General features: G+C 69.0%; 53 protein-coding genes (1 of these 53 cut by a window edge). 16 read left to right on the top strand and 37 right to left on the bottom strand.

What is annotated here, in order from left to right:
• Both C9E82_RS11055 and C9E82_RS11050 read left to right on the top strand, forming a co-directional pair.
• Nucleotides 1-338: the 3' end of an ABC transporter permease gene (locus tag C9E82_RS11055; RefSeq protein ID WP_119900713.1), read on the top strand. The gene continues 631 nt to the left of window position 1, outside the view; the window shows 338 of its 969 coding nt (coding positions 632-969); the start codon falls outside the window, past its left edge; its stop codon occupies nt 336-338.
• 17 nt (nt 339-355) lie between these two features.
• Nucleotides 356-1318, top strand: coding sequence for an ABC transporter substrate-binding protein (locus tag C9E82_RS11050; RefSeq protein WP_119900714.1), 963 nt, complete (start codon nt 356-358; stop codon nt 1316-1318).
• Nucleotides 1319-1408: 90 nt separating this feature from the next.
• Here the strand turns inward: C9E82_RS11050 and C9E82_RS11045 are convergent, their stop codons facing one another.
• The 13 genes from C9E82_RS11045 to C9E82_RS10985 form a co-directional block, all read right to left on the bottom strand.
• Nucleotides 1409-1933: a gluconokinase gene (locus tag C9E82_RS11045; protein ID WP_119900715.1), complete on the bottom strand. Its 525-nt coding sequence runs from the start codon at nt 1931-1933 to the stop codon at nt 1409-1411.
• Nucleotides 1930-3306 (bottom strand): GntP family permease, encoded by a 1377-nt coding sequence (locus C9E82_RS11040; RefSeq protein WP_119900716.1) that lies wholly within the window; start codon nt 3304-3306, stop codon nt 1930-1932. Before C9E82_RS11040 ends, C9E82_RS11045 begins: the two co-directional genes overlap by 4 nt.
• Nucleotides 3307-3636: 330 nt before the next feature.
• Complete coding sequence (locus C9E82_RS11035) at nt 3637-4566, bottom strand: ABC transporter substrate-binding protein (RefSeq protein WP_119900717.1); 930 nt, start codon at nt 4564-4566, stop codon at nt 3637-3639.
• A gap of 57 nt (nt 4567-4623) precedes the next feature.
• Complete coding sequence (locus C9E82_RS11030) at nt 4624-5553, bottom strand: ABC transporter substrate-binding protein (protein WP_119900718.1); 930 nt, start codon at nt 5551-5553, stop codon at nt 4624-4626.
• A 166-nt stretch (nt 5554-5719) separates the two neighbouring features.
• Nucleotides 5720-7522 carry an amino acid ABC transporter permease/ATP-binding protein gene (locus C9E82_RS25365; RefSeq protein ID WP_122449268.1) on the bottom strand — a complete coding sequence of 601 codons (1803 nt, stop codon included), beginning with the start codon at nt 7520-7522 and terminating at the stop codon, nt 5720-5722.
• On the bottom strand, nt 7519-8130 hold the full coding sequence (locus tag C9E82_RS11020) for a GNAT family N-acetyltransferase (protein ID WP_119896909.1): 612 nt from the start codon (nt 8128-8130) through the stop codon (nt 7519-7521). Before C9E82_RS11020 ends, C9E82_RS25365 begins: the two co-directional genes overlap by 4 nt.
• The gene (locus C9E82_RS11015; protein WP_119896910.1) at nt 8123-9322 is read right to left on the bottom strand and encodes a M20 aminoacylase family protein; all 1200 of its coding nucleotides are present in this window, start codon (nt 9320-9322) and stop codon (nt 8123-8125) included. The genes C9E82_RS11020 and C9E82_RS11015 overlap by 8 nt, the downstream gene beginning before the upstream one ends.
• An 18-nt stretch (nt 9323-9340) precedes the next feature.
• Entirely contained in the window at nt 9341-10681 is a 1341-nt protein-coding gene (locus C9E82_RS11010) for an LLM class flavin-dependent oxidoreductase (RefSeq protein ID WP_119896911.1), read from the bottom strand.
• A 13-nt stretch (nt 10682-10694) separates the two neighbouring features.
• Nucleotides 10695-11678 (bottom strand): MsnO8 family LLM class oxidoreductase, encoded by a 984-nt coding sequence (locus tag C9E82_RS11005; protein ID WP_119896912.1) that lies wholly within the window; start codon nt 11676-11678, stop codon nt 10695-10697.
• A gap of 253 nt (nt 11679-11931) precedes the next feature.
• Nucleotides 11932-12519 carry a nitroreductase family protein gene (locus C9E82_RS11000; RefSeq protein ID WP_119896913.1) on the bottom strand — a complete coding sequence of 196 codons (588 nt, stop codon included), beginning with the start codon at nt 12517-12519 and terminating at the stop codon, nt 11932-11934.
• Nucleotides 12520-12542: 23 nt separating this feature from the next.
• Nucleotides 12543-14180 carry a hypothetical protein gene (locus C9E82_RS24980; RefSeq protein WP_244936015.1) on the bottom strand — a complete coding sequence of 546 codons (1638 nt, stop codon included), beginning with the start codon at nt 14178-14180 and terminating at the stop codon, nt 12543-12545.
• Between the two features lie 107 nt (nt 14181-14287).
• Entirely contained in the window at nt 14288-14716 is a 429-nt protein-coding gene (locus C9E82_RS10990) for a hypothetical protein (RefSeq protein WP_119896914.1), read from the bottom strand.
• Nucleotides 14706-15290 carry a carboxymuconolactone decarboxylase family protein gene (locus C9E82_RS10985; protein WP_147393040.1) on the bottom strand — a complete coding sequence of 195 codons (585 nt, stop codon included), beginning with the start codon at nt 15288-15290 and terminating at the stop codon, nt 14706-14708. The genes C9E82_RS10990 and C9E82_RS10985 overlap by 11 nt, the downstream gene beginning before the upstream one ends.
• A 422-nt stretch (nt 15291-15712) precedes the next feature.
• Between C9E82_RS10985 and C9E82_RS10980 the strand changes: the two genes are divergently transcribed.
• From C9E82_RS10980 to C9E82_RS10960, 5 genes are all read left to right on the top strand, one after another.
• Entirely contained in the window at nt 15713-17098 is a 1386-nt protein-coding gene (locus tag C9E82_RS10980) for an FAD/NAD(P)-binding protein (RefSeq protein ID WP_119896916.1), read from the top strand.
• Nucleotides 17099-17317: 219 nt separating this feature from the next.
• Nucleotides 17318-18235 (top strand): sulfurtransferase, encoded by a 918-nt coding sequence (locus C9E82_RS10975; RefSeq protein WP_119896917.1) that lies wholly within the window; start codon nt 17318-17320, stop codon nt 18233-18235.
• Nucleotides 18236-18311: 76 nt separating this feature from the next.
• A complete protein-coding gene (locus C9E82_RS10970; protein WP_119896918.1) occupies nt 18312-19469 on the top strand; it encodes a YeeE/YedE family protein in 1158 nt (385 codons plus the stop codon).
• 220 nt (nt 19470-19689) lie between these two features.
• Entirely contained in the window at nt 19690-20511 is an 822-nt protein-coding gene (locus C9E82_RS10965; protein ID WP_147393041.1) for a hypothetical protein, read from the top strand.
• Between the two features lie 103 nt (nt 20512-20614).
• Nucleotides 20615-21862, top strand: coding sequence for a hypothetical protein (locus tag C9E82_RS10960; RefSeq protein WP_119896920.1), 1248 nt, complete (start codon nt 20615-20617; stop codon nt 21860-21862).
• Here C9E82_RS10960 and C9E82_RS10955 read toward each other — a convergent pair.
• From C9E82_RS10955 to C9E82_RS10890, 14 genes are all read right to left on the bottom strand, one after another.
• Nucleotides 21852-22589 carry a class I SAM-dependent methyltransferase gene (locus C9E82_RS10955; protein ID WP_119896921.1) on the bottom strand — a complete coding sequence of 246 codons (738 nt, stop codon included), beginning with the start codon at nt 22587-22589 and terminating at the stop codon, nt 21852-21854. The genes C9E82_RS10960 and C9E82_RS10955 overlap by 11 nt on opposite strands.
• A 3-nt stretch (nt 22590-22592) precedes the next feature.
• Complete coding sequence (locus tag C9E82_RS25410; RefSeq protein WP_425325176.1) at nt 22593-23462, bottom strand: polysaccharide pyruvyl transferase family protein; 870 nt, start codon at nt 23460-23462, stop codon at nt 22593-22595.
• Between the two features lie 1416 nt (nt 23463-24878).
• Nucleotides 24879-25688, bottom strand: a complete 810-nt coding sequence (locus tag C9E82_RS10945) for an ABC transporter permease (protein ID WP_119896923.1) — start codon at nt 25686-25688, stop codon at nt 24879-24881.
• Nucleotides 25681-26361 carry an ABC transporter ATP-binding protein gene (locus C9E82_RS10940; RefSeq protein WP_119896924.1) on the bottom strand — a complete coding sequence of 227 codons (681 nt, stop codon included), beginning with the start codon at nt 26359-26361 and terminating at the stop codon, nt 25681-25683. The genes C9E82_RS10945 and C9E82_RS10940 overlap by 8 nt, the downstream gene beginning before the upstream one ends.
• Nucleotides 26361-27530 (bottom strand): hypothetical protein, encoded by a 1170-nt coding sequence (locus tag C9E82_RS10935; protein ID WP_170161995.1) that lies wholly within the window; start codon nt 27528-27530, stop codon nt 26361-26363. Before C9E82_RS10935 ends, C9E82_RS10940 begins: the two co-directional genes overlap by 1 nt.
• A complete protein-coding gene (locus tag C9E82_RS10930; protein ID WP_119896926.1) occupies nt 27527-29443 on the bottom strand; it encodes a glycosyltransferase family protein in 1917 nt (638 codons plus the stop codon). The genes C9E82_RS10935 and C9E82_RS10930 overlap by 4 nt, the downstream gene beginning before the upstream one ends.
• Before the next feature lie 163 nt (nt 29444-29606).
• A complete protein-coding gene (locus C9E82_RS10925; protein WP_119896927.1) occupies nt 29607-30374 on the bottom strand; it encodes an ABC transporter ATP-binding protein in 768 nt (255 codons plus the stop codon).
• A complete protein-coding gene (locus tag C9E82_RS10920) occupies nt 30371-31345 on the bottom strand; it encodes an ABC transporter substrate-binding protein (RefSeq protein WP_119896928.1) in 975 nt (324 codons plus the stop codon). The genes C9E82_RS10925 and C9E82_RS10920 overlap by 4 nt, the downstream gene beginning before the upstream one ends.
• Before the next feature lie 38 nt (nt 31346-31383).
• Nucleotides 31384-32220, bottom strand: a complete 837-nt coding sequence (locus tag C9E82_RS10915; RefSeq protein WP_119896929.1) for an ABC transporter permease — start codon at nt 32218-32220, stop codon at nt 31384-31386.
• A gap of 4 nt (nt 32221-32224) precedes the next feature.
• Nucleotides 32225-33577 (bottom strand): LLM class flavin-dependent oxidoreductase, encoded by a 1353-nt coding sequence (locus tag C9E82_RS10910; RefSeq protein WP_119896930.1) that lies wholly within the window; start codon nt 33575-33577, stop codon nt 32225-32227.
• A gap of 69 nt (nt 33578-33646) precedes the next feature.
• Nucleotides 33647-34204, bottom strand: a complete 558-nt coding sequence (locus tag C9E82_RS10905) for an NAD(P)H-dependent oxidoreductase (protein ID WP_170161996.1) — start codon at nt 34202-34204, stop codon at nt 33647-33649.
• A gap of 165 nt (nt 34205-34369) precedes the next feature.
• Nucleotides 34370-34768, bottom strand: coding sequence for a hypothetical protein (locus tag C9E82_RS10900; RefSeq protein ID WP_119896932.1), 399 nt, complete (start codon nt 34766-34768; stop codon nt 34370-34372).
• 16 nt (nt 34769-34784) lie between these two features.
• Nucleotides 34785-35030, bottom strand: coding sequence for a hypothetical protein (locus C9E82_RS10895; protein ID WP_119896933.1), 246 nt, complete (start codon nt 35028-35030; stop codon nt 34785-34787).
• Between the two features lie 140 nt (nt 35031-35170).
• Nucleotides 35171-35623 (bottom strand): RrF2 family transcriptional regulator, encoded by a 453-nt coding sequence (locus C9E82_RS10890; RefSeq protein ID WP_119896934.1) that lies wholly within the window; start codon nt 35621-35623, stop codon nt 35171-35173.
• 300 nt (nt 35624-35923) lie between these two features.
• Here C9E82_RS10890 and C9E82_RS10885 point away from each other — a divergent pair, with 300 nt between their 5' ends.
• Complete coding sequence (locus C9E82_RS10885) at nt 35924-36514, top strand: RBBP9/YdeN family alpha/beta hydrolase (protein WP_119896935.1); 591 nt, start codon at nt 35924-35926, stop codon at nt 36512-36514.
• A 36-nt stretch (nt 36515-36550) separates the two neighbouring features.
• Nucleotides 36551-36691: a hypothetical protein gene (locus C9E82_RS24485; protein WP_170161997.1), complete on the top strand. Its 141-nt coding sequence runs from the start codon at nt 36551-36553 to the stop codon at nt 36689-36691.
• Between the two features lie 44 nt (nt 36692-36735).
• On the opposite strand, the gene C9E82_RS10880 is transcribed toward C9E82_RS24485, so the two are convergent.
• Nucleotides 36736-37350 carry an NAD(P)H-dependent oxidoreductase gene (locus C9E82_RS10880; RefSeq protein WP_276312072.1) on the bottom strand — a complete coding sequence of 205 codons (615 nt, stop codon included), beginning with the start codon at nt 37348-37350 and terminating at the stop codon, nt 36736-36738.
• A gap of 232 nt (nt 37351-37582) precedes the next feature.
• Here C9E82_RS10880 and C9E82_RS10875 point away from each other — a divergent pair, with 232 nt between their 5' ends.
• Nucleotides 37583-38977, top strand: coding sequence for a hypothetical protein (locus C9E82_RS10875; RefSeq protein ID WP_119896937.1), 1395 nt, complete (start codon nt 37583-37585; stop codon nt 38975-38977).
• Nucleotides 38978-38984: 7 nt separating this feature from the next.
• Here the strand turns inward: C9E82_RS10875 and C9E82_RS10870 are convergent, their stop codons facing one another.
• The 7 genes from C9E82_RS10870 to C9E82_RS10840 form a co-directional block, all read right to left on the bottom strand.
• Nucleotides 38985-41363 carry a glucose/quinate/shikimate family membrane-bound PQQ-dependent dehydrogenase gene (locus C9E82_RS10870; RefSeq protein ID WP_119896938.1) on the bottom strand — a complete coding sequence of 793 codons (2379 nt, stop codon included), beginning with the start codon at nt 41361-41363 and terminating at the stop codon, nt 38985-38987.
• Between the two features lie 160 nt (nt 41364-41523).
• Nucleotides 41524-42918 carry a glucuronate isomerase gene (gene uxaC, locus C9E82_RS10865; protein ID WP_205962132.1) on the bottom strand — a complete coding sequence of 465 codons (1395 nt, stop codon included), beginning with the start codon at nt 42916-42918 and terminating at the stop codon, nt 41524-41526.
• Between the two features lie 8 nt (nt 42919-42926).
• Nucleotides 42927-44207 (bottom strand): TRAP transporter large permease, encoded by a 1281-nt coding sequence (locus tag C9E82_RS10860; protein WP_170161999.1) that lies wholly within the window; start codon nt 44205-44207, stop codon nt 42927-42929.
• An 8-nt stretch (nt 44208-44215) separates the two neighbouring features.
• A complete protein-coding gene (locus tag C9E82_RS10855; RefSeq protein ID WP_119896941.1) occupies nt 44216-44707 on the bottom strand; it encodes a TRAP transporter small permease in 492 nt (163 codons plus the stop codon).
• Between the two features lie 69 nt (nt 44708-44776).
• Complete coding sequence (locus C9E82_RS10850) at nt 44777-45757, bottom strand: C4-dicarboxylate TRAP transporter substrate-binding protein (RefSeq protein ID WP_119896942.1); 981 nt, start codon at nt 45755-45757, stop codon at nt 44777-44779.
• Nucleotides 45758-45780: 23 nt separating this feature from the next.
• Entirely contained in the window at nt 45781-46995 is a 1215-nt protein-coding gene (locus C9E82_RS10845) for an AGE family epimerase/isomerase (RefSeq protein ID WP_119896943.1), read from the bottom strand.
• Nucleotides 46995-47699 (bottom strand): GntR family transcriptional regulator, encoded by a 705-nt coding sequence (locus C9E82_RS10840; protein WP_240643430.1) that lies wholly within the window; start codon nt 47697-47699, stop codon nt 46995-46997. The genes C9E82_RS10845 and C9E82_RS10840 overlap by 1 nt, the downstream gene beginning before the upstream one ends.
• A gap of 99 nt (nt 47700-47798) precedes the next feature.
• Here C9E82_RS10840 and uxuA point away from each other — a divergent pair, with 99 nt between their 5' ends.
• The 3 genes from uxuA to C9E82_RS10825 are packed head-to-tail and all read left to right on the top strand — an operon-like array spanning nt 47799 to nt 51387.
• Nucleotides 47799-49016, top strand: a complete 1218-nt coding sequence (gene uxuA / locus C9E82_RS10835; protein WP_119896944.1) for a mannonate dehydratase — start codon at nt 47799-47801, stop codon at nt 49014-49016.
• Nucleotides 49013-50482, top strand: a complete 1470-nt coding sequence (locus C9E82_RS10830) for a mannitol dehydrogenase family protein (protein ID WP_119896945.1) — start codon at nt 49013-49015, stop codon at nt 50480-50482. Before uxuA ends, C9E82_RS10830 begins: the two co-directional genes overlap by 4 nt.
• Nucleotides 50479-51387 (top strand): sugar kinase, encoded by a 909-nt coding sequence (locus C9E82_RS10825; protein ID WP_119896946.1) that lies wholly within the window; start codon nt 50479-50481, stop codon nt 51385-51387. Before C9E82_RS10830 ends, C9E82_RS10825 begins: the two co-directional genes overlap by 4 nt.
• A gap of 9 nt (nt 51388-51396) precedes the next feature.
• On the opposite strand, the gene C9E82_RS10820 is transcribed toward C9E82_RS10825, so the two are convergent.
• Nucleotides 51397-52194: a helix-turn-helix domain-containing protein gene (locus C9E82_RS10820; RefSeq protein ID WP_119896947.1), complete on the bottom strand. Its 798-nt coding sequence runs from the start codon at nt 52192-52194 to the stop codon at nt 51397-51399.
• A gap of 97 nt (nt 52195-52291) precedes the next feature.
• A complete protein-coding gene (locus tag C9E82_RS10815) occupies nt 52292-52621 on the bottom strand; it encodes a DUF1330 domain-containing protein (RefSeq protein WP_119896948.1) in 330 nt (109 codons plus the stop codon).
• A gap of 358 nt (nt 52622-52979) precedes the next feature.
• Between C9E82_RS10815 and C9E82_RS10810 the strand changes: the two genes are divergently transcribed.
• The 3 genes from C9E82_RS10810 to C9E82_RS10800 all read left to right on the top strand — a co-directional run.
• Nucleotides 52980-54233 carry a 3-methyl-2-oxobutanoate dehydrogenase (2-methylpropanoyl-transferring) subunit alpha gene (locus tag C9E82_RS10810; protein ID WP_119896949.1) on the top strand — a complete coding sequence of 418 codons (1254 nt, stop codon included), beginning with the start codon at nt 52980-52982 and terminating at the stop codon, nt 54231-54233.
• A 1-nt stretch (nt 54234) separates the two neighbouring features.
• Nucleotides 54235-55251, top strand: a complete 1017-nt coding sequence (locus C9E82_RS10805) for an alpha-ketoacid dehydrogenase subunit beta (protein WP_119896950.1) — start codon at nt 54235-54237, stop codon at nt 55249-55251.
• 22 nt (nt 55252-55273) lie between these two features.
• Nucleotides 55274-55732: biotin/lipoyl-containing protein (locus C9E82_RS10800; RefSeq protein ID WP_342354324.1), on the top strand; the 459-nt coding region annotated here is incomplete at its 3' end.

Below are 55732 nucleotides of genomic sequence, written 5' to 3'. Positions count from 1 at the left end.
TGGGCCGGATCCGACTGATGACCTACATGCTGCTGGGCCTGCTGGTCGGGCTGGCGGTGGTGCTGTATGTGCCGCGGCTGGGTTCCGCCTCGGGCGGGACCGGCGTGCTGTGGGAACTGGAGGCGATCGCCGCGGTCATCATCGGCGGCACGGCGCTGAAGGGCGGGCGCGGGCGCGTCTGGGGCACGGTCGTGGGCGTGCTGATCCTGTCCCTGATCGACAACATCCTGAATCTGGCCGATCTGGTCAGCCCCTATCTGAACGGGGCCATCCAGGGGGTCATCATCGTTCTTGCTGTCGTCTTGCAGCGGGAGAAACGCACCGCCGAGGAGCGGTGAAACCGGGAGGAGTAACCATGAAACGCAGAAGCCTGATGAAAGCCGCCGCGCTGTCGGCGGCGCTGGGGCTGGCCAGCGGCGCGGCCTTCGCGCAGGACGCCGAGCGCAAGATCATCGGCGTGTCGATCCCGTCGGCCACCCATGGCTTCATGGGCGGGCTGAACTGGCACGCGCAGGACACGATCAAGCGGCTGGGCGAGGCCTATCCCAACCTTGAATTCGTGCTGTCCACGGCGGGCGACGCGGCCAAGCAGGTCAATGACATCGAGGACATGATGGCCACCCGCAACATCGACGGGCTGGTCGTGCTGCCCTTCGAATCCGAGCCGCTGACCGCGCCGGTCAAGGCGGTGAAGGATGCCGGCAAGTTCGTGACCGTGGTGGATCGCGGCCTGTCGCAGGAAGGCATCGAGGACCTCTATGTCGCCGGCGACAACACCGCCTTCGGCCGGGTGGCGGGCGAATATTTCCGCGACAACCTGGAGGCGGGCGCCAAGGTCGTGGTGCTGCGCGGCATCCCGACGACGCTGGACAACGAGCGGGTCGAGGCCTTCCAGGCGGCGCTGGAAGGCTCGGACATCGAGATCCTGGACATGCAGCACGGCAACTGGAACCGCGACGACGCCTTCACGGTGATGCAGGACTACCTGTCGAAATACCCGCAGATCGACGCGGTCTGGGCGGCCGACGACGACATGGCCATCGGCGTGCTGGAGGCGATCTCGGCCGCGAACCGCCAGGACGAGATGTGGGTGATCGGCGGCGCCGGCATGAAGGAGATCGTCCGCCGGATCATGGAGGGCGACCCGCAGCTGCCTGTCAACGTGACCTATCCGCCGGCGCTGATTTCCTCGGCCATCGAGATGACGGCGCTGAACTTCGTGTCGAACGCGCCGATGACCGGGCGCTTCATCATCGGCAGCCAGCTGATCACGCCCGAGAATGCCGAGCAGTTCCACTATCCCGACAGCCCGTTCTGAGACCCGAAACCCGCGCCCCCGCCCCTATCGAGGGCGGGGGCCAGGCACTGCCCCCGAAACGGTTATTCCAGATCCGATGATATCGCCGGATCACCCCGGATACCGGTGCAGCCCCAGCGCGTGCAGGGCGGCGTCCAGCTGCTCTGCGGGCGGCAAGGCGACGTCGATGACCACGCCATCCTCGTCCTCGGCAAGCGGCTCCAGCGTGGCAAGCTGCGATTCCAGAAGCGAGGCGGGGAAGAAATGCCCCGGCCGGCGCGAGACCCGCTCGGCCAGCACCGCGCGGTCGCCATGCACATGCAGGAACCGCACCCGCGGCGCGCCGCTGCGCAGGATGTCGCGATAGGCCCGCTTCAGCGCCGAGCAGCCCAGCACCGAGGAACGGCCGGCAGCCTCGTTCCGGGCGATCTGCGCGGCCAGGGTTTCCAGCCAGGGGCGGCGGTCGTCGTCGTCCAGCGGCGTGCCGGCGGACATCTTGGCGACATTGGCCGGCGGGTGGAAGCTGTCGCCCTCGACGAAGGGCCAGCCGAGCGTGGCCGCCAGCGCCTTGCCGACCGTGCTCTTGCCGCTGCCCGACACGCCCATGACGACGATATGCTGCAGCGCCCCGGTCATAGCAGCCACCAGCCGATCAGCGCGAAGATGAAGCCGATCACGCCCAGCAGCGTCTCCATCACCGTCCAGGTCTTCAGCGTCGTGCGCTCGTCCATCTCCAGGAAGCGGCCGACCAGCCAGAAGCCGGAATCGTTGACATGGCTCAGCACGGTGGCGCCGCAGGCGATGGCGATGACCAGGAAGCACAGGTCGAACGGGCTGAGCCCGGTGGTCGCGGCGACGGTCGGCGCCAGCAGCCCCGCCGTGGTGGTCAGCGCCACGGTCGCCGATCCCTGCGCCACCCGAAGCGCGGTCGAGATCAGGAAGGCCGCGACGATCAGCGGCATCCCGACCGATTCCAGGCTGCCGGCCAGCGCCTCGCCGATGCCGCTGGCGCGCAGCACGCCGCCGAACATGCCGCCGGCGCCGGTCACCAGGATGATCGCGCAGACCGGCCCCAGCGCGCCGTCCATGATCCGCTCCATGTCTTGGGCGGCGCGGCCGCCGCTCAGCTTCCACATCGCGACCAGCACGGTGATCAGCAGCGCCACCGGGGTCTGGCCGATCATGCGTAGGATGTTGACCCACAGCGCCTCGCCATCGACCACGCCCATCGTGGCCAGCGTGTTCAGCCCGGTATTGAGGAAGATCAGCCCCAGCGGCAGCAGCAGCACCAGCATCACCGTGCCGAAGGCGGGCGGCTGGCGGTCGTGCCGGTCGTCATCGAGCGCGCCCAGCAGCTGCGGCACCGGCAGCACGAAGCGCTTGCCCGCCCACAGCCCGAACAGGTAGCTGCCCAGGTACCAGGTCGGCAGCGCCAGGACCAGCCCGACGATCACCAGAAGCCCGATATCGGCCCCCAGCAGGTCGCCCGCCGCGACCGGCCCCGGATGCGGCGGCAGGAAGGCGTGCATGACCGCGAAGGCCCCCGCCGCCGGCAGCGCGTAAAGCAGCACCGAGCCGCCGAAGCGATGCGCGACGCTGAAGATGATCGGCAGCATCACCACCAGGCCGGCATCGAAGAAGATCGGAAAGCCGAACAGCAGCGAGGCAACGCCCAGTGCCAGGGGCGCCCGGTCGGCGCCGAACTTGCCGATCAGCCGGTCGGCCAGCACCTGCGCGCCGCCTGTGATCTCCAGCATCCGCCCGATCATCGCGCCGAAGCCGACCAGCAGCGCCACCGTCGCCAGCGTCGAGCCGAAGCCCTGCAAGAGCGTCGGCACGACATCGGCGAAGGGAATGCCGGTGACCAGCGCGGTGATCAGGCTGACCAGCACCAGCGCCACGAAGGCGTGCAATCGGAAGCGCAGGATCAGCAGCAGCAGCAAGGCGACCGCTGCCGCGGCGATCAGCAACAAGGTGGCCGTCCCGAAACCGGGCTCGATCTGGTCCATGGTTCCCTCCCCGCTTGAGCCGGCCTTCCCGCCCGGCGATCCGCATTCTGGTTGCCCAAGCTTCGAACAGAACCCGCCAGGCGTAAAGGACATACTTGTCCTGCCTGAAGGGGCTGCAGGCCGCGACAAGGCGGCCCTGCCCTTGGACATGGTGCGGGACCGTCCGTCGATTCGTCCCGGATGTTATCGCTATCAAGAAGGCGGTTTTCGCGCAAGCTGGCCTTGCCGGCAGCGATCGGGGCCATGTCGGCGGGGGTGATCGGGGCCTCGTTACCTGCCCCCGGATCGCCGGAACCCGCGCTGCGACGTTCCGGCGGCCGCAAGGGCGCGTCAATAGGCGGGCAGGCCGGGCGGGTTGACGCGGGATTCCTCCAGCGCCTCCTCGGCGATATGCCAGCGTTCCAGCGTCCGGCCATAGGCGCCGCTCTCGATCAGCCCGTTGATGGCGATGGTCAGGGCCTCGGCCAGGCCGGAATCCTTGCGCGTCGTCACCGCCACGTCCGAACGCTCCGGCCAGCCGGCGCTGAGCGTGCCCACCTTGCGGAAATCGCCGTCGCGCTGCGCGATGAAGACAAGCTGCGCATGGGGCTGCACCATGACATCGGCGCGGTGCGCGCGCAGGGCCAGCAGCTTGGTGGCCTCGTCGTCGAAATACTGCAGCTCGGCCCGTGCCAAGCCGGCCTCGGCATTCAGGCGGTTCCATTCGTTCAGGATCCGCTCCTGATTGGTGCCGATGCCCACCACGATGCTGAGCCCGGCGATGTCAGCGGGTTCGGCGATGGACTGGACCGGGCTGTCCTGATGGACGAAAAAGCCGTGCAATCCCTGCCGATAGGTCGAGAAATCGTATTTCTCCTTGCGCTCCTCGGTCACGCCGACATTCGAGATCACCGCGTCGACCTTGCCCGATTGCAGGGCCAGCGGCCAGTCCGCCCAGGCGGTCGGCACCAGCTTCAGCTCCAGCCCCAGGCTGTCGGCCAGAAGCAGGGCGATGTCGGGATCGGCGCCGATGACCGTCTGCGTATCGGTCGCATAGGTCGAGAGGGGCGGCCCGCCGGGATTGGTGGCGATGGTCAGCGTGCCGGCCTCGGCGAAGGCGAAGTCGTCGGGGATGGCGGCGATCGCCTGTGCGTTCGGTTGCGCGCGTTCGCGGCCGGGCTGTTCGGGGCTGAGATCGAAGCCCGGCTCGGCCGCGCCCGAGATGGTGGCAAGCAGAAGCGAGGTGATGAAGGCGGTGCTGGAAAAGGTCGGCAAACGCATGGGATGATGTCCTTGGGCTGGTCCCCGGCCCGCCGGGCCGGGACGCGGGTCATGGCGTCACTTCTTCGGCAGGCCGGGCGGATTGGTGCGGGATTCGGTGATCGCCTCGGCGGTCAGGCCCCATTTCGCCAGCACCTCGCCGTAATGCCCGCTTGCGATCCGGGCGTTCAGCGCGGCGGTGATCGCGGGGGCCAGGCCCGCATCCCTGCGCGTGGCCACGGCGATTTCGGCGGTTTCGGGATAGCCGCCCGACAATGCCCCGACCAGCCGGATCTTGCCGTCCTTCGCCGCCTTGAAGGCCGAGGTGGCATTCGGCCCCAGATAGAAGTCGATGCGCCCCGATTCCAGCGCCAGGTCCTGCACCACCTCGTCGTCGAAATAGGAGACGGTCGTGTCCGGCAGCCCGTCGGCGCGGTTTTCCTCGATCCAGCGCAGCAGGATCTCTTCCTGGTTGGTGCCCGAGGAGACGGCGCCGTTCAGCCCGGCGATGTCCTCGCGCGTCTCGATGGACTGGATCTGGCTGCCGGTCGCGACATAGAAGCCCAGCAGGTCGTTGCGATAGGTCGAGAAGTCGAACTTCTCCTTGCGTTCCTCGGTCACGGTGATGTTGTGGATCGCGGCGTCGTATTTGCCCGAGGTCACGCCAAGCGGCCAGTCCGCCCAGGCCACCGGGACCAGCTCCAGCTCCAGCCCCAGGCTGTCGGCGACCAACTGCGCCAGATCGGGCTCGCCGCCCACCGGGGTCCTGGTATCGGTCGCATAGACGGCGAATGGCAGCCGGTTCGGGACCGAGGCGACGGTGAACTTGCCCGGATTGACCCATTGGTAATCCTGGGGCAGCAGGTCGATCGCCTCCTCTACCGGCTCGACCCGGATGCGGTCGGGCTGTTCGGGGCTGAGGTCGACCTCGGCCGCGTGGGCGGCAAGGGGCAGCAGGGCGGCGGTCAGGCCGGCAAGCACCAGCCTGCGGGGATCGGGATATGTCATGTTTCGGTTCCTTTGGTCTGGGAAGGCATCCCCGGCCCGGTTCCCGATGGCGCGGGACCGGAGGGCCGGGAGGGGTTCGGGACATCGCCGGGGCGCGCGCGCGGGAAAAGGGGCAGGGAGGACACCCCGTTTCCGATGAAGGAGGAGCGACGCGCGCGCCCCGGCGTCACAGCACCTTGGCCAGAAACTCGGCGGTCCGGGGATGTTGCGGATCCGTCAGGATCTGCCCCGGCGCGCCGGTCTCGATGACCCGGCCCTGTTCCATGAAGACGATGCTGTCGGCCACCTCGCGGGCGAAGCCGATCTCGTGGGTGACGATGGCCAGCGTGATGCCGGAACGGGCAAGTTCCTTGATCACGTCCAGCACCTCGCCCACCAGTTCGGGATCCAGCGCGCTGGTCGGTTCGTCGAACAGCAGCACCTTGGGTTTCAGCGCCAGCGTGCGGGCGATGGCCACGCGCTGCTGCTGCCCGCCCGACAGCTGGCGCGGCCAGGCCTCGGCCTTGTCGGCCAGGCCGACGCGCGCCAGCAGGTCGCGCGCCTGCCGTTCGGCCGTGTCGCGGGACAGGCCGCGCACGGTGATCGGCGCCTCGGTGACGTTCTGCAGCACCGTCAGATGCGGAAACAGGTTGAAGTTCTGGAACACCATCCCGACCTCGGTGCGCCGGGTCAGGATCTCGGCCTCCTTCAGCTCGTGAAGCGTGTCCCCCTGGCGGCGATAGCCGATCAGCTCGCCGTCGATGGCGATGAAGCCGCGATCCACGCGTTCGAGGTGGTTGATGGTCCGCAGCAGCGTCGACTTGCCGGACCCCGAGGGGCCGATGATCGCGGTCACGCTGCCCGCCGGCATGGTCAGGGTCACGTCGTCCAGAACCGTCAGGCTGCCGAAGGACTTGGTGACGCCGCGGATCTCGACCGTGCCGCCCTGCGGCAGGCTGGAGGTCCAGTCGGCGCGGCCCGCCGCCTGGCCGCTGCGCAGGACCGGCTGGGGCAGGGCGGGCGGGTCGGACGGCGCGGGCGGATGCAGGCTGACAAGGCCCAGCCGGGCGAAGAACAGGCGGAAGGCGTTGGGCGGCAGGGTGCGCAGGGCGCCGCGGGCATAGTGGCGCTCGATATGGTACTGGATGACCGACAGGACCGACAGGATGATCAGGTACCAGACGGTCGCGACCATCAGCAGCGGAATGACCTCCAGGTTGCGGCGATAGATGATCTGGACGGTATAGAACAGCTCCGGCAGCGCCAGCACATAGACCATCGAGGTGCCCTTGGCCAAGCCGATGATCTCGTTGAACGCGGTCGGCACGATGGACCGCATCGCCTGCGGCAGCACGATCCGCCGCGCCTGATGGCGCTGCGGCAGGCCCAGGGCGGCGGCGGCCTCGTGCTGGCCCTGGTCGACCGACAGGATGCCGCCGCGGATCACCTCGGCCGAGAAGGCGCCCAGGTTCAGCGTCAGCCCCAGAACCGCCGCCAGGAAGGGCGTCATCAGCTGCGTGGTGGACCAGCTTGCGAAGGTGATGTCGGTGAAGGGCACCCCCAGCGCGACGGTTTCATACAGATAGCCGAGGTTGTTCAGCAGCAACAGCAGCACGATCAGCGGGATCGAGCGGAAGAACCAGATGAAGCCCCAGGCCACCGCGACCAGCAGCGGCGAGGACGACACCCGCGCCAGCGCCAGCACCGTCCCCAGCGCAAAGCCGAACAGCGCCCCCAGCGCGGTCAGCAGCAGGGTGCGTCCTAGCCCGACCAGCACCGGCTCGGACAGGAACCATTCGGCGAAGACCGGCCAGCCCCAGCGCGGATTGCCGAGGACAGAGTTCAGCACCGCCAGCAGGATGATCGCGGCGGCGACGGTTCCCAGCGTGCGCGCGCGGTGGCGTTGCGGCACCACCCGGAAGCGCGAGAAATCCTGCCCCAGCTTGGCCTTGGGGGCGGCGTGGGCGTGGCCCAGATCGGTGATGCTCATGCGACCCGTCCCGCCAGTTCATGGAGCGCGGCCGAGGCGGCCTTGCGCGCGGCCACGGCGCGGATCGCGGCCTCGGGCGATTCCGCCGGCTGGCGCAGCGGCGAGGTTCCGGGCCGGCCCGCCAGCGCGCCGATGTGCTTCTCGAAGGGCAGGGTGCCGTAAAGTTCGGGCGGAACTTGTGGGTCGTAAAGCGGGCGATAGCCAAGCCGCAGGTAAAGCCCCTGCGCCTCGGGCTGGCGGAAGCCGGTGGTCAGATAGAGCCGCGTATAGCCCAGCTCGGCCGCGCGGTCCTCCAGCACCTCGACGATGCGGCGGGCAAGGCCCTGGCGGCGTAGGTCGGGGCGCGTCCAGATGCGCTTCAGTTCCGCCGTGTCGCCGTCGAAGCGCATGAAGGCGCCCCCGCCGATCGTCTCGGCGCCGCGGATCAGCAGCACGAAGGCGCCATGCGGCGCGGCGAAGGCCTCGGGCGGATAGCGGAACAGTTCGTCCCGCGCCCCGCCTTCGCTGAACAGCGTGCCATAGCGGCTGTCATATTCGCGGATCAGGTCCTCGACCAGCGGCCTGGCGCGCGGATCGAGCGGGTTCGACTGCACGATCTGGTCAGACATCGGAATCTCCTGTCAGAAAGCTTTCGGCCAGCGCGACCCAGAGCGAGGCGGCGGGCGCGATGATGTCGTCGTTGAAACGGTATTCCGGGCTGTGCAGCGGCGCGCTGTCGCCATTGCCGACGAAGACGAAGCTGCCCGGACGGTGATGCAGGTAATAGGCGAAATCCTCGGACGCGGTGCGGGGGCGGAAGCCGGGGATCACCGCATCGGAGCCGAAGGTGCGGATGGCGATGTCGCGGATCCGGCGGGTCCGGGCCGCGTCGTTGATCAGGCTGGGAAAGCCCGGCACATGGCGGACCTGCGCCTGCGCGCCATGGGCGGCGGCGGACAGATGCACCAGTTCCGACACGCGCTCGCGCAGCCGGCTGCGCAGGTCGGGATCGTAGCTGCGCAGGCTCAGACCCATGTCGACATGGCCGGGGATCACGTTGGTCGCGCTGCCGCCATGGATCGCGCCGACCGTCACCACCGCCATCTCAAGCGGATCGACATTGCGCGACACGATGCTTTGCAGCGCGCCGATCGCCTGCGCCGCCGCCACCACCGGATCGACGGCCAGATGCGGCTCGGCCCCGTGGCCGCCCTTGCCCTGGATGCGGATCTCGACCCGGTCGATGGCGGCCATGGCCGGCCCCTCGACGAAGCCGAAGCGGCCGGCGGGCTCTCCGGGCCAGTTGTGCAGCCCGAAGATCGCATCGACCGGATGGTCGCGGAACAGCCCGGCCTCGATCATCGCGCGGGCGCCGGCGCCGATCTCCTCGGCGGGCTGGAAGATCAGCCGCAGCGTGCCGCGGAACCGCCTGGTGGCCGACAGGTGCCGGGCCGCCGCCAGCAGGATCGCGGTATGCCCGTCATGGCCGCAGGCATGCATCACCCCCGGCACGCGGCTGGCAAAGTCCAGGCCGGTTTCCTCGGTGATCGGCAGCGCGTCCATGTCGGCGCGGATGCCGAGGCGCGGGCCGGGTCCGTTTTCAAGGCTGGCCACAAGCCCGGTTCCGGCCAGGCGCGTGACCCGGAAACCCCAATCCGTCAGCAGGCCGCCGACCAGTTCGGCGGTGCGGATCTCGCGGAAGGACAGTTCCGGCTGGGCGTGGATCTGCTGGCGCAGGGCCACGAAATCCCGGATCCGCGCGGCAATGGCGGGCCGGGCGGCCGCCTCGGCAGGGGCCGCGATCGGTGCGGCGATGGTCATGGCTGGCTCCTTCGCGTTTCAGCCTGTCGCGGCGCGGGGTCGCGGCTCGGTCGTGGCATGGCGGCTGGCCTTGAAGGGCAGCCCCAGATGGTCGCGCAGCGTCCGGCCCGGCAGGTCGCGGTCATAGCGGCCGCGCGCCTCCAGTTCCGGGATGACCAGGCGGACGAAATCCTCCAGCCCCTCGGCGGCGACCGGGAAGCCCAGGATGAACCCGTCCGAGGCCCCCGCGTCGATCCAGCGGATGATCTTCTCGGCCACCTCGGCCCCGGTGCCGATGAAGTTCGGGCGCGGCGTGGCGGCGGCCAGCGCGACCTCGCGCAGGGTCAGGCCCTTCTCGCGGGCCTCGGCCTTGATGCGGTCGGTGGTCGAGCGGAAGCTGTTGCGGCCGATCTCGCCCAGGTCGGGGAAGGGCGCATCCAGATCATATTGGCTGAAATCGTGGTGGTCGAAATAGCGGCCCAGATAGGCCAGCGCCTCCTCGATGGTCAGCAGCGACTGGATGGCACGGTACTTCTCTTCGGCCTCGTTGCGGGTCTCGCCGACGATGGGCCCGATGCCGGGAAAGATCTTCACGTCGTCGCGCGACCGGCCATGCGCCACGGCGGCGTCCTTGACCCGGTTGGTGAAATCGCGCGTCTCCTCCAGCGAGGGGGAATGGGTGAAGACCGCATCGGCATATTTGCCCGCCAGCCCGATGCCCGCGTCGCTTGACCCCGCCTGGAAGATCACCGGCTGGCCCTGCGGCGAGCGCGGCGCGTTCAGCGGGCCCGCGACCTGGAAGAAGCGGCCCTTGTGGTTCAGCGCGTGCAGCCCGGCCGGGTCGAAGAACTGCCCGGTCTGCCGGTCGCGGATCACCGCGTCGTCGTCCCAGCTGTCCCACAGCCCCTGCGTCACCGCCAGATATTCGTCGGCGATCTCATAGCGCAGCGCGTGTTCGGGATGGGCGCGCGAATAGTTCAGCGCGGTCCCTTCCAGCGGCGTCGTCACCACGTTCCAGCCCGCGCGCCCGCCCGAGATCAGGTCCAGCGAGGCCAGTTGCCGGGCCACCGTGAACGGATCGGAATAGGAGGTCGAGACGGTTCCGGCCAACCCGATCTTCTTCGTCGCGACGGCCAGAGCGGACAGGATCGTCAGCGGCTCGAAGCGATTGAGGAAATGCGGGATGGATTTCTCGTTGATATACAGCCCGTCGGCCACGAAGGCGAAGGCGATGCCCGCGGCCTCGGCCTTTCGCGCCTGGCTGATGTAGAAATCCAGGTTGACGCTGGCATCGGCAGGCCCCGAGGGATGCTTCCACGAATTCATGTGGCTGCCGGCGCCGTGCAGCATGATGCCAAGGGGGATCGGTTTCGCGGTCATCTGGGGGCTCCTTTCAGGCGGCGGCCTGCCGCGCGTCGCGGGCGATCAGCTCGATCGAGCGCAGCCGGGCGTCGGGATCGGCGACGGGCTGGTCGATGATGAATTCGGACACGCCCAGATCCAGCGACAGGGCGTGCAGTTCGGCATGGACGTCCTCGGCCGTGCCGGCGATGACGGTCGGGGTCTTTTCCTCGATGCCGTAATCGCTGGCGCCGTATTGGCGGGCATAGTCCAGCGCCGCCTCCTCGGATTGCAGGTTCACGGAATGGCCGTCGGGCAGATACAGCCGCACGAAGCCCAGGCCCGCCACGCGGTCTTCGGCCTCGCTGCGGGTGGGCGCGGCGAAGGCCTGGACGGCCAGCAGCGGACGGTATCCGGCCAGCGCCTCGAACCGCGCCAGCGTTTCCAGCGTATTGGAACGGTCGCCGTCCTGATGGCCGGCATGGACGAAGTTCCAGCCCAGCCTTGCCGCCTGTTCCGCGCTGGCGGGGCTGCCGCCCAGCAGGAAGGCGGAAGGGGGCAGCGGGGCGCGGGGCTGGATCTCGACCCCGTCGCGCGCGCCCTTCAGCCATTCGTGCAACTCGTCCAGCTTGCGGTCGATCGCCCTTGCGCTGCCCTCGGCCAGTTCCGATTGCAGCGCGCGGGTCGCCAGAGGCAGGCCACCGGGCGACTTGCCGATGCCCAGGTCGATCCGGCCCGGCGCCAGCGAGGCCAGCACCGAAAACAGCTCGGCCACCTTGAAGGCGCTGTAATGCTGCAGCAGCACCCCGCCGCTGCCGATGCGGATGCGCCTGGTCAGCGCCGCAAGATGCGCGATCAGCAATTCCGGCGCGGCGCTTGCCAGACCGGGCGAGCCGTGATGTTCCGCCAGCCAGAAGCGGTGATAGCCCAGCTGATCCGCCAGCCGCGCCGAGGCGATGGTGATGGCAAGGGCATCGGCCCCGCTGCCACCCTGGGCGATCGGCGATTTGTCCAGCAAACTCAGTCGGTAAGACATCTGCCACTCCGTTTCGGCATAATATACACGATATGATTTGTCGTGCTTTTCGTAAATGGATGGGCTTTAGCCTTCTTCGGGGCGAAACGACAATTTCCTTTCCCCGATGCCGGGCTTTGCAGAATGCCGGCCGGAAAGGGCGAGGCGTTGGGCGCGCGCATGTCGATGGAAGGTTCAACCCATGAACGAATCGGGCCGGGCAGCGGCGATGCGCGGCCCGGCCCGGTCCCCCGTCCAGGGGATGACGGCGGTTTCAGCCGAAGGTCAGGAAACGGCCGTCGTCGTCGATGAAATTCTTTTCCGTCGGTTCGGCCTCGTTCGAGCCGAAGGGCAGCTGCGCCCGCAACTTCCACGAAGCGGGCAGGTCCCACGCCGCCGCGACCTTGTCATCGACCAGCGGGTTATAGTGCTGGAGGCTGGCGCCGACCCCGGCATCGGCAAGCGTGGTCCAGACGGCAAGCTGGGCCATGGCGGTCGAATGTTCGGACCAGATCGGGAAGTTCTCGGCATAGAGCGGGAATTTCTTCTGAAGCTCCTCGACCACGGACTGATCCTCGAAGAACAGCACCGTGCCCGCGCCCGCCGCAAAGCCGCCGAGGCGTTTCTGCGTCCGGGGGAAATCCGGCTCGGGGACGAGGGCGCGCAGGGCTTCCTCGACGAAGCGCCAGAACCTCCGGCTTTCCTGACCGAACAGGATCAGCGCCCGCGAACTTTGCGAGTTGAACGAGGATGGCGCCTGGCGGATCGCCTCGCGGATGAGGCGGTCGGCCTCTTCCTTCGGGATCGGCAGGCTGTCCCCCAAGGCATATTGAGAGCGGCGTTTCAGCAGATTGTCCAGCATGGCGGGGTCTCGGGTCCGGGGTGTCAGGTCGTGGTGCCGTTCAGGCTGGGCTTGGCCTGCGTGACGACGGCACCCGGCGGAACGGAATCGGTCAGCCAGACCCCGCCGCCGATGATCGCGCCCTTGCCGATCTCGATCCGGCCCAGGATGGTGGCGCCGGCATAGATGACCACGTCGTCGCCGACCAGCGGGTGCCGGGGCCGGCCCTTGACCAGCCCGCCCTCGCCATCGCTCTCGAAGCGTTTCGCCCCCAGCGTGACCTGCTGGTAGATCCGCACGTTGCGGCCGATCACGGCTGTCTCGCCGATCACCACGCCGGTGCCGTGATCGATGAAGCAGGCCGGGCCGATCTTGGCGCCGGGATGGATGTCGATGCCGGATTGCGAATGGGAATGTTCCGCCATGATCCGCGCCAGCATCGGCGCGCCCAGCCCATAGAGGCTGTGGGCGATGCGATGGCGCAGGATCGCGGCGATGCCGGGAAAGCACAGCACGATCTCGTCCAGGCTGCGGGCCGAGGGGTCGCCCTGGAAGGCCGCGTTGATGTCGGTATCGTGCAGGTCGCGGATCTGCGGCAGCCCGGCCAGGAAGGCATCGGCGGCCGCGCGGGCGCGGCGGCGGCAGGCCAGCTGCTCGTCATCGGGCTGCAGCAGCCATTCAAGCTCCAGTTGGTCGGACAGGCGCTGGCGGACCGATCGCAGGGTCTGCGCGACGAAGGTATCCGCCAGCTGCGCATCCAGCCCCGCCGGCCCGTAGTGACGCGGATAGAGCGCGCCCACGACATTCGACATCAGCCGGATCACGGCGGGACGCGAGGGCAGGCGCGGCGTCGCCCGCCCCGGATAGCGGCGCTGCTGCGAGGTGATGCGGATCAGCCGCAGCTTTTCGGCGACGGCATCCAGCTGTCCGTCATGCGGGGCCGGAGGGCTGGGCTGGGACAAGGCGTTGGCGTTTCTTGCAGGAATCAGGGTCTTGCTCTTTCGTCCTGGTCTGGCCGAGAGGTGCTGCACCCGCCCCGCCGGACCCAGCGCGGGCGCCCAGTCCGGGCGGTTGTCCTCGGGCAGGCCGATGACGGCGCCGGGGGGAAGCTGGGCCAGGAAACAGCCGGCCGCCGCGTCGTCCAGCACGGTATCGGCGCCGGGCAGTTGCGACAGGCGCGCGGCCTGGGCCATGATCCGGTCCAGCCCCAGGCACAGATGCGTGCGGTGATGGCGGTCCAGCAGCATCATGCGCCAGATCAGCGGCGCGACCACCGCATCCTGCGCATCCAGAACCGGCAGAGCGCCCCGGTTGGCGAAACATCGCTCGATCCGCAGCATCGCGTCGCGCAGCAGGTGGACGGCGATGTCCAGATCGCGATGGTTCGCGGCATTCGTCACCTCGGTCAGGCGGGCGTCGGCCAGGACGGCCTGGCCGATCAGCTTCTGCTGGCCCGCCCGCCGTTCCGGGTCGCCCGAGAACAGCGCGCCGGGGCAAAGCTCGTCCAGCAGGGCGAGAATGGCCAGCGGCTCGTGGACTGCCAGGTCCTGGCGATAGGGACTGGCCAGGCGCAATTCGGTGCGCGGGCCGGCCACGGGCCGGGTGGGACGGCCGCACAGCACCAGCGCCAGCCCGGCGCGCTGCGCCGTCAGGCAGCCGGGCGCGGCGATCAGGCGCGGCATGTGCCGGCGCGCAAGCGGTGTCACCTGGCCATGGCCAGGCGCGCCCATCGGTCCCGGTTGCATCGCTTCAGACCCCCTCGCGTCAGGCCCCCTCACTTCAGGCACCGTCATGCGTCAAGCCTGGGCGCGGCGACATGCAGGCTGCTGCTGACCTCGGCCACGGTCGCGACCAGATCGACCAGCTCATCCGCGTCCACGCCGTTCGAGGCCAGGCGCTTCAGCTCGAAACGGCCAAGCGAGGGGTGCTTGCGGGCCAGCGCACCGGCCGCCGTCGCCAGCGCGCCCAGGCGCCCGGTCAGCGGCGAGGGCAGGCCCTCTTCCAGCAGCAGGGCGATGGCGAAGGGATCGCGCAGGGCGGCCGCGGCCGTCCGGGCATGATGGCGGGCCAGGTCCATATGGCCCGCCTCGCGGCTGACGACCAGCGCGACCATCGCCCGCTCGCCCTCGTCCAGGCCGCGCGCGCGGCGGAACAATCCCTGACGGGCGTGGACGGAGGCATGGAAGATGCCGCGCTCGATGCTGGCGTCAAACATCATGGCTGTATCCTTTCCGGGCAAGGGGGACGACGTTCCGGCGGGCCAGGGCGCATTGCCGCAGGCCGGCGATCATGCGGACCTGGAAGATGACCAGGGTCATGATCCGCGACACGATGCCAAGCGCATCGGCGCTCCAGCCCAGGGTGCGGGCCTGGCCCTTGCGGTCGCCCGTCAGCAGCGCCTGGATATGGGCAAAGACCACTGCCAGCCGTTCGCCGATCAGGGCGCGGCTGGCGGGGGCGGGCAGATGCGGGTCGGGATGATGCGCGGCGGCCCGGCGGGCCTCGGCCTCGATCACGCGGGCCAGGGCGGGACCGGCCCCGTCGCTTTCCGCCAGCAGGGCAAGATAGCGGTCGACCAGTTCCCGTTCCTGGTGAAGCGCGGCCACATAGACCGCGATCGCCCGCCGCTCGACGATGGAGACCGGTCCGGCCTGTTCCGGCGACAGCAGGTCCCGTTCGCCCATGTCGATGTCGCAGATCGCGTCGCGCTGCCGTTCGACGGCTTTGCGCAGCCCCTTGTCCAGGGGCAGATTGGTCAATGCGTCGCTCAGACTGGCGGATGTTCGAGGCATGGAAGACCCCCTTCATCATGATCGGCGAACCCGGCACGGGTTCTTTTTCATGTCCATCATGCCATCCGGGGAAAGAAATGACGATAAGATAAGTCATGTTTTTTCATCTGCCGGCGGAGAACAATTTTCCGCGCCCGGACCTGGCCCGTGGCCTGTTTGAGGCCCTTCTACCGCGGAATATCGCCCGGTCTGCACGCACGGCAGAGAAAATCATTCCTCTTTCCGGGGTGAATTTGGAACAACAAATCTCGACCTGCGTTATAGAGTATTGTCAGCCATCGGACAGGAGGCCCTATGATCGACGGACGCTTCGACCCCGAAATGACCCGGCTCCTTGCCTCTCGGGCATCTGCCGGTCCCGCCGGACCCGTCGGGTGGTTTCAGGCCGCGCAGGCCCGGCTGATCCGAATCCGGGGGCAGGCATGACCCGGCTTCCGGCTTTTCCCTCGGCGGCCCCGGCGGGCGATCATGCCGGCCATGTCCTGATCGTCGGCGGCGGTGCCAGCGGCGTGCTGATGGCCGCGCATCTGCTGTCGCGCAGCGACGACCTGCGGGTGACGATCCTGGAGGCGGCCAACCTGCTGGGCTGCGGCCTGGCCTATTCGACCCGCGACCCGGATCACCTGCTGAATACCCGCGTCCACAACATGAGCGCCTTTCCCGACGATCCCGACCATTTCCACCGCTGGCTGCAGCAGCGCCGCGAAGGCGAGGGCGCGACCGAACACAGCTTCGTCAGCCGCTCGACCTATGGCGCCTATCTGTCGGACCTGCTGCGCCCCTGGACCTCGGGCGAGGCGGCCCGGCGCCTGACCTGCCTGCGGCGGACCTGCCTGCGGGTCGAGGAAACCGAGGACGGCGTCATCGCCCATCTGGACGGCGGCGAGGCTGTCCGGGCGCGGCTTGCGGTGCTGGCGACCGGCCATGTCCTGCCGCCGCCCGATCCGCAGGGGCTGCTGTCGGGCGCCTGGGAGGGGGTCGAGGGGATCGATCCCGATGCCCGCGTCGTCATCATCGGCTCGGGCCTGTCGATGGTCGATCAGGTCCTGTCGCTGATGAAATCCGGCCATCGCGGGCCGATCGTCACCCTGTCGCGGCGCGGCCAGCTGCCGCGGCCCCATGCGCCGACCCGGCCGCTGCCGATCCGCTTCGAGGAAATTCCGCTGGACCGGCCGATCAGCGGGCTTTTCCGCTGGCTGCGCGACCTGGCCCGCAGGGCCGAGGCCGATGGCGGCACCTGGCGGGATGCCGTGGACGGGCTGCGGCCGCATGTCTCGGCGATCTGGCAGGCCCTGCCCATCGGCGAGCGCGCGCGCTTCCTGCGCCACGCGGTTTCATGGTGGGACGTTCACCGGCACCGCATTCCCTCGGCCTCGGATGCGCGGATCTCGGACGCGGTCGAACGCGGCCAGCTGGTTCATCGGCGCGGCGCCTTCCTGCGGGCCGAGCGTGCCGAGGATGGCAGCCTGCGCGCCATCATCCGCCCGCATGGCCTGCACGAGGAAACCGCGATCCGGGCCGCGCGGATCATCGATTGCCGCGGCATCCGCCACGACCCGGAACGGAATGCCACGCCGCTGATCGCCGATCTTCTGTCCAGCGGCCGGGCGCGGGTGGACCCGCTGCGCATCGGGCTGGAGGTCAGCGAGGATTGCCGCGTGATCGACGCCGCAGGCCATGCCTCGCCGCGGCTGCTGGCCATCGGGCCGGTCTCGCGCGCGGCCTTCTGGGAAATCACCGCCATCCCCGACATCCGCGGCCAGGTCGCCGCGCTGGCCGGGCGGATCGCGCAAACCGTCACCGCCTGACAGAAGGCGGAAATCCGCCGAATCGGCACGGCTCGCCCGCGCCTCGTCCGGCGGGACGCAACCGCGAAATCGGCTGCGGGGAAGATTGATCTCCGGCCGGGTCCGATACTGCGCGAAACTTGTCGAATGGCGGAAAAACTCGGTGCGTTCCGTTCCTTGCCCGGTGGCGGTCATTTGCTATCTTGACTCATGAAGTCGAGATTTGATCGTGAGGGTAGGATGGCAAGCAAAATCAGACTGTTGGTGACGGCCGCCGGGCTGGCGATCCTGGGCAGCGTCGCAGCCGCGTCGGAGGGTCCGCTCGTGACCACCGAATGGCTGCAGGAAAACCTGGAGAATCCCGAGATCCGACTGCTGGAGGTCAGCGTCAATCCGGGCGTCTATGAACGCGGCCATATTCCGGGGGCGACCAATATCGTCTGGCACACCGACCTGGTCGATCCGGTGCGCCGCGACATCGCCAGCAAGGACCAGCTTCAGTCGATCCTGCGCGATGCCGGGGTGAATGCGGATTCGACGATCATCCTCTATGGCGACACGAACAACTGGTTCGCCGCCTGGGGGGCCTGGGTGCTGGATGTCTATGGCGTCGAGAACGTCAAGCTGCTGGATGGCGGCCGCGCCTTGTGGGAGGCCGAGGGCCGCCAGCTGTCGACCTCGCCGCTGGCGCTTGCGGCCGGCAATATCGAGCTGGGCGAGGCCGATCCGGCGTTGCGCGCGAAACTGGCCGAGGTCGTCGATGCCGTCGAAAGCGAAAGCCATGTGATCGTCGATATCCGCTCGCCCGACGAATATTCGGGCAAGATCATCGCGCCCGAGGGCTTCAAGGAGACGGCGATCCGCGCAGGCCATGTCAGCGGCGCGGTCAACGTGCCCTGGAGCCAGGCGGTGCAGGAGGACGGCCGCTTCAAGTCCCCCGAGGATCTGAAGGCGCTCTATGCCGAGGCGGGGGTGGACGGATCGAAGCCCGTCATCACCTATTGCCGCATCGGCGAGCGGTCCAGCCACACCTGGTTCGCGCTGTCGAAGATCCTGGGCTATGACGTGAAGAACTATGACGGGTCCTGGACGGAATACGGCAATGCGGTCGGTGTTCCGGTGACCAACCTTGCCGGCACCATCTGGACCGGCCGGTAGCCGCCGCCGTGGCGTTCCGCCACCACCAGCTGGCCCGTTCGCGCGGGCCGGCGATCCTGTTTCCGGCCGCAGCCCCATGCCCCTGACCTCGCGTCCCCTTGTCGCCGCCGCCGCCATCGCGGCGCTGATTGCGATCCTGCTTTCCCTGCCCGAACGCGACGCGCTTGGCAGGTCCCTGCCGGTGTCCTTCGCGCTTGGCGCGGGGTTCGGGCTGGTGCTGCAACGGTCGCGCTTCTGCTTCTGGTGCATCGCGCGGGACTGGTTCGCGGATCGCGACCCGCGCGGGCTGCTGGGCATCATCGCCGCGCTGGCCGTAGGGGCCATCGGCTATGCCGCCGTCTTCGGCGCCTGGCTGCCCGATCCCTTCGCCGGAAGGCTGCCGCCCGATGCCCATATCGGCCCGGTTTCCCTGACGCTGGCGCTTGGCGCCTTCGTCTTCGGGATCGGCATGGCACTCAGCGGTTCCTGCATCTCGGCGCATCTCTATCGGCTGGGCGAGGGGGCCTTCGGCTCGGTCGTCGCGCTGCTTGGCGCGCTGGCCGGGTTCGTGCTGGGCTTCCTCAGCTGGAACACGCTCTACCTGCTGGACATCCATCGCGCGCGGGTGATCTGGCTGTCCGCCTGGCTGGGCCATTCCGGCGCGCTGGCGGCGACGCTGGCCGTGCTGGGGGCGACGGCGCTGTGGCTGTCGCGCCAGCCCGGAGCCGAGGCGCAGGATCCGCCCGACCCCCGGCCCGCCCTGGCGCGGCGCTGGCCTGCGGTGGTGGGCGGCATCCTTGTCGGCTGGATCGCCGTGCTGGCCTATTTCCGCGTCGGCCCGCTGGGGGTGACGGCCGAGCTTGGCTCGGTCGCGCGCACCTCGGCCATGGCGGTGGGGCTGCTGCCGACGGTGCTGCACGGGCTTGACGGCTTTGCCGGCTGCGCGACCGTGGTCAAGGAAACGCTGCTGTCGCGCAACGGGGTCTTCGTGATCGGCATGGTGCTGGGCTCGACGGTCGCGGCGACGCTTGCCGGCGACTGGAAACCCGCCTGGCCCGGCCTGCGCGCGGTGCCGCGCCTGCTGCTGGGCGGCGTGCTGCTGGGCTGGGGCGCCATGGTCGCGCTTGGCTGCACGGTCGGGGTGCTGCTGTCGGGGATCATGGCCGGGGCACTGTCCGGCTGGATCTTCCTGCTGGCCTGCCTGGCCGGCGCATGGATCGGCTGGCGCGCCCGGAACTGGGCCACTGGTGGGTGAATCGCCCGCCGGCCACGCCTGCGAATCCGCCCCTCTGCCCGCATCCGCCGGGGCCGGGCCGCGCCACAGCATGGACACACTGTCGGCGCCGCCGGACGAGTAAGGAAATCCTCCAAGGGCCCGAAATTTAAAACGACATATTCTATCGTGATTTTGCTAGTCATGACCCTGAAGTCACCTGGCTGCGCGACAGGCGCAGGACGAAGCAAAGGGGAATGACATGCACGGGAAGCATTTTGAATCAATGGGCTCGGGGTCGGCTGCGGCGATCGTGGCCCTGTCGATCTGCCCTTCCGCCTTCGTGCCGGTTCATTCGCACCGGGCTGCCGCCCAGATGCAGGATGGCGGCTATCCCGGTTCCTTGCCGCGGCTTTCCGCGCTTGGCCAGCTGATCCGGTCGGGGTCCAGCGCGCTGCGCAAGGTCATGGGCGAGCGCGGGACCACGGCGAGTCCGGCCGATCCCTTCGACGCGGACGGCCGCGCAACCCGGCGGCAGCTGCGCGACTTGCTGTCGCCCCGGCGGCCGGGCCTGTTCAGCCTGTGGGAGCGGCGGGCCATCGCCGCTTTCGCCGCGACGCTGGCGGGCGATGCCGAGACCCTGATCCATTGCCGCAGGCTGCTGGCCGAGGAGTCGCAGAATTTCGGCGAGTTGTCCGACATGGCGATGTCGGGCGGCGATCCTGCCGCCGCCGTCCTGGCCGAAGCCCGGCGGGTCGCGCAAAGCCAGTTCACCCCGGCGGGCAAGGCGGCGCGCTATCGCGTCCCGGCAGGGCTGCGCGACCGGCTGGGCGACCGGCTGGCGGCGGGGCTGGAATATGCCTGGACCCTGCTGGCCGGGCCGGGCGAGGCCGGCAGCGACGATCACCGCCGCCTGACCCGCAACGGCTGGGCCCCGGCCGAGATCGCGCAGCTGACCAGCCTCCTCGATCTGCTGCGCCCGGAAGATCCCCGCAGAAGCGACTGGCCGGGCAATGCTTCGGTGCGAACGGATGAAGGCGAATTCGGGCTGGGCCATCGCAGCGGGCGCCTGAGCTCTTTCTGATCCGGCACATCTTTGGGAATGCGGCGTTCACCGGGCAGGGCGTCGCGAGGCTGCCCGGCACGTCCACCGCGTTCCGGGCAGCATTTCGACGGGGCAGCCACTCATGCATCTACGCCGTCTGGGGCAGATCATGCGGCAGGAAGGGCCGCATGGCTTCTATTCGCGCCTGCGCTATCCCAAGCGGCGCCGGCAGGCAGGATCGGTCGCGCCGTTCTCGCGCCAGCTGGCCATCATCGGCGCGCGGTCGGATTTCGCGGACAGCCTGTCCGCCGCGCTGATCGCGCTGGGGCACCAGGTCCTGCCGGAAACCGCGCGGCCGGGGATGACGCGGCTGCATATCGACCCCGAGAACCCCTCGCTTGCGGCTTACGGCCCCGAGGACGTGCTGGTCATCACCGCCGGATCGGGGCTGGATCCCGCCCGGCTTGGCCTTCTGGCCCGGCACTGCCATTCGATCATCGAGACCAGCGAGACCCGGCTGGCCAGGCTGATCGAGGCCGGGGCGCCCGCCGACAGGCTGTTCCTGATCACCCGCGACCCGGCGCTGCTGCGGCGCGACCTGTATCGCATCCAGCTGGCGGTGGGCAGCGTCGATCCCGACCATGCCGACTGGCAGCAGTTCCATGAATTGCAGAAGCTGGGGCGGCGGCCGCGACTGTGCCTCAGCCTGCCCGAGACGCCCGAAAGGCGGCACTCCTTCCTGCGCCGCCGCCTGCCGGAGTTCCGGCTTTTCAACGGCGTCCGCGGCAATCCCGGCTGGATCGGGGCGGCCATCGGCTTTCGCCTGATGGCCCGCGCCTGCCTGTCGGCGCGGGTGGACAGCGCGGTCATCTGCGAGGACGACCTTTACGCCGATCCCCGCTTCGAGGATCGGCTGGAGGTGGTGACGGATTACCTGGCGCAGACGGAATGGGACGTCTTCTCGGGCCTGTCCACCCATATCGGCGACGGCTATCGCGTGACCCGCGTCGAGCGTTTCCGGGGCGAGACCTTCGTGCATCTGAACCGCACGACCGGGATGGTCTTCAACATCTTCGCGCCGCGGGCGCTGGACTGGCTGGCCGCATGGTCGGTGGGCACCCATGCGCGGGCCAGGATCACCATCGACCGCCACCTGGAGAGGATGCCGGCGATGCGGGTCGTCACCACGCTGCCCTTCCTGGTCGATCACGCCGACGGGCTGGCCTCCTCGGCCTGGGGGTTCAGCAACCGCCGCTATCGCGGGCTGATCTCGGCCAGCCAGCGGCGGCTGGCGCGGATGGTGGCCGAGTTCGAGGCCAGCGAGGGCGGGCGGCGGCACCCCCCGGCCGCGCCGGTTCCGCGCGGCCGGGCGTGGTGGCCTAGCCTCTGACCAGCACGCCGAAGCGGTTGTTCACGATGGCGACGAAATCGTGGTGCCCCATCCGCATCATCGAGCGGAAGCCCTCGCGCGCGGAATCGGAATAGGACAGGTCGTCCACCACGATGATCGATTGCGGCGCCATCCAGCCGATCAGCGACTTGAAGCTGCGCAGCATGCTGTCCTTGTCGTGCATGCTGTCGATGAAGGCGAAATCCACCTGCGCCGTGCCCGACAGATGCGCCGGAAAGCCCGCGAAACTGCCCCTGATGACCTGCGATCCCGGATCGACCAGGTTGACCGAGGCCTGCGCATGGGCGGCGTATTCCGAGATCTCGAAGGACAGCAGCATCCCGCCCCCGGCCTGGCGCGCGGCCGCCGCCAGATACATCGACGAGATGCCGAAGCCCGCCCCGTCCTCCAGGATCAGCCGCGCCTCGATGCTGCGCGCAAGGTTGAACAGCACCGCGCCATAGGCGGGCGAGATCGCCAGCAGGTCCGGCGTCACCCGCGCGGGCGAGCGGTTGGGCGCCTGATAGGACTGGTGCAGCGGATGCGGCGCCAGATAGCGCAGGGCGTTGCGGCGATGCGCGATCTCGGCCAGGACCGGGTTGTTCGGCACCGCCGCCAGATGCTTGCGGAAACGGCTGCGATCCCAGCTGGCCGAGTTCTCGCGCAGATAGGTCACCTTCAGCGGCGAGGGCTTGCCCGCCGGCGCCGTCATGCTGTCGTCGCCCATCGCTCAGACGGCCCGCAGCCAGCTTATGGGCCGCGCCGGCTCGACCCCGGCCATCCAGTCCACCGCCTTCTGGCGGATGCCTGGCGCCAGCGCGAAGGGCGCGGCGTCCAGCAGCCCGACGATGTCGATGCGCTGCTTGGCCAGCAGGAAGTCCAGCCCGTCCGCCGCCGCATCGTCCAGCCGCGCGATGGCCGACAGATCGACCGGTTCGGGCGCGCGCTCATGGCCGATCGAGCGGTAATAGTCGTCGAACTTGATGCCGTCGCCATGGATCTGCGTGGCGCTGCTGCGCACCGTGGCAAGGCAGGCGGGGATGCCATAGGCCTGCGCGATGATGACCCCGTGAAGCGAGGAAGAGACGATCCGTTCGCAGTCCAGCATCTCGTCCAGGAAGGCCTCGATCTGGTCGTAGCCCAGCCGGCGGATGTTGATGCGCCGGATCTCGGGGGCGACCTCGCTGGCCAGTTCCTCATGCGTGAAATGAAGGATCAGCCCGGTCTTGCGCGTGGCGGCGCGGCGGCGGGGATAGAGGATCGGCAGCAGCCAGGCGGGATCGCCATAGACCTCGGGGCAGGTGCCGCCACCCTGCAGCACCAGGTCGCGGGTCAGCGGGCCGCGGACGGCGTGATACCGCGCCCCCGGCGCAAGCTGGTCGTCCGAATTCGGCGTGCCGCTGCCCCAGACGCCGGTGCCCTCCCTGGCGTATTTGATGACCGAGCCGATGGCGCACAGCCCCTGGCCGCGGCCGGCCCATTGCGGCGGGATGCCGGTCAGCTTCTCGACGATATAGGGGTTGACGATGTCGCCCAGATTGCCCGGATAGGGCTGTTCCCACCAGAACAGCCGCAGGCGGGCCTCGTCGGCGATGCCCATTTCCTCGGCCCGCCGGTCCAGCGAGGCGCGGAACATCCGGCTTTGCGCGAAGCTGATGACGGCGTCATGGCCGGTGGCTTCGATCTCGGCCATCAGCCTGTCGGCTTTGGGCCAGTCCCTGTCGGCCAGCGCCGAAAGCAGCTGGAAGCGCAGCCCGTAGGGGAACAGATGCGCATTGTCGCGATAGCGGTCCAGCGCCCGCTGCAATTCGCGCCCGCCGGGGATCCTGGCGGCGATCTCCAGCAGCTTGTGATAGCTGCCGTGATCCTCGGGGTCGCGGGACAGGATGGCGTGGTAATATTCGCAGACCAGCGCGCGCTTGCCGGCCCGCGCCGCGTCCGAGATCAGGTTCAGCAGCACCGCCTTCTGGCTTTCGGGGCGCATGATGTCGGGGCTGTGCTGCAGCACCTTGCCGCGGAATTCCTTCACGTTGCCGCTGTCGCCATGCAGGAAATAGGCGCCCGGCTGTTCGGGGTCCTGCGGCCGGGCGATGTCGTTGGGCGACAGGATCATCAGACGCGGGCGCGCGCTGGTGCGCCGGAACGCCTCTTCCAGGATATAGTCGTCGGTGAAATCGCCCGTGGTCTCGGCCTCGACGCGCTTGCATTCGTAAAGCAGTTCAAGCGTCTGGCGGGTATGGTTCAGGATCAGGTAGCCCGGATGGAAGCGCCGGGCATAGAGCGAGAAATTCTCTTGCGGCAGGAAGCGGAAGCCGCGCATGAAGACGCCGATGTCATAGGAGGTGCTGCACAGCCCGTCCAGGTTGCGCAAAAGCGTCGTGTCCACGTCCAGCCACATGATCGTGCTGCGGTGCTTCAGCAGCATCTTGCGATAGAAGCGGACCTTGGCGCGGCAGATCTCGCTCCAGCTGATGTCGTCGGGGAAGGTGATCGGCTGGATGTCGTGGCGCATCCCCAGCTGGTCGCAGCGGGCGCGCAGCTCGCGCGCCTTCTCCTCGTAATAGCCGCCCTCGGTATAGAAGCTGACGATGGTGATGCGCTGGGGCGGGGCAGCGATGCGGGTCGCGCGGAAGCTTCGGCCGATGCCGGCCAGAAGCCTGCGGACGGGAAATGCCAGGTCGGGCACGAAGCCCGCCGATTGCCGGGCAGTCATGCTGATGTCGCGGTTCGTCATGTCAATCCGTGTCTGATCGGGCAGCCGCGTGCCATGTGGCGGGAACGGGCCGATGAAAATGGGACGTGTCAGGCGAAACCGGGCCCGGACCTGGCATCCCCAAGGGATGCCGGTCGCTTATGCCGCTATGCAGCGATGTCCGGGCGACTCTTTACAGGGACAATTAATGCCGGGGGATGGTTTGTGCTTCCATTCCAAAGATTCACGCGGTCAGAGCATGTTTATGCCCGATGTTGCGCCGCAGCGAAAAATTGTCCTTCTTCGCAGCTGCAGCATCGATCTTCAGCGCTGCGCCAGGTCCCGGTGCCACTTGAACAGCAGCGCGAGGCCGATTCCGAACACGATCGCGGCGACCAGCGCGACATAGACGGGCTGCACGTATTCGGCGCGATAGGTCGAATAGAAGGCCGCGCGGTTCGTGCCGACGATATGCACCAGCGGATTGAACCACAGCACCTCGCGGAAGCCGGCGGGCACGGCGTCGTAGGGGATGAAGATGCAGGAGATCAGGAACAGCGGCCGGGTCACGATCGCCCAGACATTGGCCCATAGCGGGAAGCGCCGCATCAGGAAGCAGTTCAGGCAGCCCACGCCCAGCCCCAGCCCCGCCGCCATCAGGAAGGCCCGCACGATGCCCGGCAGGTCGATGATCAGCTCGACCCGGTCATAGAGGATGATGCCGAACAGCACGACCACGAAGACGATGGCATGGACCACGCAGGCCAGCACGAAGCGGGCGAAGATCGCGTCGATGAAGGTGACGCCGGGATAGAACAGCAGCTGCTTGGAAAAGGACAGCGACTGCGCGACCTTGCGGCTGATGTCCAGGAACATCAGGAAGGGCAGCAGGCCGGTCGCATAGAACAGCGCGAAGCTGGAGCCCATCGGCGGCACCCGCACCGCCAGCGAGAAGATGACCGTCAGCAGCGCGATCCCGCCCACCGGCTCCAGGATGGTCCAGATGAAGCCGCCGGGCGACTTGCCGTAGGAGGTGGACATCTCGCGCAGGATCAGCGCCGAGAGCGTGCGCAGGCCCGGCGCGCGGCTCAGCGGATGGCGCCAGGGGCGGCCGGTGGGGGCCGGATCACTCATCGTCGTCCTCGTCCGCGGTGGTGCCCATGTTCGCCTGGTGGACCTCGATGGCCTCGTTCACGTCGGTGAAATAGCGCAGCCGGCCGTTGTGCAGCACCGCGGCCGAGGTGCAGATCGCGCGGATCATGCTCATCGAATGCGACACCATGATCGTGCCGCTGTTCAGCAGCCGGTTGCGGAAATAGGCCTTGCTCTTCTCGCGGAAATAGCCGTCGCCGACGGATGTGACCTCGTCGACCAGATAGGTGTCGAAATGGATGCCCATCGACACGCCGAAGGCTAGCCGCGACCGCATCCCCGAGGAATAATTGCGGAAGGGCAGGTAGAGATGGTGCCCCAGATCCGAAAATTTCGCGACGAATTGCAGCAGCCGCTCGGCATCGGCGTCGTAGACACGGGCGATGAAGCGGGTGTTCTGCGCCCCGGTCAGGTCGGGATGGAAGCTGCCCGCGAAACCCACCGGCCAGGACACGCTGCCGGTGGTCGCGATCCGGCCGTGATCGGGCCGCACCACGCCCGCGATCATCCGCAGCAGCGTGGATTTCCCGGCGCCGTTATGGCCCAGCAGCCCGATCGCCGCGCGGCTGGGGAAGGTCACGTTCACGTCGCGGGCCACCACGGTCGTGCGGCCGTTGACGGTGAAGCTTTTCGACAGGTTCTCCAGCCGGATCATCAGTAGCGGTCGCGATTGCTGTAGCCGATCAGGACAAGGCTCAGCCAGCCGATGAAGATGAAGGTGACGGCCAGCAGCGTGATCATCACCCGGCGCGGGCGGGTCGGCGTCTCGGCGCGCGTCGGCTCGACGAAGGTGGCCAGGTAGCGGCTGTCCTGATCCGCCTTCGAGCGCGCCGCCTCGACCCCCGCCAGCGCCAGGCCATAGCTCTTCTCGGCCAGTTCCAGGTCCAGCAGCCGCTGGGTATAGCCGTCGATGATGTTGCTGAAGCTGACATCGTCGTCGGTGCCGGCGCCGATATAGCTCTGCTGCTCGGTCTCGATCCGGCGGCGCAGGACGTTGACGCGGGTTTCGGCCTGGATCAGGCGCACATCCGCCGTGCCCTGCTCGCGCAGGGTTTCCAGCTGGATCATCGCCTCGGTCAGTTCCTGCGACAGGCCGGCGATCACCGAGGAATTGATGTTCACCGCCGCCTGCGGGTCGATCAGCTTGTGCTGGTCGCGAAAGCGGGCCATCGCGATGCGCGCCTCGGCCAGCCGTTCCTCGGTCTGGCGCAGGTCGCGCTCGGCATAGCGCAGGGAATTGGCGCGGGCATGGTCCGAGATGTTGTTGACCAGATGCGCGGCACCGGCATGGATGGCCTGGGTGATGCGATGGGCGTCGTCGGGATCGAAGGCGCGGACCTCGATCCCGATCATGCCGGTGGCGGAATCGACGCTGATCGTGACCATGCGCCGCCAATAGGACACCAGTTCCTCCAGCGTCGATCCGTCCTGCAGCGCGAAGACCGGATCGCCTGTGGCGCGGGTGAAGATGCTGCGCAGGTCGATCCGGGCGTCGGTCTGGGCGACGAAGTTCGGGCTGCGCAGATATTCGTAGACGATCTTCGCATCCGTCGTCGTATTGCCGACCGAGGACAGGCCCAGCCCGGCCAGCAGGCCCAGGTTCGGAACCTCGTCGTCGCGCACGACGAAGGAGACCTCGGAGACATACTGGTCCTTCGCCACGACGAACATGTAGCCCGCCACGATCAGCGAGGGCAGCAGGAAGACCAGAAGGAAGCTGAACACGACCAGCGAATGCCGCGCCGTCCAGCCTGCCCGGCCGACGGGGGGCGGGATGCGCGGATTGGCCGAGCGCACCTGTTGCGGAACTTCGAGATCTTTCACGGTCTTGCCTTTTCTCGCTGCTGCGATGTCCCGCCGGCATGGCCGGCCGCGCGGTCATGGGCCGCGACGGCCTCGGCCAGGGCGCCCTCGATATCGGCCATCGCCGTTGCCGGGATCCGGTCGTCCGCGATCAAGAGGTCCAGCGCCCGGTGGCGCAGGTCGTGATCCACGGCCAGGGGCAGTTTCTCGGGCAGCCCGACCCCCGCCGCATAGTCGCGATACTTGATCCGGTCGCCATGGACGGCATCCTCGAATCCCTCGAAGGTGATCAGGCCGACCGGGATGCCGTAAGCCTGGCAGATGATCTGGATATGCATGGCGCTGGTCAGCACCGCGTCATAGCCGACCAGGGTCTCGATCAGCCGCGCGATTTCCTGGCGGCCCGAACACAGGACGGAATGCTCGTCCACCTGTTCGGGCAGCCGCAGCGAGACGCCGCGATGCGCGAAATGGCGCACCAGCGCGATGCGGCCATTGGTGCGGACCGGGCGCGCGATGGGCAGAAGCCGGGGCAGGATCGCCGCCGGATCGCCGAAACGCTCGATTCTGGGGCCGCCCGCCTCGGCGACGGCCTGGGCCGAATAGGGGCCGCGCAGCGAGATATAGGTCGCATCGGGTGGCAGCAGCGCATCGCTGCGGCTGACCCCGGTGCCGAACAGGATCGAGCTTTGCCGCGCGAAACGGCCGATCGAGCCGACCGCCACCAGATGCGGCGCCGCGCCGGGGTCGTCATGGGCCTGGAAGCGGACCGGGCGGCGGGTGGCCGCCGACAGGATCAGCGGCGACAGCCAGTCGCCGAAATTGCCGGGATAGGGCTTGTCCCACCACAGCAGCCGCAGCGGATCGCCCCCGCCGCCCTCTGTCCCGCCGCGGCCCCCATAGTCCAGGAAGGCGCGGGCGGCGCCGATGACGGCCTGGTCCGTGGCCGACAGAAGCCTGCGCGCGGCGATGTCCTGCAGCCGCGCCTCGACCGCCTCGGCCCGGCCCTCGCGCGCGTCGTGGATGATGCGATAGATGCTGCGCGGCGACAGCTGCGCTGACGCCGGAACCGAGGGCGACAGCAGTTCCGTCATGCCGATCCGGTCCGAGATGCGCCGCAGCGGCGCGGCGATGGCCGGCGGCAGCGCATCCTGCACCCGGCGCGCGGTGCGCAGTGCCAGCGACCGGGTGCCGGGGGCGGGCGCGCCGGTCGCGGGCCGCGCATTGCGGCTGTGCTGCGCGGCCACGCCCTTGAAGCTGGCGACATTGCCGCTGGAGCCGAAATAGAAGAACGGCTTCTGCCCGGTCTCGGGGCGATCCGCGCGGCCCAGAAGCATCGCCGAGGGGATCATCTGGAAGCTCAGCCGGTCGGCATTCTTGCGCCACGCCTCCTCGAAGAAGAAGTCGTCGGTGGCGCGGATCGTCATGCGGGTGGCGGCGGCGTTGGCGTCCTCGATATAGGCGCGGGCGGCCGGGGTGGCGTTGATGCCCCAGAAGCAGGGCTCCCAGAAGCGCGCGCTGTTGGCATAGCCGATCCGCATCGGATGGCCGAAGCCGCGCTGGAAGCCGATGATGTCGGCCGAAAAGCCCGCCACGAAGCCGGGCAGATAGTCGATGTCGCAATCGACATCGATCCAGAACACCCGCGCCGCCGGATTGGCCATGCAGACCGAATGCAGGAAGGGCACCTTCCGGCGGCAGATCTCGGGCCATTCCTCGCCGGGGGCCTTGTGGACCTCGGCGATCTCGTGGCGGATGCCCAGCCCGTCCAGCGAGGCGCGCAGCCGCGCGGCAGCATCGGCATAATAGTCGTCGGATGTGTGGAACGAACAGAACAGCACATCCGCATGGCCGCGGGTCCGGTCGTCGGGCAAATGCGCGGCCTGTGCGCCCGGATTTTCGGGGCGCAGCCGGTTTTCGTTCTGCATCAGCAAGTTGCCGTGACTCCGTTCCGTTTCAGTGTCCGCAATCCCCGCAAGCGGGCGGACAGGCCCAATATCGGCACATCCCCGGAAGCTGGCCATTCCAAACTGGGCCGCGAAAGGAGCATGAACTTTCATCGCGGGCCCGCCCCGGAGGCCATGCTTCTACGCGACCTCAATGCAGGCCGAACTGCGCCATCAGCTGGCGGCGCATGTCGACGAAGTCGCGATGGCTGCGGTCGCGGGGGCGGGGCAGGTCGTTGCTGATCAGGCGCGGCGGCTCGGCGCGGTCGCGCGACATGACCAGCACCCGGTCGGCCAGGAAGATCGCCTCCTCCAGGTCGTGGGTGACCAGCACCATCGTCACGCCCTCTTCCTGCCAGATGCGGGTCAGTTCCTCCTGCATGGTCAGCTTGGTCATCGCGTCCAGCGCGCCGAAGGGCTCGTCCAGCAGCAGGATCTCGGGCTGGATCGCCAGGGCGCGGGCGATACCGACGCGCTGCGCCATGCCGCCGGACAGCTGGCGCGGAAAGGCGGTCTCGAAGCCGCCCAGGCCCACCAGCCGGATATAGCGCATCGCCCGGCCGCGGGCCTCGTCGCGCGACAGGCCGCGCAGGTCCAGCCCGAAGGAGACGTTGTCCAGCACCGTCAGCCAGGGCAGCAGGCGCGGCTCCTGGAAGATCACGGCGCGTTCGGTGCCGACGCCCGTCACCGCCTGCCCGTCGATCAGCACCTGCCCGCCATCCGGCGCCTCCAGCCCCGCCAGCAGCCGCAGAAGCGTGGTCTTGCCGCAGCCCGAGGGGCCGACGATGGCCAGCGATTCGCCGCCGCGGATGTCCAGGTCCAGATGCCGAAGCACCTGCAGCACCTGGCCGTTGAGGCTGTAGGACTTCGAGAGGTTGCGCAGGGCAACCTCTCCGCGCAGGGTGTCGGTCACGGTCATTTCGCGGCGACCTCTTCCTGCGTGACCAGCAGCACGTCGCGCGCCTTCAGCTGGCCCTCGGACAGCTTGCCCTCGCGCACCAGGACGTCGATCCAGAACTGCACGTCGCGTTCGGTGGCCAGCCCGCCCTCGCGCACGCCATATCCGGCGAAGAAGGCGGCGACCTCGGGGTTCTCGCCGCGTTCCTTCAGGACCTTCGCGGTGATCTCGCGCGTCTTCTCGGGGTTTTCGCGGGCATAGTCCAGCGCCCGCGCCGAGGTCGTAACGAAGATGCGGGCGGCGTCGGGATGCTGCTCGACCCAGTCGCGGCGCAGCACGGTGAAGCCGCCGGCGATGTCGCCCAGCACGTCGGTATCGCCGAAGACCGCGCGCAACCCGCCGTTCTGCCGCGCGGCGCCCTCGAAGGTGGTCTGCCAATAGCCGAAGGCCGCGACGTCGACCTGGCCCGAGCGCAGGACCTGTTCCAGCTGCGGCCCCGGCACCGTCACCAGGTTGGCGGCATTCTGCGGCAGGCCCTTCTGGTGCAGCGCCTCGCGCACGGTATAGTCCAGATGCGCGCCAAGCGTGTTCACCGCGATGGTCTTGCCGGCGATGTCCTCGATGGTCTGGATCGGGCTGTCCTCCAGCACGTAGAAGATCGACTGCACCTCGTCGTTGATGCCCTGCGTGGGATAGGCGGCGACGAAATCATTGCCGCCGACGATCGAGTTCAGCACGGCCGAGGTCGCCGCGCTGCCGATCTCGACCGAGCCGCCGGCCAGCGCCATCAGCGATTCCGGCCCGCCCGAGGCATAGCCGACGGTTTCGACATCGACGCCGGTGCCCTCGAACCAGCCAAGTTCCTTGGCCAGCTCATGGGCCGCGATGCCGCCATGGCTGGCCAGATAGCGCAGCGTGACATCCTCGGCATGGGCGGCGGCCGACAGCGTTACGGCGGTGCCGAGCGCCAGCGAAGACAGGAAGTATTTCATGGGAAGGGGTGTCCTTTGATGGAATGTCGGGATCGGGTTCAGCGGTCCGCCACCGACCAGCGGCACAGGCGGCGCTGCAGCGCGACCAGCAGCGCGTTGGCGGCCAGGCCCAGGAAGGCCAGCAGGAAGATCGCGGCGAACATCAGCGGGATCTGGAAATTGTACTGGGCGTTCATCACCTGGAAGCCCAGCCCCTTGTTCGCGCCGATCATCTCGGCCGCGATCAGCAGCAGCAGCGCGGTCGTGGCCGACAGGCGAAGGCCCACGAAGATCGCCGGGACCGAGGCGGGCAGCACCACGCGGCGGAAGATCGCCAGGTGCCCGGCGCCATAGCTGCGGGCCATCTCGATCAGCTTGCGGTCGACCTCCTGCACGCCGCCGATGGTGGCCAGCAGGATCGGAAACAGCGTCGCCCAGAAGATCACGAAGACCTTCGAGGCCTCGCCCAGTCCCAGCAGCAGGATGAAGACCGGATACAGCGCCAGCGCCGAGGTCTGCCGGAACAGCTGCAGGATCGGGTCCAGCGCGCGCTCGACCGGCGGCAGCTGGCCCATCAGCAGCCCCAGCGGAATGCCAAGGCCGACCGCCGCCGCGAAGGCGATGCCGGCGCGCTGCAGGCTGATGCCGATATCGTCCACAAGCGCCCCGCTGGACAGGCCCTGCCACAGCGCGGCGAAGATCTTGTCCAGCGGCGGAAAGACCGCCGGGCTGACCCAGCCCAGGGGACCCGACAGCTGCCACAGGATCAGGAAACCCGCGACCAGCCCATAGCGGGAGGCCAGCCAGCCAAGGCGGCTGCGCAGCAGCGGCAGGACGGAAGGTCGGGAGGCGGTGCCCTTGCGCGGGCGGGGCGTGTCCAGCGTCTCGATGCTCATCGCCTTACTCCGCGGCCTGGGCGGCGGCGCGGGCGGCCGCATGGCGGTTGACGGGGAAGGGCAGGCCCAGGTTCTCGCGCAGCGTCCGGCCTTCGTATTCGGTGCGGAACAGCCCGCGGCGCTGCAGCTCGGGGATCACCAGATCGACGAAATCGTTGAGACCCGTCGGCAGCCAGGGCGGCAGGATGTTGAAGCCGTCCGCGCCCTCGTTCTCGAACCATTCCTGCAGCACGTCGGCGATGCGGCTGACCGATCCGACGATGGTGTAGTGCCCGCGTGCCGTGGCGACCCACTGGAACAGCTGGCGGATGGTGAAGTCGTTCTCGTCCGCGATCTGGCGGATCAGCGCCTGGCGCGACTTCATCCCCTCGGTCGGCGGTGCCGGCGGCAGCGGCGCGTCCAGGTCATAGCCGGTCAGGTCCAGCGTGCCGCCCGTCAGCCCGTTCAGCAGCGAGACGCCGTCCTCGTCCCGGATCAGCGAGGTCAGCGCGTCGTATTTCTCGCGCGCCTCCTCGTCCGTGCGGCCGACGAAGGGCGCGACGCCGGGCATGATCAGGATATGGTCCGGGTTGCGGCCCAGTTCGCGGGCGCGGCTCTTGATGTCGCGATAGAATTCCTGCGCCGTGGACAGGTGCTGATGCGCGGTGAAGATCACCTCGGCCGTCGCGGCGGCCAGGGCGCGGCCGTCCTCGGACTGGCCGGCCTGCACGATCACCGGATGGCCCTGCGGCGAACGCGGCACGTTCAGCGGGCCCTGCACCTTGAAATGCTCGCCCTTGTGATCCGCCGGATGCAGCTTGTCGCGGTCGTAGAAATCGCCGCTGGCCTTGTCGCGGATGAAGATGTCGTCCTCGAAACTGTCCCACAGCTTCCTGACCACCTCGACATGTTCGGCCGCGCGCTTGTAGCGGTAGGCATGGGGGAACTGCCGGTCCAGGTTGAAGTTGCGCGCCGCCGCCTCGGTCGCGGTCGTCACCACGTTCCAGCCCGCACGCCCCTGCGAGATCAGGTCCAGCGAGGCGAATTTGCGGGCGGTGTTGTAGGGCTCCTCATAGGTGGTCGAGGCGGTGGCGATGAAGCCCAGATGGGTGGTCAGCGGCGCCAGCGCGGCAAACAGCGTCACCGGCTCGAAACCCGCGACGCGGGCCGGGCCGCCTTCCGAGGTGCCGCCGACCGAGGCCGCCAGCCCGTCGGCCAGGAAATAGGCGTCGAACAAGCCGCGCTCGGCGGTCTGCGCCAGCTGCCTGTGGAAGTCGAAATTCACGGCGCCGTCGGCCGGCTGGTCGGGATGGCGCCACGAGGCGATATGCTGTCCGCCGCCGGGCAGGAAGGCGCCGAGTCTGATCTTGCGGGTCATGGTCTTCTCCTGGGGGATATGAGGGGCCGGCCCCGCCAGCGGAATCGGGGCCGGGCCGGTTTGATAGGCTCAGGCGGCGTGGGCGATGGGGCCGCGATGAAGCGCCAGGCGGGGGTCCAGCTGGTCCAGCGCGTGGTTCATCCGGGCGCGCAGCCGGTGCGAGATGGCGCCGTCCTGCGGGATGTCGCGGGGGCCGGCGATGATGGCGGCGGGCAGGGGATCCGCGCCAAGCGCGGCGAACAGCAGCCGCAGCTGGTGCTCGACCATCAGCGCCTCGGCGTCTTCGTCCACGCTGGCCGTCAGCAGGACCGGCTTGCCCGCCAGGGGCTGGTGCCGGGTCAGGTCGAAGACATGCTTGAACAGGCCGGGATAGCTGCCCCTGCGCGCCGGCACGCCGACGATCAGCAGATCCGCGCTCAGCGCCGTTTCCAGGATGGCCCGCGACAGCGGCGCCAGCGCGCCGATGCTGTCCGCCTGCCCCAGCGAGGGCTGCAGGTCGGCAAGGTCATAGATCGCGCCGATCGCGTCATGGCTGCGGGTGATCCGGGTCATGGCCATCTCGACCAGCGTCCGGCATGTCGAGGTCGCGCCCTGGCTGCCCGTCAATCCTGCGATGCGATAGGTCATGAGATGTCCTTTATCACGAGTTATCATGTCGTGTTTTTTAGCCGCCCGAGCCCCTGCTGGCGATTCCAAAGAACGGTGGCGGTTTGGGAAGCCGTTGTTGCCGGGGCCGGCGCGGAAAGAGAATTCTTCTTCCCGGCATGGGGCGGGGTGCGGCAGGTCGAATCGTCAGGCGCCGCTGCGCTGCGCCAGCCAGAGCTTTGATCTTCCAGACTGAATCAGTGGCCCCAACCAGCCCGAATCGGCGGGCAGCAGCCCCTGCCGTTGCGCCTGAAGGGTCAGGATCGCCAGCATCTCGGGCTCGGTCAGGCCGATCCAGGGGGCGGGAAGCAGAAGCGTGGATTCCTGCGCCAGGCGCGCGGCATCGCCGCTCCAGACGGTGAACCAGCGGGGACCGGCGCTGCGGATCTGCCAGCCTTGCGCCCGGACCCTGTCCGCCAGCGGTTGCAGTTCCAGCGCCCTCAGCTGGCGCGGACCCATGCGGCGCGTCGTCAGGCGGAACAGCGCGCCGTCCAGCCGCGCCGCAAGGCTGCGGGACCTGTCACGGCCATGTTCGGCGCCGGGCAAGCTGGCCTCCGGCGGGTCAGGACCAGCTGCCGGGCAGGGGGTCGATACGGGCCTGCCACAGCGCCGGATCCCGGCCCTTCAGCAATTCGGCCGCCGCCCGCTGCGGTTCGGCACTGACGATGGCGACCGGCGAGCCGTTGCGCCGATGCACCTGGCCGGTGCGCCGGTCGATCAGCTGGACGGCCCAATAGCCGCCCGTTTCGGCTTCCGTTCCGTCCTGAAGGTTATCCCATGCCGGCTCGAGGTGGTGAAATCCGATCATGCTGCGGTCTCCCTTGCGACGGCAAACATGCCGCGACAGGTTAATTACGACAGTTCCGGTCGTATTTTGCAAAGGAGAATTCCGACTGAATTTTCCGGCCGGACGACAGAAACCTTCTCTGCCGCGCCTGTCCCGGAGATCTAGATGCTGGCAAGCTCTGCCGGCAGTTGGCCCGAGCTGAGGATGTCGGCCAGCGTCAGCGATTCGATGATGATCAGGTAGGACCAGAAGATCTCGGCGAACATGCGGCGGATGCGGCAGCTGGCCTCGTCGGTGCAGTCCTCGCAGCGTTGATAGGCGCTGCGCGACAGGCAGGGCAGGGGCGCGATCGGCCCGTCCAGCAGGCGCAGCAGTTCCGGGATCGAGACCAGCGCCGGGGGCCGGATCAGCAGATAGCCGCCGCCCCGCCCGCGGATCGAGCCGACGATCCCCGCATTGCGGATCTCCAGCAGAATCTGTTCCAGGAAGCGTTTCGGCGTGCCGGACCGCCGCGCGATGGTCTCGATGGTCAGCGGCTCGGGGACTGCGCGCTCGGCCTCGTCGCCCAGCACCATCAGCGCCTTGAGAGCGTATTTCGCTTTCTGGGTAATCATCCTTCCAGCCTAGATGGCGCGATGATCCGAGGCAATCATCCAGCGGCATCGAAGCGCGGGCATAATCTTCCATAAATGCCCGGCATCGGGGAAGAAATTTCCCTGCTCCGGCCCGAACTGCGGTCCCTGCAGGTCAGGGAATCGGGCCTTGACCATTGCGGTTGCGGCCCGTCCCGGCCCCGGTTTCCCGCGCCGGACCCCGCCGCCAGAGAGGAACTTTCCATCCGGGGCGGCAAGATTGGAACAACAATACACGACCTGTTTGGTAGTCTTAAATCGCAACGGAAGAGGAAGACCGCCATGACGACGACATTGATCGTGCCCGGCCTTGACGGCTCGCCCGCGCCCCATTGGCAGCATTGGTGGGCCCGAACCGATCCGGATGCCGTGATGGTCGAATTCGCCGACCCGCACCGCCCGACGCCCGAATTGTGGGAGGCGACGCTGGCCGGGATGATCCTGCGCCATCCGGACAGCATCCTGGTCGGCCATTCGCTGGGGGCGATCCTGATCGCGCGGATGCTGGCGCGCTGGCCGGGCCTGCGGATCAGCGCGGCGATGCTGGTCGCCCCTGCCGATCCCGCCAATTCGGATCGGCTGACGCGCTTCCAGCCCATTCCGCAGCAGCGTTTCGACATCCCCGCCGTCGTCGTCGCCAGCCATGACGACCCCTGGATGAGTTTCGGGCAGGCCGCGCAGCTGGCCGCAAGCTGGGACGCGGAACTGCTGGATCTGGGCTATGCCGGCCATGTGAACGTCGCGGCGGGCTTCGGCCCCTGGCCGGGGGGCAAGATCATCCGCGACCGGCTGGCGGCGCGCATCCTTCCGCAACCCGCGCTTCGGCCGCGCTTTCCCCGCGCGGTCCCGCATCACGTGCTGGCGCGGGTCTGACCGCGCGGCCCCGAAACGGAACCACAGGAGCCCATCATGTATGACATTCAGACCGAGCTGATCCTGCGGCGCATGGACCGCGAAGCCTCGGCCGCCGACAGCGCCCGCATGACGCGCGGCCTGGCCATCCTGGCCAATCTGGCGGTCTGGGCGCTGATCGTCGCGCTGCTGGCCTGACGGGCCGCCCCGAGGAAGCGGCCCGTGGCAGGGTCGCCGGCGGGTCAGCCGACGGCGCGCAGCCGCGAGGCTTCGGGGCTGGGAAGATAGGCGGCGAACTGCGAGACGGCCCGGTCCAGCCGCTGCGAGGCGGCCTCGGAACTTAGCCTGTCGCCGGTGAAATCCGAGGGCGAGACATAGAGCCCGGTGGCCAGCGTATGGGCCTCAAAGAAGCCGAAGACCGGGCGCAGCTGGTGTTCGATCACCAGCGCATGGCGGTCGCCGCCGCCGCTTGCGGCCAGCAGTACCGGCTTGCCGGTCAGGGCGGTGGGCTCCAGCAGATCGATGAAATGCTTGAACAGGCCGGTATAGCTGCCCTTGTAGACCGGGCTGGCCACGATCAGCGCATCCGCCTGCAGGAAGGCCTCCAGATGGCGGCGATAGGCGCCGTCGGCGGGCGCGCGCATCGTGCCGAAATCCGGGCCCAGATCGCCGATGTCGAAGACATGCGCCTGTCCGCCGAAACGCGCGACCGCGCGGCGCGCGGCCTCGGTCACCAGGTTGCGGGTCCTGGAAGGTTGGCTCCAGGAGCCGGAGAAAGCGACGAAGCGGGGTCCAGACACGGGCAGGGTTCCTGAAAGACGACAAGATAGGCAGTGAAAACATAGGCGCACGAACATCGCCCGGCCATGCCAAAGGCGACGGACCTGTCGAAGAATACACCTCCTTCGGACGGGTGTATGTAGAAAATTGATCCCGGAAGCCGTGGCGCAACCCCCCGCCGGTGCCGTTTCCAGCGGCCCGCGGCGGCGCGATCCGGTTGACCTTGCCCCGGCTTCGGCCCAAGAAGGCCGGGTCCGCGCGGCGCTTCTCGCCGCCCTTCCGCCCCCGGATTTCAAGGCGACCGGCCCGATGCTTCCTGTCCCGCGCAGCGCCCAGATCGGCGGTTTCCTGATCGCCGCCACGATGGTCGCGACCGTTCCCGTCGAATATGGCGCCGGTCCGGTCATGGGCGCGCTGAGCGGCGGGCTGGCGGTCGCCGCGATGCTGCTGTTCGCGCTTGGCGCGCCGATGTCGCGCAAGGCCTTCGTGCTGATCGGGCTGGGGCTGGTCCTGGCGGCGGCCCTGTTGCGGGCGGACTGGCTGGCCGGGACCATGCGGGCCATCGGCAGCGGCAGCTTCATCGTGGCGCTGTTCACGGCGCTGGCCGCGATCCGCTATGTCGCGGCCGGATCGCCGCAGATGATCGAATGCGGACGCTTCCTGGCGCGGCAGCCGCCGGGCCTGCGCTATCTGGCGCTGACCGTCGGCGGGCACCTGTTCGGGCTGATCCTGCTTTACGGCTCGATCTCGCTGCTGGGCACGCTGGCGGCGGAAAGCGCCGCGCGCGAGCCCGATGCCGAGATCCGCCGCCACCGGCTGCGGCGGATGCTGGTCGCCATCCAGCGCGGCTTCGCCGCCACGCTGTGCTGGTCGCCGCTGGCCTTCTCGATGGCGATCAGCACGACGCTGGTCGAGGGCGCGTCCTGGCGCGGCGTCGTGCTGCCCTGCCTGGCCAGCGCCGCGCTGATGCTGCTGGCGGGCTGGGGGATGGATACCGCCTTCAAGCCGAAGCTGGCGCGCAGCCCCGCCCCGCGCCCGGTGGAAACCGGCCGCTGGCTGACCCATCTGCGGCCGCTGCTGATCCTACTGGCCGTGGTCATCGCCAGCGTCTCGGCGCTGCATCTGCTGACCGGGGTCGAGATCGTCGGCGCGGTGATGACCGTGGTGCCGCTGACCGCGCTGGCCTGGCTGGGCCTGTTCCCACCGCCCGGCAAGGGCCGGCTGCGGACCCGGCTCGGCCTCTTCGCCAGCCGCGAGCTGGCCGGCTATGGCGGAGAGATCGTGCTGCTGTTCATGGCCGCCTTCATCGGCAGCATGGGGGCGTTCCTGCTGGTGCCGGTGATGGCCGAGCATGGCCCGGACCTGACCCGGATCCCGCCGGCGCTGCTGCTGGCGGCGCTGGTCTGGCTGATCCCGCTGACCGGGCAGTTCGGCATGAACCCGATCCTTTCGGTGACGCTGCTGGTGCCCCTGCTGCCCACCCCCGAGGCGCTGGGGGTCAGCCCCGCCGCCATGGTGGTCGCGATCACCGGGGGCTGGGCACTCAGCGGGAACACCTCGCCCTTCACCGCCTCGGTGCTGATCGTCGGCAGGCTGGGCGGGATCGCCGCGCGCGATGTCGGGCTGTTCTGGAACGGCGCCTATCTGATGGTGTCCGGCGCGCTGCTGACCGGCTGGGTGCTGGCCGTCACCGCCCTCATCTGAGCGCGCCTCACCTCAGGCTGTAGGCCAGCACATGATCGCCGGGCTTCGTGCCGACCGAGCCATGCCCGCCGGCGACGATGACGACATATTGCCGCCCGTCCACCTCGTAGGTCATCGGCGTGGACTGGCCGCCCGCCGGCAGCCGCGCCTCCCACAGCTGCGTGCCGGTGGTCAGGTCATAGGCGCGGAAATAGTCGTCGATCGCGGCGCCCAGGAAGGCCAGGCCCGAGCGGGTGACGATCGGCCCGCCGATGCCCGGCACGCCCAGCCTGATCTTCAGCGGCAGCGGCGTCATGTCGCGCACGGTGCCGTTGCGGTGCTGCCAGACGACATGTTCGCCGCGCAGGTCGGCCCCGGCCACATAGCCCCAGGGCGGCGCCGTGCAGGGCACTCCGATCAGCGACAGGAACGGCCCCATGAACACGCCATAGGGCGCGCCGTCATTGCGGTTCAGGCCCTGTTCGCTGGCCTTCTCGTCCTCGCCCTTCGGCGGGATCTCGGCGGCCGGGATCAGCCGCGAGGTGAAGGGCAGGTAGGTCGGCATCCCGAACATGACCTGCCGTTCGGGATCGACCGCGACCGAGCCCCAGTTGAAGGTGCCGAAATTGCCCGGATAGACGATGGTCCCGTTCAGCGAGGGCGGCGTATACTGGCCCTGGTAATCCAGCTGGCGGAAGGCGATGCGGCAGGCCAGCTGGTCCAGCAGGGTCAGGCCCCACATGTCGGATTCCGCCAGCCGGTCGGGGCGGAAGGTCAGCTTGGTGATCGGCTGGGTGGGGGCGGTCCAGTCCTCGGGGATGGCGCCGCCCGGTGCCGGGATCTCCTCGCGCGGGGAAAGCGGCGCGCCGGTGCGGCGGTCGACCACCCAGATGTCGCCCTGCTTGGTCGGGCCGACCAGCGCCGGGACGATCCGGCCATCCGCCGCGGTCAGGTCGACCAGCACCGGCTGGGCGGGCACGTCCATGTCCCACAGGTCGTGGCGCACCGTCTGGCGGACCCAGCGCCGCTGGCCGGTCGCGATGTCCAGCGCCACGATGGCCGAGGAATGTTCCTCGACCGCCGGGCTGCGATCCATGCCAAGCTGGTCCGGGACCTGGTTGCCAAGCGGGATATAGACGAGGCCAAGGGCCTCGTCATAGCTGAAGACCGCCCAGCTGTTCGGCGAATTGGTCGTGTAGGTCTCGCCCGCCGCGATGTCGATCGGCTGGGTCCGGTCGGGATTGCCGCTGTCCCAGTTCCAGACCAGCTCGCCCGAATCGATGTCGAAGGCGCGGATCACCCCCGATTGCGAATGGATCGAGAAATTGTCGTTCACCGCCCCGCCGATGATCAGCTTGCCGTCCACCGCCACCGCCGGCGAGGTCGAATAGTAATAGCCCGCCGGATTGTATTCCATGCCGGCCTCCAGGTGCAGTTCGCCATTCTCGGCGAAGAAGCTGCAGGGCTGGCCGGTATCGGCGTTCAGCGCGATCAGCCTTGCATCGGCGGTGGGCATGTAGACGCGCCGGGGGCATTCGGCCAGCGCGGTCTCGTGCAGCGCCACCTGTTCGGGCGTCGCGTCCGCCGGGGGCTGGGCCGGCGTTTCCCACCAGGTCACGCCCCGGCAGGTCTGGTGCTGGCGGTCCGGGTTCATGCCGGAATCGGCGTCGAAGCGCCAGTTCTCGGCCCCGGTCGCGGCATTCAACGAGATGGCGATGTTGTGCGGCGTGCAGATATAGAGGCTGTCGCCCACCTTGATCGGCGTCACCTGATAGGTCGTCTCGGTCACGTCGTCGGGGCGCTTCACGTCGCCGGTCCGGTATTCCCAGGCCAGTTCCAGCTCGCCGACATTGGCCGGTGTGATCTGCTCCAGCGGAGACCAGCGCTGGCCGAAGCCGGTGCGGCCATATTGGTGCCATTCGCCGTCGCCCGCCTCGTTGCCGGTATTCACCCCGTCCCGCATCGGCAGGGCGATGTCGCGCGTCAGCTGCCCCCGGATCGCGGTCGGGTCCTGGATCATCGCGTAAACCGCCACCGCGACCGAAGCCGCCACGGCCGCGCCAAGCGGCAGCGCGGGTCCCGGTCTGGGTCCGCCCTCCAGCCGGCGGCGGACGGCGGGCAGCAGAAGCAGCAGGCCGATCAGGACCGGGATGCCGCCGCGCGGCGCCAGCCGCCACCAGTCGAAGCCGGTTTCCCACAGGGCCCAGGCCAGCGTGCCGCCCAGCAGCACCGCATAGAGCGGCAGCGCCTCGGCCCGGCGGCGCAGCAGCAGGATGCCGGTCGCGGCGAAGCCCAGCCCCGCCAGCAGGTAATAGGGGCTGCCCCCCAGCCACAGCAGCCAGCCCCCTCCGACGGCCAGCGCAAGTCCAAGCAGAAGGTTGACGGCGGCAAGGATGGTGATGAGCATGAGCAGATGGTCCCGACTGTCCGAAGAACGGCTGTCCGCGCTGCCGGCGAGCCGTGCCGCCGCAGGTCGGATCGCTTTTCAGGACAATGCGGCGCGCGCGGGGATGGTTCCCCCCGCGCGGCCAGGTTTTCCACTTCGGGTTGTGCCTGCCGGGGCTCGCTCAGCCGTCCAGCCGGTATCCCTCGCGCGCCAGGTCGCGGGCCAGCAGGCGGGCCAGCGCATGGGCCTCGGTCTCGTCCAGCCGGTGGGTGACGACCAGTTCCGCCAGGAAGGTGCAATCGGCGCGGCGGGACAGGTCGTGGCGCGCCGGGATCGAGCACAGCGCGCGGGTATCGTCGTTGAAACCCACGGTGTTGAAGAAGCCCGCGGTTTCCGTCACCTGCCGGCGGAAGCGGCGGATGCCCTCGAAACTGTCGTGGAACCACCAGGGCGGACCCAGCCGCAGCGACGGCCAGGCCCCGGCCAGGGGGGCCAGTTCGCGGCTGTAGGTGGTCTCGTCCAGCGTGAACAGGATCAGCCGCAGGCGCGGATCCATGCCCACCGCGTCCAGAAGCGGCTTCAGCGCGGCGGTGAAGCTGACCGGCTGCGGGATGTCGAAGCCCCGGTCGCGGCCATAACGCGACAGGACCGCCGCGCTGTGGTTGCGGAACGATCCGGGGTGAAGCTGCATGACCAGCCCGTCATCGACGGACATGCGCGCCATCTCGGTCAGCATCTGGGCGCGGAACAGCTTGGCATCCTGGGGCCCCGCGCGGCCCGTGCGGATCCGGTCGAACAGCGCGCCGGCCTCGGGCCACGGCAGGTCGGCGGTGCGGGGCGTCGGGTGGCCGTGATCGGTGGCGGTCGCGCCCATCTCGCGGAAGAAGGCGCGGCGCTGGCGATGGGCGTCCAGATAGCCCTGCCATGTGCCGGTATCGCAGCCGGTGATCTCGCCCAGCCGGTCCAGCGCCCCGGCAAAGCCGGGCGTGTCGGGATCGACGACGCCATCGGGGCGATAGGTCGGCAGGACCTGCCCGGTCCAGTCGCTGTCGCGGACCATCCGGTGCCAACGCAGATCGTCCAGCGCCCCGTCGGTGGTCGCGATGGTCTCGATCCCGAAGCGGTCGTAAAGCGCGCGCGGCCGGAATTCGGGCCGCGCCAGGCAATCGGCGATCCGGTCATAGGCCGCATCGGCGTTTTCCGGCGCCAGCCGGGTGTCCAGCCCGAAGACATGGGCCAGTGCATGGTCCAGCCACAGCCGCGAGGGCGTGCCCTGGAACAGGTGGTAATGCGCGGCGAAGCACCGCCAGATCGCGCGGGGATCGGTCTCGGCACCCTCGCCGATGCCCAGGGCCTCGAAGGGGACGCCCTGGCTGATCAGCATCCGCACGACATAGTGGTCGGGGATGACCAGCAGCTCGGCCGGGTTTGCGAAGGCGGGGTTTTCACCCCACCAGCGCGGATCGGTATGCCCGTGGGGCGAGGTGATGGGCAGATCCCCGACCGCCGCGAAAAGCTGGCGGGCAATCTCGCGCGTGGCGGGATCGGCCGGGAACAGGCGGTCGGGATGCAGCATCATCGGCCTCAGCCCCCCATCATCGCGTTGGGCAGGAACATGACCAGGCCCGGGAACAGGATCATGATCGCGACCACGACCAGGACCGCCAGCCCGAAGGGCAGCATCTCGACCGTGTATTCCTTGAAGCTGCATTTCAGGATGCCGCAGACGGTGAACATCGACACGCCGACCGGGGGGGTCATGCCGCCGAAGGTGACCAGCGTCATCATGACCACGCCGAAATGCACCGGATCGACGCCCGCCGCCACCACCATCGGCACCAGGATCGGGGTCATCAGCATCACCACGACGGTGGCCTCGATCGCCATGCCGAAGACGATCAGGAAGGCGGCGATGACGAACAGCAGCACCTCCTTGCTGGAGAAGACCCCCAGCGTCAGCTCGGCCATGGTCTGCGGCACGCGCTCGAAGGTGATGACATAGCCGAAGGCGCCGGAGAAGAAGATGATCAGCATGATCATCCCGATGTCGCGGGCGCTGGCGACCAGCGCATCGACCACGTCGCGCAGGCTCAACTCGCGATAGATCAGCCCGCCGACGATCAGCGCATAGACGACCGCGAAGGCACCGGCCTCTGATGGCGTGAACAGGCCGAAGCGGATGCCGACGATCAGCCAGACCGGGAACAGGATCGCCCAGAAGCTGGCGCGGGTCGCGGTCAGGACCTCGGACCATGTCGGCCGGCGGTCGTTGATCGGCTGATAGTTGCGCCGGCGCGCAATCACCGCCGTCACGATCAGCAGCGCGATGGTCAGCATCACGCCCGGCACGATGCCGGCGATGAACAGCCGCCCGATCGAGACCTCGCCCATGAAGCCGTAGAGGATCAGCCCCAGGCTGGGCGGAAAGGTCGCGGTGATCAGCCCGCCAACCGACAGCAGCGCGCCGGTGAAGCCGCGCGAATAACCCTGCCTGGCCATCGGCTCGCCCAGGATGCGCGACTGCATGGCCGCGTCGGCCACGGCCGAGCCCGAGATCCCGCCCATCAGCGCCGACAGCAGCGTGCTGGCCTGTGCCAGCCCGCCGCGCATCCATCCCGCCAGCGTGGTGGCCAAGGTCATCATCCGCATGGTGATGCCCGACCCGTTCATCAGGTGGCCCACCAGGATGAACAGCGGCACCGCCAGAAGCGGGAAGGACTGGCTGGCGGCGACGATGCGCTGCACGGCCGTCACCTCGGGCATGAAGGTGGTCGGCAGCAGGAAATAGACCAGGCTGGCCACGCCGATCGCGAAGGCGACCGGCATCCCGATCACCATGAAGCCAAGCGCGATGCACAGGATCATCAACGAGATCACAGCGGATACTCCTGCTCATGGGCCTTCGGTTCGATCGAATAGAGCAGCCCGCGCGTCGCCAGCCGGCGCATCAGCGACACCACCATCAGCGCGCAGCCCACCGGCAGGGCCAGCGTGACCCAGCCATAGGACAGGCCCGAGGCGCCCATCTCGCGCGCCCAGTTCGACATGGCCAGCTTCCAGCCCAGCCAGCCGACATAGGCCAGAAACAGCGTCATGCAGGCGATGCAGACCAGGTGCATGGCCGCGCGGATCCTGGGCGAGACCATGTCGGGGATGGCGCCGATGCGGATGTGATCGCCGCGCTTCATCACCAGGTCGGCGCCGATCATGCAGGTCCAGATCAGCAGCAGCTGCGCGATCTCGGGGGCGGCCGGAAACGGGCGGCCGATGGCGCGCGCCGTGGCGCCCACGAAGACCGCCGCGACCGTTCCGCCCAGCAGAATGACCGCCAATACCTCTTCGGCGCGGTCCAGAACCTTCCACATGCTCTCCTCCAGATGTCGCGAGTGGCAACGGCAAGCGGCGCGGCACGGGGCCGCGCCGGGGGGCCGTCATTATTGCTGGGCGGTCCCGATATAGGGCGTCAGCGCCTCGCGCGCCTCGACCAGGCCCAGCTCCTCGTAGACGCCGGGGACCAGCGCCTTGAATTCGTCCAGATCGACCTCGGTGACGGTGACGCCGGCGGCCTTCATCTCCTCCAGCACCTCCTCGCCCTTGGCCACGGTGGCCTCGGAGGCCCGGTCGCCGGCGGCGGCCAGTTCCTCGGTCACGATGGCCTGGTGTTCGGGGCTCAGCGACTGGAACCAGGTTTCCGAAGTGGCAAGCCCGGTCACAAGATGCACGTGGTCGGTGAAGGCCAGGTTCTTGACCACCTCGTGCAGCTTGATGCCATAGGCGCCGGTCAGCTGCGCCTCGGCCCCGTCGATGGCGCCCAGCTGCAGGGCCGAATAGACCTCGGACCAGGGCAGCGGCACGGCGGTCGCCCCGATCGCGTTGACGGTGGCCAGCCAGCCCGGCGCGTCGATGGTGCGCACGCGCACGCCGCGCAGGTCGTCGGGGCCGTTCACCGGGTTCTTGGTGAACATCTGCCGCGTGCCCTGGAACCAGTTGTAGTTCAGCAGCCGGATGCCCGAGCTTGCCGCCAGGTCCTCGACCCATTCGCCATAGACCGGCGAATCGGTGATCGCCTTGTAGTCGGTCCAGTCGTCGACCAGGTAGGGCGCGGACAGGATGCCCAGTTCCTTCTTGAAGGGCGCCAGGCGGCCCGCATCGACCAGCGCCGCGATCGAGGCGCCGTTGCGGATCTGTTCCAGCACGTCATTGTCCGAGCCCAGCTGCGAGGACGGATAGACCGTCACCCGGATCTCGCCCTCGCTGCGTTCGGTGATCCGCGTCGCGGCCTCTTCCATCGCGATGACCAGCGGATCGGTCGAGGGCTGCGAGCTGGACAGAGCCAGCTGGGTCTGCGCCAGAGCCAGTCCGGCGCTGGAGCCCATCAGCAGGGCGGCAAGGCCAAGCGTCTTGATCATGTTCATGTGTTTCTCCTCCTCAGGTTTCGTTATCGGGCCGGACCCGGCCAGAGCCCGGCGCGAGCGCCTTCCGTCAGCGCCAGGACGATGTGATAGAGCAGCCGTGACAGCGCCTCGGGCCAGATCGTGGCGCCGGTTGCGTCCAGCTGGTTGACGAAGACCGGATGGCCGTCGAACCATTGCGCGAAGATCAGCTCCTGCAATTCGCGCGCGCTGGCATCGGCACCGGCGATCCCCGCCAGGTGTCGCGCGGCATGGGCCTTGACCGCCTCGGTCTGCGGCCACAGCAGGAAGCTGCGCTCCATCACCGCGCCGCCGGCCGAAACCGCGTCAAAAGCCGCGCCCGCCATCCGCCCCGACGGGGCGAAGCCGTGGTCCAGCGCGAAGCCCATCAGCCGGTCGCCGATGGCGCGGACCGAGGCGTCGCCGCCCAGATCCGCCTCGCGCCACAAAAGCCAGGCCCATTCGCATTGATGCCCGACCTCGCGGCGCAGGCCGGCATCGCCGGGCAGGGGGCGCAGGTCCGGGGTCAGGAATTCCGTGATCGTGCCCGTGTCGGGATCCAGGAAATGACGCAGCGCCAGGTCCCGGATCCGCGCCGCCCGGTCCAGCCAATGCCGCGCGCCGGTCGTCTCGAATGCCTGCAGCGCGGCCTCGTAGAGATGCATGTGCGGGTTCTGGGCGCGCGGCGGCGCGCCCGGCGCGGCGGGATCGGCGGTGGCGTCGTCCTCCAGCAGCAGGCCCGTCGCCGGATCGGTCAGATGCGCCAGCAGCGCCTGCCAGCAGGTCTCGGCCTCGGCCAGCGCGTCCCGCGCCTGCGCGGGTTCGCACGCCGCCCAGGTGGTCAGCGCCAGGATCACGAAGCTCTGGTCATAGCTGCGCGCGGCCTCGTCCTGCGGATCGCCGGTCGGGCGGCCGTCGCTGGCCACCGCGCGGCGGTAAAGGCCCGGCGCCTTGCGCAGATGCGGCAGGAAATCCCGCGCCGCAAGTGCTGCCGCGCGATGCGCCGGATCGCCCGACAGCCGCGCCAGATGGGCGAAGGTGAACAGCAGTCGCGCCTGCGCCAGCACCGTCTTGGGCGCGGCGGGGTTCGGCTGGCCCGCAGAATCCAGCGCGTCGAAGAAGCCGCCATGGCGATGGTCGCGCGCCCGCGCCAGCCAGCCGGGCAGGAAGCCGCGCCAGAACCAGTTCGCGCGCATCGCGGCCTGGCCCGCCGTCACCGGACTGCGTTCCAGCAGGGGCATCAGTCCAGCGCCTCCGCGCCTTCGAAGAAGTCGGGCAGGGCGCGCACGATCTCGGGCAGGTCGTCCAGGATGCCGCGCAGATGCAGGCGCATCCCGGCCTCGGCGGCCTGCGGATCATGGACGCGGATCGCATCAACCACCGCCGCGTGCTGGGCGATCAGCCGGTCGCGGGCGAATTGCCGGGCGCTGATATGGCGGACCCGGTTCATCTGGGTCTTCAGTTCCTCCAGGTGGTCGCCGACCGCGCCCTGGCCGGCAAGAACCGTCAGGGTGCGGTGAAATTCCTCGTCCAGCACCATGAAATCCTCGGCCGAGGCGTCGGGACCAAGCGCGCGCTGCGCCGCAAGCTGGGCGTCCAGCGCGGCGATGGCGGCATCGTCGGCGACTTCCGCGACGCGGCGGACGATATCGGCCTCGACCGCCTCGCGGATGAAGCGCGCGGTCAGCACGGCCGGGATCGAGATGCGCAGGATGAAGGTGCCGCGCTGCGGGCGCACGGCCACCAGCCCTTCCTCGGCCAGCTTGATGAAGGCTTCGCGCACGGGCTGGCGCGAGACCTCGTAGGCCGCCGCCAGCTCGGTTTCGGAAATCCGCGCGCCGGGCGTCAGGTCGCCCCGCACGATCCGGTCGCGCAGCAGCCGGTGCAGCTGCGGACCCACCGCGCCGCCCTGTTCCAATCCCTGCATCTGCATCAGAATCGCCATGCCGTCCTCCCTGTTCCCGTCTTACTTCCATACTTCCATACTAGTCAACAGATTTGTATCGTGCTAAGGAATCGGGCGTATTGAACGGAGGAGGAGAGCGTGCGGCAAACCTGGCGCTGGTTCGGACCGAAGGATCTGGTCTCGATTGACGACATGATGCAGGCGGGGGTCGAGGGGGTCGTCTCGGCCCTGCACCACATCCCCACGGGCGCGGTCTGGACCGCCGAGGAAATCGCCCGCCGCCAGGCCCTGGTCGGGGTCATGAAGGACGGCAGCCCCTCGGGCCTGAAATGGGAGGTCGTGGAAAGCCTGCCGGTGTCCGAGGACATCAAGAAGCAGAAGGGCGACTGGCGCGACCATATCGCGGCCTGGAAGACCTCGATGCGGGCGCTGCGCGCGGCGGGGATCGAGGTCATCTGCTACAACTTCATGCCGGTGCTGGACTGGACGCGCACCGACCTGGCCTGGCGCCTGCCCAACGGCGCCACCTGCATGCGATTCGACCTGACCGATTTCGCGGCCTTCGACATCCATATCCTGGCCCGTCCCGGCGCCGCCGGGGACTTCCCCGAATCGGTGGCGGACGAGGCTGGCCGGCGCTTTGCTGCCATGACGGATGCCGACAAGGCCGCGCTGGCGAAGAATGTCGTCTTCGGCCTGCCCGGCGCTGCGGAAAGCTTTTCGCTGGACGACGTGCGCAGCCATCTGGCCGAATATGACCGCCTGTCGCCCGAGACGCTGCGCGGCCACATGATCGACTTCCTGTCCGAGGTCGCGCCGCTGGCGCAGGAACTAGGCGTGCGGCTGTGCTGCCATCCCGACGACCCGCCCTTCACGCTGCTGGGTCTGCCGCGCGTCATGTCCACCGAGGCCGATTACCGCGCCGTCCTGGACGCGGTCGATCTGCCTGCCAATGGCGTGACGCTCTGCGCGGGCTCGCTTGGCGCGCGGCCCGACAACGACCTGCCGGGGATGATGGCGCGGCTGGCCGACCGCGTCCATTTCCTGCACCTGCGCAACGTGACGCGCGAAAGCGAGGGCATCATGGGCAGCTTCCACGAGGCCGAGCATCTGGGCGGCGGCACCGATATGGTGGCGCTGATCGCCGCTGTCCTGCGCGAGGAACGCCGCCGCCGGGCCGAGGGCCGCGCGGACCACCAGATCCCGTTCCGCCCCGATCACGGCCAGGACATCCTGGACGACCTGAACCGCAAGGCGCAGCCGGGCTATCCCTCGATCGGGCGCCTGAAGGGCCTGGCCGAGCTGCGCGGGATCATGACCGCGCTGGACCACCCGGTCGAGGGGCTGCGGGCATGAGCGCGCCGCTTCTGGACGCGCTTGACCGCGTTCACGGCCCGGCCGCGCTGCCGGGCTATGATCCGGCGGCGCATGGCGTGGGCATCCTGCATCTGGGCATCGGCGCCTTTCACCGCGCCCATCAGGCGGTGGCGAGTGACGACGCGCTGGCCCGCAGCGGCGGCGACTGGCGGATCACCGGCGTCAGCCTGCGCTCGCGCGAGGTGGCCGAGGCGCTTGGCCCGCAGCACGGGCTCTATACGCTGATCGAACGCGGCGCGGCTGGCACGAAGGCCCGCGTCATCGGCGCGATCCGCGACGTGATCGCCGCCGACCCCGGCCGGGTGCTGGCCGCCATGTCCGACCCCGCGATCCGCATCGTGACGCTGAGCGTGACCGAAAAGGGCTATGGCATCGACCGCGCCGCCCGCGCCGCCGATCCCGCGCATCCGGCGGTGGCCGCCGATCTGGCCGATCCCGGCCACCCCTCGGGCGTGCTGGGGCTGATCTGCGCCGCATTGGCCGCGCGCCATGCAGCAGGGATCGCGCCCTTCACCGTCCTGTCCTGCGACAACCTGCCCGAAAACGGCGCGCTGCTGCGCGACGGCGTGCTGGATTTCGCCCGCCGCACCCGGCCCGATCTGGCCGGCTGGATCGCGGAGAATGTCGCTTTTCCCTCCTCGATGGTGGACCGCATCACCCCCGCCGCCACGCCCGAGACGCTGGCCGAGGCCACCCGCCAGACCGGCTGCACCGACCTGGCGGCCATCGAGACCGAGCCCTTCATGCAATGGGTGATCGAGGACCATTTCCCGCAGGGCCGCCCCGATTGGGAAGCCGGCGGCGCGATCTTCGTGCGCGATGTCGCGCCCTATGAGCGGATGAAGCTGACCATGCTGAACGGCAGCCATTCGATGCTGGCCTATGCCGGTTTCCTGTCCGGCCACCGCTATGTGCGCGACGTGATGGGCGATCCCGCGCTGGCCGCGCTGGTCCGGCGGCATCTGCAGGCGGCGGCGCAGGTCCTGCCGGTGCTGGAAGGCATCGCGCTGGCCGATTACGCCGCCGACCTGGAGGCGCGGTTCCAGAACCCCGCCATCGCGCATGAGACCTGGCAGATCGCCATGGACGGCACCGAGAAGCTGCCGCAGCGGATCTTCCAGCCTGCGCTGGCGGCGCTGGAGGCCGGGCAGGACCCGCGCCCCTTCGCCTTCGCCACCGCCGCCTGGATGCGCTATGCTCTGGGGGTGACGGATCGAGGCGAGGGCTACGCGCTGCGCGACCCGCGCGAATCCGAGATCCGCGCCACGCTGGCGGGCATCGCGCGCAATGCGGGCGTGATCTCGGCCGCGCTGCACGGGCTTCCCGGACTGTTCCCGCAGCGCCTGGCACATGATCCCGCATGGCGCGACGCGGTTGAGACCGCGCTTGCGGCGATGCTGGCCGAGGGCATGGCCCAGGCGATCCGGCAGGAGGCCCGCGCATGAAGACCTTCCTGTCCATTGGCGAGGCGATGGTCGAGCTGTCGCAGGCCCAGGGCGATCTGTGGCGGCTGGGCTTCGCGGGCGATACGCTGAACACCGCCTGGTATGCGCGCGACTGCCTGCCGGGCGACTGGCAGGTCAGCTATCTGACCCGGCTGGGCAGCGATCCCTTCTCGCCGCGAATGCGCGCCTTCCTGGACGAGAACGGCATCGACACGCGCTTTATCGCCGACGATCCGCAGTGCAGCGTCGGGCTCTATGCGATCGAGCTGCAGGACGGAGAGCGCAGCTTCGCCTATTGGCGCGGCCAGTCCGCCGCCCGCCACCTGGCCGCGGATCCGGCGCTGCTGGATGCGGCCTTCGCGGCGGCGGATGCGATCTATCTGTCGGGGATCACCCTGGCGATCCTGCCGCCCGAGTATCGCGCGGACCTGATCCGGCGGCTGGCCGAGGCGCGGGCGGCGGGCAAGCCGACCGCCTTCGACCCGAATATCCGCCCGCGCCTGTGGGAAAGCCCCGACGCGATGCGACAGGCGCTGATGGCGGCGGCGCCGGCGGCCTCGATCCTGCTGCCCAGCTTCGACGACGAGGCCGAACATTTCGGCGATGCCTCGCCCGAGGATTGCGCGCGGCGCTGGCAGGCGGCCGGCGCGGGCGAGGTCGTGGTCAAGAATGGCGGCGGCCCGATCGCGCTGCTGCTGGAGGGTCCCTGCGCCATGATCCCGGTCGCGCGGGAAAAGCCGCTGGACAGCACCGGCGCCGGGGACAGCTTCAACGGCGCCTATCTGGCGGCAAGGCTGACCGGCGCGGACCCCGAGGACGCGGTGGCGCGCGCCCATGCCCTGTCGCTGCAGGTGATCCGCCATCCCGGCGCCCTGCGGCCGATGAGCCGCCCCGGCGCATCCTGATCTTCGCCGTCAGCGGTCCGACATCCGCGCGGCCATGATCTCGGCGGTGTCCCGGTCGGCGGGAAAGAAGGCCTCGATGGTGATTTCGGACAGGGTCACGTCGACCGCCGTGCCGAAGACCGTCGTGGTACTGATGAAGGACAGCGGCCCGGCGGGGCTGGCGATCCGCAGCGGCACGACGATGGCCGCCGGATCGATGCCGCGCGGCGCGGCGGTGGCGCCGGGCGGGATCGGGCAGGCACGCAGCTCCTCCAGCAGCGCGTCCAGCACCGGATCGGCCGAGGCGGCGGCCTCGTGCGCCAGCCGCGCCAGCACATGCGCCCGCCATTCGCCGAAATTCAGGATGCGCGGCGCCAGCCCCTCGGGCCGCAGGCTGAGCCGCAGCACATTGACCGGCGGTTGCAGCAGCCTGTCGGGCACGCCCTCCAGCAGCAGCGCCAGCGCCTCGTTCGCCGCCAGCAGCGTCCAGTGCCGGTCCACCGCCAGCGCCGGATGTGGAAGATGGCCGTCCAGGATGCGGGTGACGGCGGCGCGCGCGGCCTCCATGCCGGGCGCGTCGAAGGGGCGCTGCGGATAGGCCGGCGCGAAACCCGCCGCCAGCAGCATCGCATTGCGCTCGCGCAGCGGCAGGGTCAGCTCCTCGGCAAGGCGCAGCACCATGTCGCGGCTGGGCCGGGCGCGGCCCGATTCGACATAGCTGAGATGCCGCTGCGAGATGCCGGCATCCAGCGACAGCGCCATCTGGCTGAGCCCGCGCCGCTTGCGCCAGTCCCGCAGCAGCGCGCCTATGGGGCAGGGGTGGTTCATGACGCGCGCAGTCTGCCCGCCCCGCTGCGGGGCGGCAACGCGCGCCGCCTCGTCTCGGCGGGGCCTTGCCCATCGGCGGTCCCTGGCAGACGCCTTGTCACGCCGGGGTTTCCAGGATGTCGGTGGCGCGGTGATCCTCGTCCACGCCGTCGACCAGGAACACCGCGCCGCGCGCATTCCGCGTCCGCAGCGGCAGCAGCGCCTGATAAGCGGGCGAGGCATACCAGCCCCGCGCCGCATCCCGGTCGGGAAAGGCGATGACGATCAGGTCGCCCGCGAAATGCCCCTCCAGGTCCTGCTTCTCGCCGCCGTGCAACACGAAACGGCCGCCATAGGGTTCCAGCGTCGCGTCGATCCCCTCCAGATAGGCGACGATATCGGCATTCATCCGGACATCGTGCAAATGGCCAATGGCATAGCTTGTCATCTTCCGTCCTTTCGCTTCGGCGTGATTGCCTGGTTGCAGGGCCGAGGATGGCGGCATGGCGCGCGCGGGTCGATGACCTGACAGGTCATAAATGCGGCGCGCGTCGTGGCGGGGCGGGGCGCGGAAGATTCGTTCCCGGCGGGGCCGGAAATCTGGAAGGATCTGCCGGATATTTGCCATAATGCCGAAAGAAAGAAAGGAAATCCTGCGGCGAATCGTGGCATGATTTTCGCAGGAGGGCCGGGATGGACAGCCGGCAGGGTGCCAGTTTTCCGCAAGCGCGCCGGTGCGGCATCCGCCCTGTGCGCGGCGCGGTTCGCGCCCTGTCCCGACCGGACCCAAGGCGAAGGAGGTGCCGATGGAGACGCCAGACCACAACGAGATGCCGCCGCTGAGCCTTGTCGTGCCCGAGCCCGAGGTGCGGCCCGGCGACCAGCCGGATTTCTCGCGGGTCGAGATCCCGCGCGCGGGCACCGTCCGCCGCCCCCCGGTCGATGCCGACCCCGAGGAGATCCGCGACCTGGCCTTCACCATCATCCGGGTGCTGAACCGCGACGGTCAGGCCGTGGGGCCCTGGGCCGAGGCGCTGGAGATCGACGCCGAGGCGCTGAAGGAGGGCCTGCGCCACATGATGACGCTGCGCGCCTACGACGCGCGGATGATGATGGCGCAGCGCCAGCAGAAGACCAGCTTCTACATGCAGCACCTGGGCGAGGAGGCGATTTCCTGCGCCTTCCGCCGCGCGCTCAACCCCGGCGACATGAATTTCCCGACCTATCGCCAGGCCGGGCTGCTGATCGCAGGGGGCTATCCGCTGAAGACCATGATGTGCCAGGTCTATTCCAACGACCAGGACCCAATGCGCGGGCGGCAGCTGCCGGTGATGTATTCCTCGAAGGAACACGGTTTCTTCTCGATCTCGGGCAACCTGGCGACGCAATATATCCAGGCGGTGGGCTGGGCGATGGCCTCGGCCATCTCGGGCGACCGCAAGATCGCCGCGGCCTGGATCGGCGACGGCTCGACCGCGGAAAGCGATTTCCACGCGGCGCTGGTCTTCGCCTCGACCTACAAGGCGCCGGTGGTGCTGAACATCGTCAACAACCAGTGGGCGATCTCGACCTTCCAGGGCATCGCGCGGGGCGGGTCGGGCACCTTCGCTGCGCGCGGCCACGGCTTCGGCATTCCCGCGCTGCGGGTGGACGGCAACGACTATCTGGCGGTGCTGGCGGCGGCGCAATGGGCGGCCGAGCGCGCGCGGCTGAACCTGGGTCCGACGGTGGTCGAATATGTCACCTATCGCGCCGGCGGGCATTCGACCTCGGACGATCCCTCGGCCTATCGCCCGGCCGAGGAAAGCGCCGCCTGGCCGCTTGGCGATCCGATCCTGCGGCTGAGAAACCACCTGATCGCCATCGGCGAATGGAGCGAGGACCGCCATGCCCAGGCCGAGGCCGAGATCCTGGCCGAGGTCGTCGCCACCCAGAAGGAGGCCGAGGCCATCGGCACGCTGCACCAGGGCCTGCGCCCCAGCCCGGCGGACATGTTCGACGATGTCTATGCCGAGATGCCGCCGCATCTTCTGAAGCAGCGTCACGAGGCGGGGTTCTGACATGGCACGCATGACCATGATCGAGGCGATCCGCGACGCGCTGGACGTGGCGATGGGCGCCGATCCGCGCGTCGTCGTCTTCGGCGAGGATGTCGGCTATTTCGGCGGCGTTTTCCGCTGCACGGCCGGGCTGCAGGCGAAATACGGCCGGACCCGCTGCTTCGACACGCCGATCAACGAATCCGGCATCGTCGGCGCGGGGATCGGCATGGCCACCTATGGGCTGCGCCCGGTGGTCGAGATCCAGTTCGCCGACTACATGTATCCGGCCTATGACCAGATCGTGTCCGAGGCGGCGCGGCTGCGCTATCGCTCGGCCGGGGAATTCACCTGCCCGATGGTGGTCAGGATGCCCACCGGCGGCGGCATCTTCGGCGGCCAGACCCACAGCCAGAGCCCCGAGGCGCTGTTCACCCATGTGACCGGGCTGAAGACCGTGGTGCCCTCGAACCCGCATGACGCCAAGGGCCTGCTGCTGGCGGCGATCGAGGACCCGGACCCGGTGATCTTCCTGGAGCCCAAGCGGCTCTATAACGGCCCGTTCGAGGGTCATCACGACCGCCCGGTCAAGGCGTGGAAGGCGCATGAGCTGGGCGAGGTGCCCGAGGGGCATTACACCGTCCCCCTGGGCAAGGCGGTGATGCGCCGCGCCGGCCAGGCGATGACGGTGCTGACCTATGGCACGATGGTCCATGTCGCGCTGAGCGCCGCCGAGGAAACCGGCCTGGATGCCGAGGTGATCGACCTGCGCAGCCTGTTGCCGCTGGACCTGGAGGCCGTGACCGCCTCGGTCGGGCGCACCGGGCGCTGCCTGATCGTGCACGAGGCGACGCTGACCTCGGGCTATGGCGCGGAACTTGCGGCGCTGGTGCAGGCGGAATGCTTCTGGCAGCTGGAGGCGCCGGTGCGGCGGGTGGCGGGCTGGGACACGCCCTATCCGCATGTCCACGAATGGAGCTATTTCCCCGGCCCCGCGCGGGTCGGCGCGGCGATGCGCGAATTGATGGAGGTGGTCTGAGATGGGCATCCATTCGATCAGAATGCCGGATATCGGCGAAGGCATCGCCGAGGCCGAGATCGCCGAATGGCTGGTCGCCCCCGGCGAGACGGTGCGCGAGGACGACCCGCTGGTCGCGGTGATGACCGACAAGGCGACGGTCGAGATCCCCAGCCCGGTGACCGGCAAGCTGGTCTGGCAGGCGGGCCAGCCGGGCGACGTCCTTGCCGTGGGCGCCGAGCTGGTCCGGCTGGAGGTGGACGGCGCCGGCAATGTCGCGGCCGATGCGTCCGAAGTCGAAGCCCCGCCCAGGGACGCCCCGCCGGAACCGGCCGAGGAAATGCCGGCCGAGGAAAAACCCGCCGGCAAGGACCCGTCCGAGGACGCGCCGCCCCCGGCCCCGCCAGCGCCCGCGCCCCAGGCCCCGCCGCTGCCCGCCGCCGCCGCCGCGCCGCTGCGCCCGGCGGGGGAAAAGCCGCTGGCCGCGCCCTCGGTCCGGGCG

The sequence above is a fragment of the Paracoccus sigandri genome, from assembly GCF_003709565.1.
GTDB lineage: Bacteria > Pseudomonadota > Alphaproteobacteria > Rhodobacterales > Rhodobacteraceae > Paracoccus > Paracoccus siganidrum.
Note: the sequence above shows the minus strand (reverse complement) of the source record. Positions and strands in the feature narration are given on the sequence as shown.

What these genes read in the sequence shown, in the direction of transcription:
- C9E82_RS11050 (WP_119900714.1), top strand. Translation starts at nt 356, where the DNA reads ATGAAACGCAGAAGCCTGATGAAAGCCGCCGCGCTGTCGGCGGCGCTG.
- C9E82_RS11045 (WP_119900715.1), bottom strand. Translation starts at nt 1,933, where the DNA reads ATGACCGGGGCGCTGCAGCATATCGTCGTCATGGGCGTGTCGGGCAGC.
- C9E82_RS11040 (WP_119900716.1), bottom strand. Translation starts at nt 3,306, where the DNA reads ATGGACCAGATCGAGCCCGGTTTCGGGACGGCCACCTTGTTGCTGATC.
- C9E82_RS11035 (WP_119900717.1), bottom strand. Translation starts at nt 4,566, where the DNA reads ATGCGTTTGCCGACCTTTTCCAGCACCGCCTTCATCACCTCGCTTCTG.
- C9E82_RS11030 (WP_119900718.1), bottom strand. Translation starts at nt 5,553, where the DNA reads ATGACATATCCCGATCCCCGCAGGCTGGTGCTTGCCGGCCTGACCGCC.
- C9E82_RS25365 (WP_122449268.1), bottom strand. Translation starts at nt 7,522, where the DNA reads ATGAGCATCACCGATCTGGGCCACGCCCACGCCGCCCCCAAGGCCAAG.
- C9E82_RS11020 (WP_119896909.1), bottom strand. Translation starts at nt 8,130, where the DNA reads ATGTCTGACCAGATCGTGCAGTCGAACCCGCTCGATCCGCGCGCCAGG.
- C9E82_RS11015 (WP_119896910.1), bottom strand. Translation starts at nt 9,322, where the DNA reads ATGACCATCGCCGCACCGATCGCGGCCCCTGCCGAGGCGGCCGCCCGG.
- C9E82_RS11010 (WP_119896911.1), bottom strand. Translation starts at nt 10,681, where the DNA reads ATGACCGCGAAACCGATCCCCCTTGGCATCATGCTGCACGGCGCCGGC.
- C9E82_RS11005 (WP_119896912.1), bottom strand. Translation starts at nt 11,678, where the DNA reads ATGTCTTACCGACTGAGTTTGCTGGACAAATCGCCGATCGCCCAGGGT.
- C9E82_RS11000 (WP_119896913.1), bottom strand. Translation starts at nt 12,519, where the DNA reads ATGCTGGACAATCTGCTGAAACGCCGCTCTCAATATGCCTTGGGGGAC.
- C9E82_RS24980 (WP_244936015.1), bottom strand. Translation starts at nt 14,180, where the DNA reads ATGCCGCGCCTGATCGCCGCGCCCGGCTGCCTGACGGCGCAGCGCGCC.
- C9E82_RS10990 (WP_119896914.1), bottom strand. Translation starts at nt 14,716, where the DNA reads ATGATGTTTGACGCCAGCATCGAGCGCGGCATCTTCCATGCCTCCGTC.
- C9E82_RS10985 (WP_147393040.1), bottom strand. Translation starts at nt 15,290, where the DNA reads ATGCCTCGAACATCCGCCAGTCTGAGCGACGCATTGACCAATCTGCCC.
- C9E82_RS10980 (WP_119896916.1), top strand. Translation starts at nt 15,713, where the DNA reads ATGACCCGGCTTCCGGCTTTTCCCTCGGCGGCCCCGGCGGGCGATCAT.
- C9E82_RS10975 (WP_119896917.1), top strand. Translation starts at nt 17,318, where the DNA reads ATGGCAAGCAAAATCAGACTGTTGGTGACGGCCGCCGGGCTGGCGATC.
- C9E82_RS10970 (WP_119896918.1), top strand. Translation starts at nt 18,312, where the DNA reads ATGCCCCTGACCTCGCGTCCCCTTGTCGCCGCCGCCGCCATCGCGGCG.
- C9E82_RS10965 (WP_147393041.1), top strand. Translation starts at nt 19,690, where the DNA reads ATGCACGGGAAGCATTTTGAATCAATGGGCTCGGGGTCGGCTGCGGCG.
- C9E82_RS10960 (WP_119896920.1), top strand. Translation starts at nt 20,615, where the DNA reads ATGCATCTACGCCGTCTGGGGCAGATCATGCGGCAGGAAGGGCCGCAT.
- C9E82_RS10955 (WP_119896921.1), bottom strand. Translation starts at nt 22,589, where the DNA reads ATGGGCGACGACAGCATGACGGCGCCGGCGGGCAAGCCCTCGCCGCTG.
- C9E82_RS25410 (WP_425325176.1), bottom strand. Translation starts at nt 23,462, where the DNA reads ATGGGCATCGCCGACGAGGCCCGCCTGCGGCTGTTCTGGTGGGAACAG.
- C9E82_RS10945 (WP_119896923.1), bottom strand. Translation starts at nt 25,688, where the DNA reads ATGAGTGATCCGGCCCCCACCGGCCGCCCCTGGCGCCATCCGCTGAGC.
- C9E82_RS10940 (WP_119896924.1), bottom strand. Translation starts at nt 26,361, where the DNA reads ATGATCCGGCTGGAGAACCTGTCGAAAAGCTTCACCGTCAACGGCCGC.
- C9E82_RS10925 (WP_119896927.1), bottom strand. Translation starts at nt 30,374, where the DNA reads ATGACCGTGACCGACACCCTGCGCGGAGAGGTTGCCCTGCGCAACCTC.
- C9E82_RS10920 (WP_119896928.1), bottom strand. Translation starts at nt 31,345, where the DNA reads ATGAAATACTTCCTGTCTTCGCTGGCGCTCGGCACCGCCGTAACGCTG.
- C9E82_RS10915 (WP_119896929.1), bottom strand. Translation starts at nt 32,220, where the DNA reads ATGAGCATCGAGACGCTGGACACGCCCCGCCCGCGCAAGGGCACCGCC.
- C9E82_RS10910 (WP_119896930.1), bottom strand. Translation starts at nt 33,577, where the DNA reads ATGACCCGCAAGATCAGACTCGGCGCCTTCCTGCCCGGCGGCGGACAG.
- C9E82_RS10905 (WP_170161996.1), bottom strand. Translation starts at nt 34,204, where the DNA reads ATGACCTATCGCATCGCAGGATTGACGGGCAGCCAGGGCGCGACCTCG.
- C9E82_RS10895 (WP_119896933.1), bottom strand. Translation starts at nt 35,030, where the DNA reads ATGATCGGATTTCACCACCTCGAGCCGGCATGGGATAACCTTCAGGAC.
- C9E82_RS10890 (WP_119896934.1), bottom strand. Translation starts at nt 35,623, where the DNA reads ATGATTACCCAGAAAGCGAAATACGCTCTCAAGGCGCTGATGGTGCTG.
- C9E82_RS10885 (WP_119896935.1), top strand. Translation starts at nt 35,924, where the DNA reads ATGACGACGACATTGATCGTGCCCGGCCTTGACGGCTCGCCCGCGCCC.
- C9E82_RS24485 (WP_170161997.1), top strand. Translation starts at nt 36,551, where the DNA reads ATGTATGACATTCAGACCGAGCTGATCCTGCGGCGCATGGACCGCGAA.
- C9E82_RS10880 (WP_276312072.1), bottom strand. Translation starts at nt 37,350, where the DNA reads ATGTTCGTGCGCCTATGTTTTCACTGCCTATCTTGTCGTCTTTCAGGA.
- C9E82_RS10875 (WP_119896937.1), top strand. Translation starts at nt 37,583, where the DNA reads ATGCTTCCTGTCCCGCGCAGCGCCCAGATCGGCGGTTTCCTGATCGCC.
- C9E82_RS10870 (WP_119896938.1), bottom strand. Translation starts at nt 41,363, where the DNA reads ATGCTCATCACCATCCTTGCCGCCGTCAACCTTCTGCTTGGACTTGCG.
- uxaC (WP_205962132.1), bottom strand. Translation starts at nt 42,918, where the DNA reads ATGCTGCATCCCGACCGCCTGTTCCCGGCCGATCCCGCCACGCGCGAG.
- C9E82_RS10860 (WP_170161999.1), bottom strand. Translation starts at nt 44,207, where the DNA reads ATGATCCTGTGCATCGCGCTTGGCTTCATGGTGATCGGGATGCCGGTC.
- C9E82_RS10855 (WP_119896941.1), bottom strand. Translation starts at nt 44,707, where the DNA reads ATGTGGAAGGTTCTGGACCGCGCCGAAGAGGTATTGGCGGTCATTCTG.
- C9E82_RS10850 (WP_119896942.1), bottom strand. Translation starts at nt 45,757, where the DNA reads ATGAACATGATCAAGACGCTTGGCCTTGCCGCCCTGCTGATGGGCTCC.
- C9E82_RS10845 (WP_119896943.1), bottom strand. Translation starts at nt 46,995, where the DNA reads ATGCCCCTGCTGGAACGCAGTCCGGTGACGGCGGGCCAGGCCGCGATG.
- C9E82_RS10840 (WP_240643430.1), bottom strand. Translation starts at nt 47,699, where the DNA reads ATGGCGATTCTGATGCAGATGCAGGGATTGGAACAGGGCGGCGCGGTG.
- C9E82_RS10830 (WP_119896945.1), top strand. Translation starts at nt 49,013, where the DNA reads ATGAGCGCGCCGCTTCTGGACGCGCTTGACCGCGTTCACGGCCCGGCC.
- C9E82_RS10825 (WP_119896946.1), top strand. Translation starts at nt 50,479, where the DNA reads ATGAAGACCTTCCTGTCCATTGGCGAGGCGATGGTCGAGCTGTCGCAG.
- C9E82_RS10820 (WP_119896947.1), bottom strand. Translation starts at nt 52,194, where the DNA reads ATGAACCACCCCTGCCCCATAGGCGCGCTGCTGCGGGACTGGCGCAAG.
- C9E82_RS10815 (WP_119896948.1), bottom strand. Translation starts at nt 52,621, where the DNA reads ATGACAAGCTATGCCATTGGCCATTTGCACGATGTCCGGATGAATGCC.
- C9E82_RS10810 (WP_119896949.1), top strand. Translation starts at nt 52,980, where the DNA reads ATGGAGACGCCAGACCACAACGAGATGCCGCCGCTGAGCCTTGTCGTG.
- C9E82_RS10805 (WP_119896950.1), top strand. Translation starts at nt 54,235, where the DNA reads ATGGCACGCATGACCATGATCGAGGCGATCCGCGACGCGCTGGACGTG.